We start from the raw sequence: 57,671 nt of genomic DNA, 5'->3' as shown, positions 1-57,671 counted from the left end.
ACTGGTTTCGGCAGCTAAACGATTTGGCGGATGCTGCTTGCCCGGCGGCTCATCGGCCCCGGCCGGTCGTCCCGGCAGGACGATTGCGATCAGCACCGCGATGCAAAACACCGCGGCAGGGAAGGGGCGAAAGACAACCGATCGGGAGGTAGGTGCGTGCGACATGCCAACATCGTACCACAACCAATCGGTGCGTGAGCTTGTGGCGATTCGCTAGCGCGTGCCGGGGCATTTGCCAAAGCACAAAGACATAACAGCCCTAACCATGGAGGTCGGAGCGACGATGCAGGTGGGAACCTCGCCGAAAGGCGGTGTTGGGGGCGTCGGTGGAGAGGGGCGTGGCAAGGCTGCATAAAAATAGCTTCGCCGGCCCGCGATCGCACAATCGCAGGTCGGCGAAGCGTCGTCCCGCAACACAAACGCTGAAGACAAATCCCCCGGACAACGGTTGATTTGCCCAATGGAAACTCTAGGTCAGTTTTGCCGATGGGCAAAGAAAAATTTCGATTTTACAACCGCTCTGTCGCCGCCGATTTCGCGTCACGGCAGATCGTTACGATACATCATCGTTGTCGGTCGCTGAGGTTGCCCATCGATCTGGGCAGCTGCTGCCGACGGCTGCCGAAATCTTGTTTTGCCCAGTTGAACACCCCTGAGCTTAGGGACATCCGAGCGTGCTTCAGCTATAATCGGTCCAACCGAGGAGCGTTTGAATCCCTCTATGGAACCCCCGCCGTGATCGACCCAAGCCTGTTCGAATATATTCGCTGCCCCGTCACTCAGTCGACGCTGGCGGTAGCCGCCGACGAATTGATCCAGCAGATCAACCAGCGGGTTTCCGCTGGAGAGGCTCGCAATCGGATCGACCGCCCGGTGCAGCGACCGCTCGAGTCGGGATTGATCAACGCCGACGGAACGCTGATCTATCCGGTTTGGGCTGACATTCCGACGTTGATTCCGGACGAAGCGATTCCGATCGCCGCGGCGTCTGCAGGGGCGGAAACTACGGAAACTGACGCTTCAGTTTAACTGTCAGTGTGAAGGTTTTTTGTCGCCGGATGGTGCGAATCAACTTCGGCGTCGGTTCACCTTCCTCGTTGGGGAGTTCGACCTCGACCTGTTCTTCCACGATCCTGTTGATCTGCATTGGGATCGGTTTTTCGGCAGCTGTCTGTTTGGCGATCGCCGCTTGTAGATCGGCAAACGATTTGACATCGAATTCGCCAAACTTGGTGATTACATCTCCCGAACGCACCCCCGCCTCGGCCGCGGCGGTATTGGGTTCCACCGTACCGACTTCGCAGTTTGGATTCAGCGGGCTGCATCGGACTCCCAGGAATCCGCCGCGGCACTGAATCTCCAGATTTGGAAACGACGACTTCAGGCGTTCGTAACCTTCCAACGTGATGTCGGTTCCGAACAAAGTCAAACCGCGACGCAGCGGCAATTGGGCAAGCGTGTCGATGAATTCGTCACCTGCCGAAACATTGACCAATTGGAAATGATCCAACCGCGTTAGGTCTATCAGTCCCTTGATATCGTCGACGGAGATCGTGGTGTCGCGAATGACCAAATTCTTCATGTCGGGAATGGTTGCCACGTGATCGACGACTTCCGCCGTGATCTTGTCACCACTCAAAATGACAGTCTCCACACCATGCAGCCAGGTGAGCCAGGAGAGCGTTGCGACGTTCCCTGACCAGTCTTTCGGGATCCGCATGTGGTAGTTGTTGCTGACGACCGAGGACGCCAAATGGTATTCGCCAAAGCCGATGAAGATGCCTGACCCGGTCAGGACTTCCATCGCCCGTTCTTTGCGGTCGTCGCGAACTTCGTCCATCGCCAATTGAGCCCGAGTTGCGGCGGACGAAGCACCTGCGGCGCCGACGCGTTCCAGCGATTCCCAAGCGAGATCTCGCGTTTGTTGTTGCGGATCAAAAGCGACCGACATCTTCCGCAGCACCGAAAGGATTCGCGATGTCGTTTCAAGGTCGCCGTCCCGAAGCCCTGCTTCCAACGCGGGAACGGCGGCCGAACCGGCCAACAGCAGTCGCGTCGTTGCGAGTTCGCGCAGTCGGTATTGGGGCGAGGAGAGTTGAGAGACCCATCGATGCATCGGAGCATCGGTGTTAGCTGTCGCTGACGCTTGTTCAGCGGGAGCGACCGGCGACGTGTCGGCTTCGTCGCCGCGACAAACCGAGACTGCAACGACCAGCAAGATGACTAGCGTGGAGCACTTGAATAGATTCAGCCTCATGATAGTTCGACCTGCTGATGTGGCTTCGCGGCAGCCGTGGGGAGGACTTCGATTCAACCAGCGCGCAGCTTTTGGGCGGCGTACAAATACGGGTTCAGTGTCGGATCATTATACATCTTCATCTGGCGATAGGTTCGGTGCGCCTTGCGTCCGGCGAACAGATCGACCAACAATTCTTTCAGCGAATTGGAAAGATCTCCCTGTTGTTGCCGGCAGAGTTCGATCCGTTGGGTGACCAATTCGCGGTGCTCATCGGAGGCGTCGTCGCGTTCGAGTTGCTCTTCATAGTGGTACAACCGCAGCGACATGATCGACAGCCGGTCGATCGCGCTGCCGGAAGTCTCGGTGTTGATCGGGGCACCTTCGGCGGTTTCGACGCCCTGTTGAGCCAGCAACAAGGTGATCGAATCGTCCAGTTTTTCGATCCAGTCGTTCCGTTTCTGGTTTAGGCCGTCGATGTTCCGCTTGACTTGAGCGATCTCGGCGTCGGAAACATCCTTTGCCCGGGCGATATCTTCCTGGTGCCACAGGCGATAATTGTGTTCGTGTTGCTGGCAAACCAGCTGCATGAAATCGGTGTACGGGTTCGCGATCGGGCCGCGATGCCACTGCTCCACAGCATCCGCTTGTAATTGGACGATCGCGTCAACATCGATAGGCAGGGGCATTATTCAACTCTCCTCTGGCTGACGAAACAGCCTTGCGGTGCATTACTTATATGTTACCAGCACTCTGGCATCCGCTGCGGATAGTAGGTGAAGAACTTGCCTAAAATCAACCTCATCCCGCCGCGTGCGTTTTCCGCGTCAAAACGCAGTATTCAGCAGCCGCGAGGCCGCGGCTCAGAAAGGTCCGTGCAGCGAAGGCCTTGCAATCGACAAGCGATTTGCCAAGCTATCCACCTGCCATTTCGCTCTTGCCCGTTTCCCTCCCGCCACGGATCGCTTGACATGATTCCCTCGCTATCGCTTCGCTCTGGAGCCCAATTGCCCGTTCTTGGTCTCGGAATGTGGAAAATCCCCAACGAACAGTGCGCCTCTTTAGTTCAAGCGGCTGCCGAAGTCGGTTACCGCCATTTCGATAGCGCTTGCGATTATGGGAACGAACGCGAAGTCGGCGACGGGCTGCGGGGAGTAATGGACAGCGGCGTCTGCAGCCGCGAGGATCTGTGGGTGACGTCGAAGCTGTGGAATACGTTTCATCGCAGCGAACATGTCGAAGCCGCCTGCCGCAAAACGCTCGACGATCTGCAGCTCGATTACCTCGATCTCTATCTGATCCACTTCCCGATCCCGCTGCGATACGTTTCGCCCGAGCAACGGTATCCGCCGGGGTGGTTCTTCGATCCCGAAGCGGCCGAGCCGAAGATGGCGATCGATCGCGTCTCGGTCGCCGAGACCTGGGCCGCGATGGAGCAACTGAAACAATCCGGGCTAGTCAAAGAGATCGGCGTCTGCAATTTCAACATCGCCCTGCTCCGCGATATGCTCGCCTACGCCAACGATCCGCCGGCGGTCTTGCAAGTCGAAACGCATCCCTACCTGACCCAGGAAAAACTCTTCCAGTTCTGCCGGGAAGAACAGATCGCCTACACCGCTTTCTCGCCTCTGGGAGCACTCTCCTACCACGAGATCGGGATGGCCGACGGATCCGATTCGCTGCTGCAGATCGAACCGATCCGGGCGATCGCCGCCGCTCACGATCGCTCCCCAGCCCAAGTGTTGTTGCGTTGGGGCGTGCAACGCGGAACCGCGGTGATTCCGAAAACCACAAAAACGGAGAGGCTGGCCGAAAACTTCAGCCTCTTCGACTTCAGCCTCAGCGACGCGGAGATGGCAACGATCGACGGGCTCAATCGCAATCAACGCTACAATGACCCCGGCGTCTTCTGCCAAGCAGCCTTTAATACGTTTTGCCCTATCTATGAATAGTAAAACCGTTGGACCGAATACGTTTTGCCCTATCTATGAATAGTCAAACCGTTTGCCCACCAACATTTTGCCTTTATTGCGAGTGATCCATTGCCTCCCGCGTTTAACTATCCCGACGACAGTTTGTTTTCGCTCGACCAACATCTCGATGGCGGCGACGTCGCGGCGTCGGTGGTCACGTCGGCGTCGGGGCCAAGTGGTCAGTTGCCGTTGACCGATGAGATCCTTCGCTCTTGGAGCAGCGGCGATCTGTTTGGACTGACGCAAAACGCCGGCATGGGCTGGGATCCGGCTCGCATGATGGGACCTCAGTATTTGTGTCTGAGTACGCAGGGAGGCGTTCGCGATCACGATGGGACGCCGATCGCCCTGGGCTATCACACCGGACACTGGGAAGTTGGGCTGTTGGTTCAAGCGGCAGCCGAGCAGTTTTCGGAGGCTGGTGGGGTCCCGTTTGCCGCTTTCTGCAGCGACCCTTGCGACGGCCGATCGCAGGGAACCAACGGGATGTTCGACAGCCTGCCCTATCGCAACGATGCGGCGATCGTGATGCGTCGGTTGATCCGTTCGTTGCCTCGCCGCCGCGGTGTGTTGGGCGTCGCGACGTGTGACAAAGGTTTGCCAGCGATGATGCTGGCAGTTTGCGGGACGAAGCACTTGCCCAGCGTGATCGTTCCCGGCGGCGTGACGCTGCCGCCGACGGTCGGCGAGGATGCGGGCAAAGTGCAAACGATTGGGGCTCGGTATTCGCAAGGCGAAATCTCGCTGGAACAGGCCGGTCTGGAAGGCTGCCGCGCATGCGGATCGCCTGGCGGCGGTTGCCAGTTCCTGGGAACCGCAGCGACCAGCCAAGTTGTCGCCGAGGCGATGGGGCTGACCGTTCCGCATGCGGCCCTTGCACCCAGCGGCCAGCCGATTTGGTTGGACATCGCGCGGCAGAGTGCTCGCAGTCTGATGGCCTTGGATGCTCGCGGGCTCACGCTGGCCGATATCGTAACCGACGATTCGATCTACAACGCGATGTTGGTTCACGCGGCCTGCGGCGGTTCGACGAATCTCTTGCTGCACATTCCCGCGGTCGCTCAGGCGGCTGGGCTGCGGTCACCGACTGTCGACGACTGGCACCAAGTCAATAAATTGGTCGCGCGGTTCGTCGATGTTTTGCCCAACGGCCCCGTCGGGCATCCGACGGTTCGGTTGTTCCTGGCCGGCGGCGTTCCGGAAATCATGTGGCATCTCCGCGAGTTGGGGCTGTTGCGCGGCGATGCGATGACGGTCGCCGGCGTCAGTTGGAACGAGATCCTCGACGCCTGGCCGCAGTCGGCTCGTCGGCGCGCGTTGCGGCAGCGTTTGATCGAATCCGATCGCGTCGATCCCGACGATGTGATCATCCCTCCGGCAACCGCTAAAAAACGTGGACTGACCAGCACCGTCTGCTTCCCGCAGGGGAATCTTTGTCCCGAGGGATCGGTGATCAAATCGACATCGATCGATCCGAGCGTCGTTGGCGACGATGGCGTCTATCGCAAGGCCGGCCCGGCGCGGGTCTTTGTCAGCGAACGCGATGCGATCGCGGCGATCAAGGGGAACCATCCCCAACCGGTTCAGGCGGGAGATGTTGTGGTGTTGATCGGCCGCGGCCCGCTGGGGAGCGGCATGGAGGAGACCTATCAAATCACGTCGGCCTTGAAGTTCTTGCCCTGGGGCAAACATGTGGCGCTTGTCACCGACGCCCGGTTCTCGGGCGTCAGCACCGGCGCGTGCATCGGCCATGTCGGCCCGGAGGCATTGGCGGGAGGACCGATCGGCCGCGTCCAGGACGGCGACCAGATCGAAGTCGTTGTCGATCGAATCGGATTGCACGGCAGCGTGAACCTAATCGGGACCGCTGACAAATCGCTAACGCCAGCGGAAGCCGAAACGCTGCTCGCATCGAGGTCGCCGCATCCGCAATTGGCTGTCGACGTCAAGATGCCCGACGATTCACGACTCTGGGCCGCGCTGCAACAAGTCGGCGGCGGGACGTGGAACGGATGCGTCTACGACGTCGAAAAGATCATCGCCACCTTGGACGCCGGCACCAAGGCGTTGCAAGAAAAAGCGAGCGATTGATTTTGCCAACGGTCCCGTCGAACGCGATGGCGTTTGGTCGTACCGTTTTACCAGAGCATGTTGTTTCGGCGGGAATCGGCGGTTTGACGCCCCGAAGTGGGCAGCGGTACGTCAGCCCAGGGCAACGCCCTGGGGTTCGGGGCGGGCCCATCGCCCGCGGAGCCCCAGCGGGGCGGTTCTACGTCATGGTCGGTGTCGCGTTGTGCAATCGAGTTAGGGCCGCCCCAATAGGGCTAGGATCGTTTGTTTGTAGCCGTTCACCCAGGGCGTTGCCCTGGGTTGGCGTGGTGCCGGCCCCGTTGGGCCTGGAGAATGGGCGGGTGTGTTGTTCGGTTTCGCGTACGGTGACTGAGATCCGTGTGTGGGGGGGATTAAACCGTGCGCGTTATGCGGTTTGTATGCGTGGCGTTGATGATGCATATTGGGAATCGGCGGTTCGACGCCCCAACAGGGGCAGTCCTATGTCAGCCCAGGGCAACGCCCTGGGTTTTTGAACGCGCCCATCCACGGCGGAGCCCCAACGGGGCGGTTCTACGCCACCGAGCGGAGCGGTGTCCCTCCATCCGACTTGTTGTTCCATGCGGTATGTGTTGGCTACAATGATTGAATTCCACGCGCTGCGGACTCCTCTTCGTGAGCTGATCAATGTCTCAGTCGCTAGCCAAGGTTGCGATCCATTTCGTGTTTTCGACGAAACACCGCAAACCGTTGTTGGATCCGTTGGAACTTCGCGAGCAGTTGTATGCTTACATGGCGACAATCCTTCGCGACAACGTCGATTCCCCGGCCATAAAGATTGGTGGGGTCGAGGACCATGTTCATGCGTTGCTTTTACTGAGCCGAAAGTTTGCGCTCGCAGATGTCGCTCAGGAGATGAAGACGGAAACCAGCAAGTGGTTAAAGAAGCAAGCGACGGGGCTGAAGTCATTTTCGTGGCAGTCGGGTTACGGAGCATTCTCCGTCAGCGAATCGAACATCGACGATGTGAAGCGGTATATCGCGAACCAACAGGAACACCATCGAAAGATGACGTTCGAGGAGGAGTTTCGCGAGTTATGTCGCCGCCATGGGCTGGAGATCGACGAACGCTATGTTTGGGATTGAGGGGGAACGTCGTTTGTGTCCGAGGAATGGGCGTGTGTTTTGTTTCGTGGCGTGTGCGGTGATGAAACGTGTGCGTGGTTCGGGAGAATCGGTCGGTTTGACGCCCCGAAGTGGGCAGCGCTATGTCAGCCCAGTGCAACGCCCCGGGTTTTTGAACGCGCCCATTCACGGCGGAGCCCCAACGGGGCGGATCGATGGCGTCGTTGGTGTGGCGTTGTGCGATCGAGTTAGGGCCGCCCCGTTGGGGCTGGGATCGTTTGTTTGGCCGCGTTTTCCCAGGGCGTTGCCCTGGGCTGGCGTGGGGCCGGCCCGTTGGGTCTTGGGAATTTGTGGGTGTTTGTTTGGCGGCGTTTTCCCAGGGCGTTGCCCTGGGCTGGCGTGGTGCCGGCCCGTTGGGCCTTGGGAATTTGTGGGTGTTTGTTTGGCGGCGTTTTCCCAGGGCGTTGCCCTGGGCTGACATGGGGGCGGCCCGATTGGGCCTGGGTGAATGGTCGGTCCGTTGGGATTGTTGTTGGGGCAAATAAAAAACCCTCGTTCTTTGGGAACGAGGGTTTTTCTGGCAATTCGCAGTTTTGCGTTATTTGCGTTTGGCTACGTAATCGGTTGGATTACATAGGGCCGAACTTGGCGATCAAGTCGGCGGTGCGGCTGCTGTAACCCCACTCGTTGTCGTACCAGCTGATCACCTTGACGAACTTGCCGTTGTCGCCCAGGACTTGAGTGAAGTCGGCGGCGAAAACGCTGCTGTGTGGATCGTGAACGATGTCGCTGCTGACGATCGCGTCTTCGGTGTACATCAGGATGCCCTTGAGAGGTCCTTCAGCAGCTTCCTTGATCGCGGCGTTGATCGATTCAACCGATGCTTCTTTGCTCAAGTTGCAGGTCAGGTCGACGACGCTTCCGGTTGGCACAGGAACTCGCATCGCGATACCGGTCAGCTTGCCCTTCAGTTCTGGGATCACCAAACCGACAGCCTTGGCGGCGCCGGTGCTGGTTGGGATGATGTTCTGGCCAGCGGCACGCGAACGGTACAGATCGCCGTGCGGTTGATCTTGCACCTTCTGGTCGTTGGTGTAAGCGTGAACGGTTGTCATCAGGCCCGATTCGATACCGAAGGTGTCGTTGAGGACCTTGGCGACAGGAGCCAAGCAGTTGGTGGTGCAACTGGCGTTCGAAACGCACTTCATGTCGGCGGTCAGTTTGTCGTCGTTGACGCCCATCACGCAGGTCAGGTCGGCGCCATCTTTCGCTGGTGCGCTCAAAACGACCTTCTTGGCTCCGGCGGCCAAGTGCGAATCGTAACCTGGCTTGGTGTCGGTAGCACGTGCGGTGAAGAAACCGGTGCTCTCGATAACTACGTCGACGTTCATTTCGCCCCAAGGCAGTTTGGCTGGGTCGCGTTCGGCCAATGCGGCGATCGGCTTGCCGTCGACGATGATCGACTTGTCGTCGTATGTGACCTCGCCTGGATAGCGACCGTGGATGCTGTCATACTTCAACAGCGTTCGCAGGGTTTTGTTGTCGGTCAGGTCATTGATCGCCACAACTTCGAATTCGTCGCTGCGTTCCATCAGATTGCGAAACGTCAAACGTCCGATGCGGCCAAAGCCATTGATTGCTACTCGAATTGCCACAGAATGCTCCTGTAAGAAGTAAAAATTGAATCGTGTTGAGGGCGACCAACAAAGGGTGAGCTCAATGTCGCACGGATTATAGCGGTAGAAAACGCCCCCCAGCCAGTCCCCTAGTAGCATTTTGCGGTTAGATCGACTCTCTTGAGCGAAGCAATCTCTAGGCCTTGTTGTGGCCAAAGATGTTCATCGTTCCCTAGTAGGCCGGTTGTGTGTCAACCGGAACCCTTGTTGTCTCTAACCGTTTGAGCTGTGCGTGCAAATTGAATCGATTCCTTCGTGGCAGTTGCCTGCGGGCGTGAGCCCAGGAACCTGGGATTATGCCGCGCGACCGGCGATCGCAACAGAGTATGACCAATACTTCGCCGATCATCCGCTGTTCGCGCTAGATCAGCAGTTGGTTTTGCAGCATCTGCCCCCGCCCGATTCGCAGGGGCGAGCGACCGTCGCCGACCTGGGCTGCGGCACCGGGAGGGCGTTGGTCGCATTAGCAGCGAGCGGTTATCGCGGGCTGGCGATCGATCTGAGTCAGCACATGTTGGAAGTGGTTCAGCAGAAAGCGCAAACTCAGGCGTTGCCGATCGCTTCGGTTAGGGCGAATCTTGTCGACCTGAACGGGATCGCTGACAATTGTGTCGAGCATGCGGTTTCGCTGTTCAGCACCCTGGGGATGATCCGCGGCCGGGCGAACCGAATCGCAGCGCTTGCCCACACGCGGCGGATCCTCAAGCCGGGCGGCAAGTTTGTGCTGCACGTTCACAATATCTGGTCGTCGCTTTACGATCCCGCCGGCCTCCGGTGGTTGTGCCGTTCGTGGTGGTCCGGCCGCAAGCGAGGCGATCAAGAATTTGGCGATCGGGTCTATCAATATCGCGGTCTTCCGAACATGTTCCTGCACAACTTCGGCTTGAGTGAACTGAAAGCCGACTTGCGGCAGGCAGGGTTTCAGATCGAACAGATCTTTCCGCTGAACCTGACCGCCAGTGGAGTGCTTCCGCTGCGGCGGGTGTTGCCTCGCGTGCGAGCCGGCGGATTTGTGGCTGTCTGTCGCCGCGACTGATTTAGGTTTCGTCGTCGGAAGCGGCGACGGCTTGGAACGATTCGCGAACCTCCCGTTGCCCGGTCCAATAGAAAACGATACCGATCATCGCGATCGCGATCTTGACGATTTCGTAGACCAGGCCGACGATCGTTCCCGACGCGTCGGTCGGCGTCGTCGGTAGCTTGGCGTATAAGTGGTCCAATGCGCCCTCGAACACTCCGATCCCAGCCAACGAGATCGGCAGCCCGGCGACTGCATTGGCGATCGGCACGATCACCATATGTTCGGCGAGCGTGGGGGGATGTTCGTAGAGGCCGGCGGCGATGAAATAGATCGCCACGCCTAACAGTATATGCACGACCACCGACATCCCGATCGTCACCATGAAGGCGGCGGTGTGATGCCGGAAAGCTCGCAGCGGATCGGCGATGCGGTGCACAAATGGGCCGACCATCGGGACGTTTAAGATTCGGTCGAGCGCTCGGTCGATCAGGGATCCGCCCAGGACAACGCCCAGCATAAAAGCAGCTCCCGCCAAGGTCAGCGTGTAGACGACGGCGCGGATCAACGTCACGTCGTCTCCGGCCAGCGAGTCGCCGATCATCCATAAAGCGACCGACGCGACCACTAGCAAACCGTACAGCCCAACAACGCGATCGACCAGCGCCGTCGCAAAGACCTCGATCTTCTTGCCCGGCGTGCGGCGGGCCAGAAAGTAGGCTTTGAAGAGATCGCCCCCGACGGCTCCGATCGAAACAAAGTTCAACAGAAATCCGATCGCTGCCAAACGGATCCCTTCGGTGGGAGTCAGCGGGATGTTGTGTGAGCGAACTAACAGCCACCAGCGAACATAGCTGAGCAGCGTTGCGCTGAGCCCGATCAGCAGCGCCATCGCGAGCAGAGAATATTGCTTTGGCGAATTCTGCAGCGCCGACCACTGCTGCGGTTGGATCTGGGAAACGAGGTACCAGACGATGCCAACGGGCACACCAAACTTGGCGACCGTCAGCAGCACCGTCTTGGGAGACGTCGTTTTACTGGGTGTGGTGTTCATCGTCGCTGTCGATCAAGTGGGCTCGAAAATCTGACACACCCAGTTTGTGTCCTATATTTAGAGGATAGGTTTGGAAACCGCTTTTTGTATAGAGGATTGCAGCCACCGCGACTGCTGAGGATCCCAATTCGCGTTCCCACGGTCGCTTCTGACCGGCTGACCCCGTGACCAAAAAATCGGAATCGTCCGCTTCAAGCATAGTTACCCTGAGGTTGCAATGATCGGTATCAACCGGATTTTCTGCTTCCCATCGGCCCCGATTGCTTGCTGCTGCCCGAATCGACAACTAGCATAAGGTCACAAACCCACCGCCACCGCGCGCGGCACGGCAGCCGACCCAACCTCCCCGACTGGCATCTGGTCGACCGTCGCAAACACCACAAGTTAGAGTCGCTTTCCCTGGAGACTGTTGATAATGAATCGACGAATTCGCCGTCAGCTGAGCGTGATGATCGTCACGACGCTGACCGTCATCATGGCCGTGCCACCGTATGCGATTGCCGGTTGCTTTGCACCCGCGGCATCGAATTGCTGTTGCCCATGTCCCGCGTCCTGTGCTCCGGTCTATTGCGCTCCCAGCTGCAAGCCCGTCCCCGTCGTGTCGCGATCGGTCGGATGTGCTCCCGCCATCGTCTCATCGTCGGCTTGCGGAAACGCGGTTTCCTGTGCTCCGGCACCGGCAACCACTTCGGAAATCCCAACCTACCCCGCCGACAACTGTCCGATCTGCAAAACCGGGTCGTATGGCCACGCGGCTCCCGCCGAACCGCAAACCGTTCTCACATTGCCACCGTCGGCAGATGCAAGCGAAGAAACGCCACCGACTCCAGCACCTGTGGACGAGAAGAGCGTCGATGCGGATGTGAATGATGAACCCGAGCAGGAGATTCAACCTGCGACCGCGTTGGAACCGATGCCAGCGGAGCCCAAGCCGGCTCCAAAGCCTGTCAATCCTGAACCAATGCCCGCCGAAACGCCCAATCCGTTTAATGAGCAAGCCAAAGAACCAGCACCGGCTGAACCCAAGGCAGCACCAGCTGAACCTAAGGCAGCACCGGCTGAACCTAAGGCAGCACCCGCTGAACCTAAGGCAGCACCAGCTGAACCCAAGGCAGCACCAGCTGAACCTAAGGCAGGACCGGCTGAACCCAAGGCAGTACCGGCTGAACCTAAGGCAGCACCCGCTGAACCTAAGGCAGCACCGGCTGAACCCAAGGCAGTACCGGCTGAACCCAAGGCAGCACCGGCTGAACCTAAGGCGGCACCAGCTGAACCCAAGGCGGCACCAGCTGACGATCCCTTTGGTGCGGCTCCTGTCGAACCAATGAAAGAGGCTCCAGCTGACGATCCCTTTGCAGCTCCCGTTGAACCCGAAGCTGCACCCGCTGAACCTAAGGCTGCGGCCGACGATCCCTTTGGTGCACCCGCTGAACCTAAGGCGGCACCAGCTGACGATCCCTTTGGTGCGGCTCCAGCCGAACCAATGAAAGAGGCTCCCGCTGACGATCCCTTTGCTGCTCCCGCTGAACCCGAAGCTGCACCAGCTGAACCCAAGGCTGCGGCCGACGATCCCTTTGGTGCACCAGCTGAACCTAAACCAGCAGCTGACGATCCCTTTGGTGCGGCTCCTGCCGAACCGATGAAGGAAGCTCCTGCGGACGATCTGTTTGGTGCTCCATCGGAACCAAAGCCAGCGGCTGATCCGAAGCCAGCTGCCGACGATCCCTTTAGTGCTCCATCGGAACCGGCCCCCGCGTCGGACGATCCCTTTGGTGCGGCTCCAGCCGAACCGATGAAGGAAGCTCCCGCGGACGATCTGTTTGGTGCTCCATCGGAACCAAAGCCAGCGGCTGATCCGAAGCCAGCGGCCGACGATCCCTTTGGTGCTCCATCGGAACCGGCCCCCGCGTCGGACGATCCCTTTGGTGCGGCTCCTGCCGAACCGATGAAGGAAGCTCCTGCGGACGATCTGTTTGATACGCCAGCCGAGACACCTGCGGCTGCCGATGACCTGTTTGGTGAACCGGGCAAGGCTGCACCTGCAGAACCAGCTCCAGCTGACGACCTGTTCGGAACTCCTCCTGCAGCAGAACCAGCTCCAGCTGACGACCTGTTCGGAACTCCTCCTGCAGCGGAACCAGCTCCAGCTGACGACCTGTTCGGAACTCCTCCTGCAGCGGAACCGGCTCCAGCTGACGACCTGTTCGGGACTCCTCCTGCAGCAGAACCGGCTCCAGCTGACGATCTGTTCGGGACTCCTCCTGCAGACGATGCGGCACCGGCGACCGAAGCGAAGCCAGCCGAAGGGTTCGACGACCTGTTTGGTGAGCCCAAGTCAGGGGACGAAGGGAAGGAAGCGGCGGACGATCCGTTTGGCGATCTTTCGATGCGAGTTTGGAAGGACAACACCAGCACCTTTGAAACCGAGGGGCGGTTGGTCGTGATCGGTACCGATTTCGTCAAGCTGCTCAAGACCAATGGTCGCACCTGCACCGTGCCGATGCGACGTCTCAGCCCGGTCGATGCCGACTATGTTGGCCATGTTGCCAAGTCGCTCAACACGCCGATATTGCGTTTGGTCAGCAACTAAATCGTCCTCCGTTGCTTGGCAGCGGAATGGCGAACGACGAAGAAAGGGGCAGCTTCCACGCGAAGCTGTCCCTTTATTTTTTGGGCCCCAACGGAATTGAGAGCTTGCCTTGCCCCCAACTATGGGGTGTTTTTATTCGCCGAAATCCAGTGGTTTGTCGGTATCTCCGCACTTGATGCCGGCCAAATCTCAATTAATCTAATTGAGCTGAACTTACGTGCATGCTTCCCAGGCCACAACCTTGCCGTTGATTCAACCTATGCCTCTGGCCGACTCTCTCAATCAACCAACGCAGTCGTCAGCGGGTCGCAGCAACGAACTCGGTCAATCACCGCTGTCAAATGGAGCGAGAAAACACCGCGTTCATTCGATTCATGCAAGCTGTTTGGACGATTCATTGGTCGCCGTTTGGGACGCGTTGCGATCGAGCAATCCGGCGTTCTACAGTCCCTTCTTTTCGTCTGAGTTTACGCAGGCTGTCAATCAAGTTCGCGACGACTGTTATGTGGCGATCATCGAACAATCGGGCGTACCGATCGGTTTTTTGCCCTACCATCGCAGCGGCCGATCATTGTTTCCCATCGGCCGCACGATCAACGACGCTCATGGTTTAATCTGTGCTCCCGATTCTACGATCGATTGGCGCGGGGTGCTGACCGATCTCGATGCCACCGGGTACGAATACCATGCTCTGTTTTCATCGACTAACGATGCCCAAGAGCATGCTTTTGGATGGACCAAAGCGTTTTTATGTGATCTGACCGCATCGGATCTTCGCTATGACCACTGGTTGGAGCAAAATCGCAAGACAATTTTTAAGCAGCGGCGAAAAACGAAAAAGCTGGTCCGCGAGGAAGGCCCATTGCGGTTGGAGTATGCGTCGACCGATCCGGCGGTACTCGATCGTCTGATTCAACTCAAACGCGAGCAATATCAACGGACGCGGATTTTTGACATCTTCTCGGTCGAATGGATACGCAATCTGCTGCATTTGATGCTGACGCGAGATGGTCAGCTGGAAGGGCGTTTGTCAGCGCTCTACGCGGGAGACAAATTGGTCGCGATGCACATGGGAATGCAAGAGGGCAAACTGCTGCACTATTGGTTCCCGGTCTACGATCAGGCCTTCGGGTACGCATCCCCAGGGACAGCGTTGTTTCTGGAAATCGTTCGCCAGGCGGATGCCAACCAAATCGACAAAATCGATTTCGGCTACGGCGAACTACCATACAAGTGGACGCTAAACAACGTGATCGATAGCGTGCCGCACGGAGCGATTTGTGTCTCGCCAGCTTCCTGGCACACGCGGCGACTGCGCGGTGGGATGCTGCGAACGCTCAAGGCGTTGCCTGGCAAAGAGTGGTCGAAACGCGTGCTGAGGAAAGTCCATCCACAGTTTGGCCGCGGCAGCTATCACTAAGGCAGTCGTCGGTGTCGGTGGTGCGGTGCGTTTAACCGCGTGCCCATCGGGCCGCGCGTCGGATTGAGGTCGAACGCGCGGGGCGTTGCCACCGCGGTTAAACGAGTCGGGGTGCGTTCTACTTCTCTCCGATCGCAAACAATCGCTGCTCACCGCGAATGTAGATTCGGCCGTCGGCGATCGCAGGCGATGCAAACGCTCGCTCGCCCAGTTGCGGTTCGGCGATCTGTTGGAACTCTTTCCCCGGTTGCACAATGTGCATCGTGCCATCTTCGGCTAACAGGAAGACCTTCCCAGCAGCCATCACCGGCGACGCGCTGAATTTGCGTCCCAGTCGCACATTCCAGAAGCGTTCTCCCGTCGCGGTATCGTAACAATTTGCTGTTCCGCGATCATCAGCCACGATCAGAAACTGACCGGCCAGGATCGGCGAAGGGACATAGCTGCGGACGTCGGTGCTGTGCCATGTGACATGCGAATCGCTAACATCATCGTGTCCGTCGGGGCGGATCGCGACGACGTGATGCGTTGGATAGCCCGCGGTTACGAAGAAGTGTTTGCCGTCGTAGACCGGCGAGGCGACAAACTGTTCGGTCGGCCCTTCGACGGTCCACAGCGTCGAACCATCCCGCGGGTTAAAACTTGTAACCGCCATGCTACCCGGCAACACAAGCTGGTCCGCGCCGTCGACCTCGCGGATCAGCGGCGTCGCATAACTGCGTGTTTGATGCCGACGCGGAACCTTCCATACCGTTTTCCCCGTGTTGCGATCCAACGCCACGAGGAATGAATCGCCATCGTGATCGCCGTTGATGATCACCAGATCGCCAAATAGAACGGGATTGCTGCAGAATCCATGGACGCTGCTGAAGACTCCCGGCCGCGCCAACCAACGCTGTTTGCCCGCCAAGTCGTATGCCGCGACGACGATCTTGCCGGGGGTGAGGTTCCTCGCCTTGCCGACGTTTTTGGCTGGAGCCTTGCTGCCATCGACTTCCAGGAAAACCGCAACGACTTGATCGCCATCGGTCGCCGGAGTGCTGCTGGCGAAGCTGTTCAGTGAATGCTTGGTCTCCAACGGTGCGTTAAAGACTGTCGACTTCCAAAGCGTCTCGCCCGTCGCGGTGCTGATGCACAACAGTTGGCGATCGTGTTGGTCCTCGATGCAGGTTACAAGAAAGAGTTTGTCGTTCCAGACGATCGGCGATCCGTGCCCCGTGCCGGGCAAGTCCTTTGTCCAAAGGATGTTCTTCCCCGTCGCACCGTCCCAATCGGTTGGCGGCTTCGATTCCAAGCTACTGCCATCGCCGCGAGGTCCGCGCCAGCCAGGCCACTGTTCGGCGTCAGCGGGTTCGATAGAAAGGACTAGCAACAAAGCGACACAGGTTCGCAGCAGCAGTTTCATCGGTGGGACCAGGGCTGTGGGCGTGAGGATCGATCGCAAAAGCTGGACCGATGTTCTACGCTGCGCCGAAGTGAAACGCAAGTTTTTCCAAGATGAAAAGGCAGTGCAGCCAGGCTGCTTACGTCGCACCTTGTGTTGCCTGACGTGCTGCCGTTTTAGCGTGGCAGCGGCAGTCCGCTGTTGGTTGCGATGTTGTCGCAGTGGATCACCGTGTCATAGGGACAGTGGCCTAGAACGTCGGCGATCTGACCGCTGGGCAAGCCGATGATTTTTGTCGCTTCTTCGGAGGTGTAGTTGATCAGACCACGAGCGATCTCGGCCCCCTGTGGGTCGATGATGGCAACGACTTCGCCGCGATCAAACACTCCCTCGACGCGGCGGATTCCGATCGCCAACAGGCTCTTCCCGCGATCACCCACCGCGCGGGCGGCTCCCGCGTCGACGTGCAGTTCACCCGCCAGTGCCGCAGCGGAATCGATCCACCGCAACCGGCCGCGGATCGCTTTCTCTTCGGGTTGAAACAGCGTTCCGATCGATTCGCCTGCCAAGATCTTTTCCAACACGCGATCGTCGCGGCCGGGGCCGATGATCACCGAGTGACCGTGGGAGGTGGCGATCTGAGCGGCGACAAGCTTGCTGCTCATGCCACCTTTGCTGACACTGTTTTGAGTGTCGCAAGCCATCGCAATTACCTCGTGGTTGATCGTTTCAACCGTCGACATCCGCTTGCTGTTTGGATCGCTGGGGTGGCAGGTGTGCAGGCCGTCGATGTCGGTCAGGATCACCAACATCGCATCGTTGATCAGACTGGCGACCGAAGCGGCTAAGCGATCGTTGTCGCCAAAGGTGGTCATCAGTTCTTCGACCGCGACGCTGTCGTTTTCGTTGATGATCGGAACCGCTTTGTAAGCAGCGATCTGTCGCAGCGCATTCCGAAGGTTCAAAAAGCTGGAACGATTTCGCAGATCCTCGGCGGTCAAAAGGACCTGTGCCGCGTGCCGCCCATGTTGGGCGAAGGCGTGTTGATAGGCTTGCATCAGGTCGGTTTGCCCGATGGCTGCGACGGCTTGCAGATCGGCCAGCATCCGCGGTCGCTCAGTCAATCCCAGCTTGCCGATACCCGCGCCGACAGCACCGCTGCTGACCAGCACGACGGTACGCCCGGTGTCCATGACTTTGCATAATTGTTCGGCGAGGATCGCGATCCGCTCGCGATCGAGACAGCCGTCGGGAGATGTTAGAACGCGCGTGCCGACCTTAACGACTAAGGTTTCAGCCGCGGCGAGTGCTTCAATTCGATTGATGTCGGTTGACAAATGGTACTCCTTTAAATGGCAACCATTCTGTACCAACCGACCCCATCGCGCAAAGCCCCCGCCGCCGCGAAGTTCTATTCGACGAGGCGCCAGCCTACGTCAAAATTCCTTTCACGACTTTACCAGCGACGTCGGTCAGTCGGAAATCGCGGCCGGCGTGGCGGTAGGTCAGCCGTGTGTGATCCAAGCCCATCAGATGCAAAAGCGTGGCGTGAAGATCGTGCACGTGGACCTTGTCGACGGTAGCGTAATAGCCGTAATCGTCGGTCGCACCGTACTGAATCCCAGGCCGCACTCCGGCACCAGCCATCCACATCGTGAAGCCTTCGGGATTGTGATCGCGGCCATCGTTGCCGCTTCCCTGGCAGGTCGGTGTCCGGCCGAATTCGCCTCCCCACAGGACCAGCGTATCCTTCAACAGGCCACGAGCCTTGAGATCGCGCAACAGACCGGCGATCGGTTTGTCGACCTCCTTCGCGTTCTGCTCGTGCCCCTTCCGCAGCGAACCGTGCTGGTCCCATTGGACCTCGGTATTGCTGTGCGTGACTTGCACAAACCGCACGCCACGCTCGACAAATCGCCGCGCCATCAGGCACTGGCGGCCAAAGTCAGCGGTCTTCGGATCGTCAAGTCCGTACAGATCGTGCGTGGGTTTTGTCTCCGCCGCGAGGTCCAACGCGTCGGGCATTTCGGTCTGCATTCGGAACGCCAACTCGAACGATTTGATCCTCGCTTCCAATGCGGAATCGGGGCCGGTCGAATCGAGAAAGTTCTGGTTCATCGATTGCATCAGTTCCAGTTGCATCCGTTGGCTCGCTCGGTCGAGATTCGCGTTCTGCATATATTTGACGCGAGCTTGATCCGACGGCTGGCTAGCGTTCCCCAGCGGAATCCCAGTGTGGCTGGCGGGCAGGAACGCGGAGCTCCAGTTTTTGGTGCCGCCATGAGCCAAAGTCGGACAGATCGTGATGAAGCCCGGCAGGTTCTGGTTTTCCGTCCCTAAGCCATACGAGATCCACGATCCCATGCTCGGCCGCACAAACACATCGCTGCCGGTGTGGATCTTCAGACAGGCACCGCCGTGAGCCGAGTTGGAACCGTACATCGAATTGATAATGCACAGATCGTCGACACATTCTGCGACATGCGGGAACAGCTCGCTGACCGCGATCCCACTCTCGCCGTACCGCTTGAACTTCCACGGCGATCCCAGCAGATTACCGGTCGGTGCAAACTGGACCCGCGGCTTTTCGAAGGGCAACGGCTTGCCATCGTCCTTCTGCAACTGCGGCTTGTAATCGAAGGTGTCCATGTGCGACGGACCACCTTTCATAAACAGGAAGATCACCCGGCGGGCACGCGGCGCAAAGTGCGGCGCCCGTTCGGAACCCGACAGTCCGGGCAGGTTGCTTCCCTGCGACTCTTCAGCCAACAGCGATGCCAAGGCCAGCGATCCGAAACCCGCTCCGGTCGTCTTCAATAGTTGTCGTCGTGAAAAATTCATGGCTCTACCTATCGGATGTAAACAAATTCACTGGATGCAACAATCGCTTGGCACAATCGCTGCCACGCCTGACGTTCCGCTTCCTCGCGGTCGGTCGGCGTTTTCGATAGCGATGCGAACTGCGAAACAAAGTCGAGCGAGCGGTCCCGTTCGTCGGCGGTCGCCGGCCGGCCAAACGACTGCATGTACAGCTGATCGATCCGCGTGGCGGGATCGCTGCTGTCCTGCAGCAGGCGATCGGCGATCGACAGCGCGAGCTCGGAAACCCATTCGGAGTTCATCAGGAACAACGCTTGCGGTGCGATCGTGCTGACATTGCGATTTCCGTTGAGCACGCTCGCGTCGCTGTAATCGAACAACTGGAACATGTCGTACAGATGGTTCCGGATCACCGGGACGTAGATCGAACGACGGTAGCTGTCGTAGGTCGATTTATCTTGCGAGGTGTGGTTGAAGACATACTCGCGGTTTTTGTACTGCGAGATGTTTCCGCCAACGGTCCGGTCCAATTGGCCACTAACCGCCAACAGACTGTCGCGGATCGCTTCGGCCTCCAACCGGCGAAGGTTGAACCGCCAGTACAGCGAGTTGCCTGGATCGGCTTCCACGTTCTTGGGATGGTGTTGGCTGCTGCGTTGATAGGCTTCCGAGAGCATGATCGTGCGATGCATCGTCTTGATCGACCAGCCCGATTCAACAAATTGATTCGCAAGCCAATCCAATAGTTCCGGATGCGTCGGCGGAGCCCCTTGCAAACCAAAGTTGTCGACAGTCGTCACCAGCCCCTTGCCGAAATGGCCGTGCCAGATTCGGTTGACCATCACGCGTGCCGTCAACGGATGTTGGCCGTTGGTCAACCACTGGGCGAACTGCAGCCGACCGCTGGTCTCCGGCGGCAATGGCGGTTGGTCTGTCGACGCCAGCACCTCGGGGAACCGACGCGGCACGACATCGCCCAGCGTTAAATGACTGCCTCGCAAATGAACACTCGTGTCGGCGACTTCGCCATCGATCACTCCCATCGCCATCGGGCGTTCGGGAGCCGAATCCTTCAGCTTCTTCAGCGTCTCGCGTTCGGCTTTCAGAACAGCCGTCGTTTCGGCAGGGAACTTTTTCTCGCGTTGAGCTAACGCCAATTCGCTGTCCGGCTTCTCCAGCAGCTTCGTCGCCTCGGCGATGACTTCGGCGATCTTCTTTTCTTGCGCGGCGACTTCGGCGAGATGCTCGTTGTAACGCTGCTCTTCTTCCGGCGTCTCGATCAGATTCTCGTGCCACTTCGCTACGGTCTTGTAGCTGTCCATGCTCTTGGTGCTTTTGAAGATCCCGGCCAACCCGTAGTAGTCGTGGTGGCTGATCGGATCAAACTTGTGCGTGTGGCAGCGAGCGCATCCAAGTGTCAGCCCCAACATGCTGCGGCCGATCGTGTCGAGCTGTTCATCGATGATGTCCATCTCCATCTTGGCTTCATCCTGTTCCGCCAAAACCTTGGGCCCCAACACCAGGTAGCCCGTTGCGATCAGACGTTCGTGCTCGCGAGCGATCTCGTCTCGTGGTGGCAAGAGATCGCCGGCGAGTTGCTCGACAACAAATTCATTGTACGGCTTGTCTTTATTAAACGCGTTGACGACATAATCGCGGTAACGCCAAGCGTGGCCATGGACAACATTTTCGTCCAACCCGTTGGAATCGGCGTATCGGGCGACATCTAACCAGTGCCGGCCCCAACGCTCACCATAATGAGGCGACGACAGCAAGCGATCGATCACGTTGGCGAACGCTTCCTCGGAATCATCGGCCAAGAAACCCTCGATCTCCGCTGGCGTTGGTGGCAGCCCGGTCAGATCAAAAGTGGCGCGGCGAATCAGTGTCCTCTTGTCGGCTGCGGGCACCCGTTGCAGCCCCTCGGCTTCCAGTCGCGACAGCAGAAAGGCATCGATCGGATGCCGCACCGGTACGTCGCGACGCTCTTCAGCCGCGATCGCCGGGCTGGTTTGGTTGACCGTTGGCGGATCGACCTTCGCGACCGGGCGGAATGCCCAGTGTTGTCGCCCCTTTTCCAGATCGACATCGCCGCGTGGCTTGATCGTTTGCATCCCGTCGCGGCTGGGGTGAGGTGCTCCCATTTCGACCCATCGCGTCAGGTCGGCGATCTCGGCGTCGGACAGCTTTTCATCGGGCGGCATCTGCAACGTGCTGTCGCGATAACCGACCGCCGCGACGATCAAACTGCCCTGCGGCTTTCCGGGGATTAAAGCGGGCCCGGCCAAACCGCCGGTGATCATCCCTTCATATGTATCGACTCGCAGTTCCGATTCCGCCGTGTTCTCATCGTGGCAATCGTAACATCGCTCCGCCAACAACGGGCGGATCTTCGTTTCGAAGAACGCCATCTGCTTGGCAGCATCGACGGGGGCGTCGCTCGGTTTGGCAGCGGCATCGACCGGATCGTCGGCCCAAGCCAGATTGCCAACCGCCAAGCAGGCGGCTGTCAGAACGAGCGTTTTCAAAATGGTCCAGCGACACACAGCGAGATTCGCCGTCAGCAGTGTCGTTTGGGGAGGGGGAGGGAGGGGATGCTGACTGTTAAGGCGGGATGTCATAACTTCTACCACGTTAGCGATTGGGATTGCCCGTTTCGTAGATTTCCAAAATTTCCGCGTCTTGCAACGCGCCATCGATCAAGATGAATTCGTCCATGCGACCGTTGAAATTGCGGATCGCTTGGGAGCCTTGCCATTGCGGTCGCCCCCAGTTGCCAAGTTCCGCGTTGCCGATCCGCAACCGGCCGTCAAATTGTAGCGATTCTTCGTCGCCAACTCGCTGGCCATTAAAGTAATGGCGAACCGTTTGCCGACCGCCATCGAAGACCGATGCGACATGGATCCATTGGCCCAGCTGAGTCAGGTCGACTAACGGTTGCGTGTACCGCCACTTGACGTCGGGGGCACCACCGACCGAAAGTCCCAATTGGCCCAATTGGTCGAACTGCCAATGCACTTCGCCATTGTCCCACTGGTCGGTCAAAAGGAGCGAGCTGAGCATTCGGTCGAGGCCATCGACGCGGACCCAAGCGGCCAGCGTGAGCGATTCGAAGTCGCCGGCCACATGGAACCGAACGCGATCGCTGGGGCGTTTGAAGTCCAACGCTCCCTTTTGCGGCCAGCGACCCTGTGTCCACGCGCCCCCAACAACCGCTCCGTCCAGCTTCCGCGTGTCGGAAGCTTGGTTGCGAAGCGTCGATGTCGTGGCATCTGGAGATTCAAAGTTGTAATAAAGCAGCAGTCGCGGGTCGTCGCGGAACTCCTCGCTCCAGCGTTGCCAGCGGCGATAGCCTTCGCGGATCTGCTGCGAACGTTTTTCACGCAGCAACAATTCCGAAGGCATCGCCGTGACCTGATCCGACAGCGGCGTCGAGCGTCCCTGGACGTCGACGCTGATCGCTTGCCCGGTTTCCAACGAGTGCAACATGTCGCCATCCGGCTTGCTCGCCGGTTCGTACAATTCGACCAAACCATCGAAGACGCGAACCTCCGTCCGCTGACCGGGAGTCGCCGAAACGCCAAACTCGGTCCCGAGGTCGACGATCTTGGTTTCGGAGGTTAGGACGGTGAAGCCGCGAGCCGGCACGGGGACCTGAGCCCAAGCCTGTCCCGAGTGCAACATGACTTGATCCGGGGCGTTGATCTCCAACCGCGCCGGACCTTCCAGCGTCAGCGTCGCACCGCGGAAGAACTGCATTTGCACCAAGCCCGATTCGAGCTCGATGATCTCGCGTGGAGAGACCGAATCACCCACCTCGTATTGATTTGTTCCAGTCCAGGTGACGTCGACGACTTGCTTGAGAATCGCTACCGAATCGTCGACAGGTTCCTGAGGGATGACCGCTGGTTGAGGCGGTTCGGGCAATTGTCCGCCCGCGGCATTGGCGATCGAGGGTGCTGAATGCCGCCCCTGCCACAGGCCAGTCGACAGTCCAGCGCCAAACGCGATCACGATGCTGGCCGCCAAGGCACCTGCGACGATGGGAGCCCAACGGCGGATAACGCTCCGTTCGGCAAGCTTCCCGGAACGATTGAGCACTCGGTTAAGGAAGTCGAACTTCTGCGATTCGGCTTCCAGCCGTTGATCCAATCGCTCCGCGAACAGCTCCGCCGACCGATCTTCTCCGGCAACCATCGCCAGAGCCTCGGCCATCTGGACCTCTTCGCGATACCGCTGCCGCAGCGATTCATCGCCCGCGATCATCTTTCCCAAGCGATCGAGATCCTCGTCACCGATCGCGTCATCCAAAAACTGGCTCAGCAGTTCATCAAAGGTATGTTCGTTCATCCGCCCGCCTGCTGGAATCGAGTTTCTACGCATTGCCGCAACAATCCCCGAAATCGCGACAGCGCTTGTCGCACCGCTGCGGGGGTCATGTCGGTTTGGTCGGCCAGCTGGGATGCGTTTTGCCCCTGCTGATACCGGCCGTCGACCAACGCTCGGCCGTGTTGAGGCAGCTTTTCCAAGCAGACCTTCAACGCGGCGAACCACTCTTCGGTCCAAGCGTCCGAATCCGGCTCGTCGGCCAATCCCAGCATCACGTCGGTTAGCGAGGTGTTGACCACTCGGCGGCGGCGAGTCGATTTCCTCGACTCGTTGCGGACCAAATTCCGGGCGATCGCACGCAGCCAGGGACCGGCCTGATCGATATCTTCGAGCATCTCCAGCCGTTCGTACGCGATCACAAAGACATCCTGGGCCAGGTCGTCGACAGCATCTGGCGCCGCACCCAACATCCGGATAAACATCCGAATGCGGCCTTGGTGCTCTAAGACGATCTTTGTGAAGTCACTGCGTTGCATCGTTCCCTTTCGTTGCTTGCCATTACCATGTCGCGATGCCCTCCAGTGTGACAGCATTTTTTCGGAAATGCAGGTTTACGCAGCAGATCTCTGCCGAAGCAAAAGTTGAAAACGGGCTGTCTAAACATGGTCGCACGATCCTTAAGCCATTCGCAAATATGGACTTACGCCACATCGAATGGGCCAGTCGGAAGGTCTGGATCGACCGTTTTCCCAGCTTTCAGTGGGAATCAGGTCGTGCAATGGGGCGATTAGATTTTGCCCTCCCCAATCTCCAAGGCTCCGCAGCTTATAATAAGACGTCCGAACGGACGATCAGTGCGGTGGGATGTTTGCAGCACACCGGATTTGAACCGACGCAATCCCTGAACTGCTTTAGCGGCGAGAACGGTGGGCCCAAGGGCCTTTTTTGCTCGTAACCGATAGTGTCGAGTCTCGTCCAAAATGCAGAACCCAAAAAAATAAAACTTTTAGCCTGTTGTGGTTGCGAAAATCGCAAATCATGGCGGCCACGCACCGGACTCCAGGTGGGTGGTATCTTTGGCAATGTTTGATCGGCAAGTGAGCGGTGTTGATCGGTCCACGCGTCGTGGATGCGAGGCGTGCTCTGAGGGGGGCGGTTTGAGGCGTGGCAAATTATTACAGTCTGACATCTACCGGGCGGGAAGCCCACTTAAACCGGGGCGCAGTGACGAGTAGCCAGGCGTAACGTCTTGTTGGATGCTCAAGAAAGACACTTTCCTAATTCCTCACTCGTGTCTAAGATTCAAAACGTTCCGCTCATCACAAATGCAAATTTGATTGACCTCATTCGACAGCACTTTTCTCGAGGTTCATTCAGGCGACGCTCGACGTAGGCACTCGATGCAAACACTTGGGCCGTCGATTTCCAGTCATCACCAAACAGCTTGTTTTGCAGGGTCTTCGCCGCTGCGATACGGATACTTTTCCGAAACAATCGTTTCACCATCCAGGGAATATTGGGGTTGTCATTCATGAATACGATGCGTGCCTGTTTATCGCTTGCCGTTCTATGTTTTGGTTTGATCGCTGGGTGCCAGGAGCCCCCAGCCGACCCTAACGAAAACTATTACCCAACCCCCGATGTCGTGACTCCTTCGCCGGGCCAAATGGAGTCGACTCCAACCCCATCGCGTTGACCGGTTGGGTTCAACGGAGGGCATTGGGAGTGGTGCTAATTCGCCGTGTTGTGGAATTGCGGCACTCCGTTGCTGTTGTTTTTTTGAAGTTCCATACGCAGTTCGAGATTCGTGAAGTCGATTCACCACTCAACTGTTCTTAATAGGTTCTAAGTGCTTTTCTATTTGTTCGATTTTGTGGAGGTTATAAGATGAAACGTCGTCATTCAGGTTTTACGTTAGTGGAATTGTTGGTGGTCATTGCGATCATCGGCATCTTGGTTGGGCTGTTGCTTCCCGCAGTCCAAGCGGCTCGCGAAGCGGCCCGGCGGATGCAGTGCAGCAACAATCTGAAGCAGATTGGTTTGGCATTGCACAACTACCACGACACCTACAAAAAGTTTCCTGCTGCTTGGTTGGCGAACAGTGGCGAGGCGGGCGTTGCCACGCTGGACAAATCGTACTGGGGTTGGGGTGCATCGATCCTGCCCTTTGTTGAACAACAACCGTTGTTCGATGCGTTGCAGGTCGGGACGATCAAGTTGCACGACGCTGCAAACACCCCCGATCTGTTGACGCTGATGCAATCGCCCGTCGCCGCGTTCCGCTGTCCGTCGGATATCGCTCCCGATATCAACACGCACGCCGAACGCAAAATGCACTCCGGGCTCGGCGGTGCAAGTGACGCACAAATCGCAACCAGCAACTACGTCGCCAGCAACGATACTTGGGAACCTCGCGACAACCCTAGCCCCGGCGAAAAAGGGCCTTTTGAAGAGAACGACAACGCAGCATTCCGCGACATCATCGACGGTACTGCCAACACGATCGCAGTGGGCGAACGGCGCTGGCAGCACCGCGCTCCCAACGGCAACCTGCGAATCGAAGCTGCCGGAACGGTTTTTGGGATCGGCGACAAAAAGAACACCGGTTGGACTTCTGCGGTTGTCGGCACTGGAATCGTGAAGATGAACACTTTGCAAGATTCATGGCGTTGCCAACAAGGCTTCTCCAGCATGCATCCGGGAGGAGCGATGTTTGTCTTCTGTGACGGCAGTGTTCACTTTATCGCCGAAACCGTTGAGTTTGAAATGAACGCCGAAACCAGCGTGACCAGTTCCAACTATCAAATGAATCTGCACGGCGGATATGACAACGTTTACAACAAGCTGATCGCTCGTGATGACGGTCGTCCTGTAACCCTGCCGTAGTTTCACTACTTCGAATTCACGCGATTAACGAAAAGACTCCTCACACATTCAGTGTGAGGAGTCTTTTTTTATGCGCGACGGAACCACACGCATTTCCGATCCGTGCGCTCTTCTGCCAAACTACTTCTCGCCGGCGCCGTGGGGCTGGTCGATTACGGGAATGCTAATCACAAGCCCCGTGAACTTGGCTTCTTTTGTGGGCTTCTTAAAGAACCCATCGTGGCAACCGATGCATCCGCCCGACATTGGGATCGCGGTGGCGCGGCGATAGTAGCCGTCTTCGACGATGTCGACAGCTGGCTCTCCCTTGGCAATCTCGTCGGCGGCGTGCTGTTCAAATTTCGTCTTCGGTTTGTGATGAATGCTCATCGGTTTCAGATTGACCGAAATCCAACGCGCTTCGGTGTGGGAGTCGCGCTGAATCTCTTCGAAGATGTCCTCCATCGCACGGGCCGGCACAATCGCTCGCCCCCCATGGAAATAGCGGTGGTGCATCACATCGAGTGTGGCGGCGTAGATGTCGTGCATCAGCCGGGCGCGTTGGCGAGCCTCCGCGACCGGCATCCGCAGTGCATCAGGAATCGCCTTCGCTTCGGGCTCTGTTTTTTCTGCGGCGGGAGGATCGCTGCGGCCGACCTGCAACGGTACACAGATCACAGCAATCGCACACATCAGACTCAACAACCCGCGGAACCACATCGCCACTCTCCTACACGTTGATTAAACTTCACACAGCGGCACGATGGGGCTGGTCGATTCGACCAACTGTTTAATCGTGACACCTTGAAACGCCTCTTCTGTCGCGGCATAAGCGCGATCGAGTTCCGCATGCAGCGGACACAGTTCGGTATGGGAAGCGAGTCCCAACGGACATTTGCGAATCCGCTCCAACGGCCCGACTGCGTTGACGACCTCCAAGATCGTGACCTCTCCCGTATCGCGAGCCAACAGATAACCGCCCCCTGGACCGGGCCGCGATTGAACCAACCCCGCCGCGGCAAGATCCTGCAACACGCGGTTTAGATAGCGACGGGGAACTTTCGTTTTTTCCGCCAGCGCGTCGGCGGGAGAAGTCGTTCCCGGCTGGGCTCCCAAGCAGGCGACCGCTCGCAGCGCGTATTCAGCTGTTTTAGAAAGCATGTTGGCTTCTCTCGATGGGCTCGCAAGGACCAGGTCTCGGCAGCAGAAATCGACCTGTTTCTTGACACAGGAGGCTCAATTCTATACACTTTGGTGCAGGTTCGCAACCATTTCGCGAACCTGGTGCCCCTCAGACTAACTTGCCGTCCCCGATCAACGCCAGGCGTGATCTCCGCCCAGTCCCCTCCCCACCTTCAAAGCGTTGCTGGAGCAAAAGATCTCATGACCAAAGTACTCCGAATCATCCGCTCAGCAGCTCTGTTGAGTATCGGCTTGTTCTCTGTTCCCTCCCCCGCCAACGCGCAAACGGACACGTACGAAAGCCCGCCGATCGATTACCACAAGGCTTCGGTCGACGATCGGATTACTCAGTTGTCGGCGAAGATCGAATCGGGCGAACTGCAGCTTCAGTTCGATCGGCAGCACGGCTATCTGGAGTCGGTGCTCGAAGCTTTAGATGTCCCGATCAGTTCGCAGACGCTCGTCTTTTCGAAGACCAGTTTGCAGCGTTCCCGCATTGCACCGCGGACTCCGAGAGCACTTTACTTTAACGACGACGTCTACGTCGGTTGGTGCGTGCGCGGCGATGTGTTGGAGATCGCGGCGACCGATCCACAGCAGGGTGCGACCTTCTACACGCTCGAGCAGACCGAATCGAAGCCGCCAAAATTTGTGCGCGATCGCGGCCAATGCCTCTCGTGTCACGCCAGCAGCCGCACCCAATATGTTCCTGGATATTTGGTCCGCAGCGTCTATCCCGATTCCGATGGCCAACCGATTTTGGGGAGCGGTACGTTCACGACCGACCAGACGAGCCCGTTGGAGGAGCGTTGGGGTGGATGGTATGTGACGGGGCAGCACGGCACGATGCGGCACATGGGGAACATGCTGTTCAGCGAAGCGGAGAGTCGCGAACCGGAGCTCGACCGAGGTGCAAATCTGCAGACCCTCGACACCTTGCTCTCGACCAACCGCTACCTGTCGCCGCACAGCGATATCGTCGCGCTGATGGTGCTGGAGCATCAAACGCAGATGCACAACGCGATCGCCGCGGCGAACTATGAAACGCGTCAGGCGTTGCATCAATCGTTTCAGATGAACAAGTTTCTGGAACGCGAAGAGGGACACATCAGCGAGAGCGCCAACCGGCGGATCGCCGCGTCGGCAGAGCGCGTGCTGCGCTACCTTTTGATGCGTGACGAATTCGAACTGAGCGATCGCGTTGCGGGCAGCAGCACGTTTGCCAACGATTTCATAGATCGTGGCATCAAGGATTCCAAGGGGCGTTCGCTCCGCGACCTCGACTTAAAACAACGGCTGTTCCAGTACCCGTGCAGCTACCTGATCTACTCTCCCGCCTTCGATGGACTGCCCGACGAAGTCCGTACCCGCGTGCTCGACAAACTGGCGGGCATTCTGCAAGGGACCGTCGAATCTCCCGAGGACGAACACCTGACGGCGGAGATGCGAAAACAGATCCTCGAGATCCTCCGCGACACGAAACCGGAATTCGCCCGTCGTTTGGCTGGATGAGGTCTCGCGATCGATGGGACAACGAAACGCCGTTTCGATATCGACCGCGCTATTAACATTCAGACAAAGCAGGTTTCCCGCATGATCCCCGACGCGACGATGGTCCGGTAGTACGGCTGGATCGCCTGAAGATTCCGAAGACGCCGGCCAAAGAACACAGGATCAAAGTCGACGGCTCTGGGACAGCAGCCGTTGCGGTTCCGTTGAGCGTGACGTTGTCGATCGCTCCCCGTCGTTGGGAGCCAGCGCCGTTTTCGGACGAACCGCTCGCGAATACGGGATCGAGGCGGAAGGTTACCGTGGATGACTGGGGAGCAAGGCCGGAAAGATCGAAATTGAGCGGCGAAGTCGTATTTTGCGCTCCAGTTCCTGAGATGCTTGGGCCCGCCCCGGATCCTATGGTCGTGGAAAATCCATCGGTGCTCCAGTAGAGGTTGTAGTCGAAGGCTGTTGTGTTACCGAGAGTGTCTGCGACAAAGGCATCAAAATGAAGCGATTCAAACGAGACAGCCGATGTGCCTACAGCAAGGTCAATGTCGAACTCGAAGTAGGTAGTGCTTGGTTCTCTTTCACCAATCGCTGACCACACCAAGGCAGGGCTGACTGCACCTGCGGGTGTGCTCATGAATCCGAAGCTTCCGCTATGTGGTCCTGTGGCCTGGCTTGTAATGGAGGAAGCTATCGTAAGTGCGTTGGTGTCGGTGCTGTTGCGCGAACTGTCATTGAAATTGTAGTGGGCAATGATGTCGCAGAGCGCTGCAGAACTTTGCAGCGTCAAGATCGCAATGGAAAGCAGCAATGGCTTCATCGTCAACCTCACAAGTAAGAGTTTGGGAGTTAACAAACGCGCGTCGATTGTTGGTGAGTGCGCTTTGATCGGTTCAAGCTGGCCAACGATCGGTAACCAAAAAACGCAGGGGGCTTGGTAATCCGGAGTGAAGTTAAGCGAATCGGGACCAGTGTCGTTAGGTCAGAAGATCGCTGGATACGATTCGTTCATGACTTGCGTTGATTCTAGTTGTTTTTGGGGGTGCGTCGCGGTGTGTGAGGTGCCTCTTTGGGGAAATTTCATGAGAGTGTCGCTTGCGAAATCGTATCAGCGAACATCTGCACACGTAGCAATTTGGAGGACGATCGGTCGGTTCTATCCGTGATGTTTTGGCCATTGTCCAAATGGACACAAGGCTGTGTTCCCCGCCTGCAACGAAAAGCGTAGGTCCCGTTCCACGATTATCCTCCTTCCCGCGGTCATGAACCTTTGGCCAACGCATCGATAATCGAAGCATGCCGCGTTGGCGGACCGGTGCAGCGAATGGTGAATTCCAATCAAGTTTTGGGGACAAAAAGGGATTTGGAGCGGTGGAGACAAACTCTCTACCCAATGTTCAGCAATGATCCGAATCGAATCTCTTTCGTTGGTCTACTGGTGGAGAAACTGGCTTTAATGGGTGCCGGTGTCGTCGTCGGGTGTAATCGCGGTTCACGTGCTCGCCGTTTGGCATTCGCCCTGATTTTCAATGTCGAAGATTGGCGTGCGATAGGGGGGACGAATCGACATCTAAAGCAGATGTTTCATGGACCTTGCTGGCTCCCTTTTTTCGGACGCTGCAATGAAAGATGCTCGGGAGAGTCCAGCGTTTGCCCTTGATGTCTAAACGCGATAACTCCTTCTATACAGCGGCTTTGTGGCTTAATCCACCTTCGTAATGTTGACCAGGGGCGCGTTGACGCTACGATTAAGGCATTGAGATCAACTTAGCGGGTCGTGATTGATTCATTCGATTCATTGCCTTGCATTCATTCAGCTTTTCGGCCCTCTTCAACGTTGCATTCTCGATGCCAGCTTCGTAGGTCGAGTTATCTCGAGGTCGAGCGACCTCATATTTGATCGCATTACTTCATTATGCCGTGTCGGCAGTTTTTGAATGTTATGCCGACACACAAGATTGATTGCACAAGTGCCGAGCGTCGTTGCGAGACGATCTTCCTAAGTCGGCGAACGGAGTCCGTGGCGGAGAATTTTCTCTGCCAGCCAGCCCCAATTCGGGGCCGGTAAACGTCGATTTCGTATGCTGACTTAGGACAGCTCGGCCTGCATCAAGGGCCGTTAGGGCTCACCAACAACACAACTGGAATCGCCGTCCGGCTATCGGATGGCGACGGGCCACGGAAGGGACGGGCTTCTTTCTTGTGTTGAGGTGCACCATGGCTACGGTCTCTTCGAATCTGCAACAAAGCTACGATCGAACGACGACAGAGGACTCGCAGTTCGCGCTTCCACCACGGAAGCTGCAGTACCCCAACTTTCCCGCCTGGGGCTTGCTGCATCGAGCTGCGGGGCTGATGCCCGACCGCGATGCTTGCATCTATTACGAGACCAAGTGGCAATACCGCCAACTCAATCGCGACGCGATGCGGATGGCGGCGGTATTAAAGGAATTGGGGATTCGGCCGGGGGATCGCGTTGGATTGTTGTTGCCAAACGTTCCCGAGTACATCATTGCGGTCAATGGAATCTGGCGCGTCGGGGGGATCGCGGTCGCAATCAGCCCCTTGATGGTCGAAGAGGAGGTCGACCGATTGCTGGCCGAAACCGATTGCCAAGTGGTGATCAGTTTAGACATGCTCTCGCATACACTTTACGGTTCGCACCGACCACGCAAGATATTGCTTGTGTCGGTGCGTCCGCAACTCGGACCGCTGGAACAGCTTGGTTACCTGTATATGCGGCACCAGCGTACCGGTCAGTGGTGGATTTCGGGCAGCGACAGTGCGGCATGGTTTTGGGATGAACTCAACCGCGCCGAACCATTGTTCGACACCGCGCTCTGCGATCCGGCGACCGATGCTGCCTACATTCTGCCGACGGGAGGGACCACGGGGCAAGCCAAAGCGGTCACGCTGAGCCATCGCAATCTGGTCGCCAACGCTTGGCAACAGTATTACTGGGCCGGGGCGCAGATCGGTCGCGAACGTTTGACCGGCGTGCTCCCCTTCTTTCACAGCTACGGATTGTCGACGACCGTACTCGGCGGTGCGGCGTTGGTTGCCACGATCGTACTTCACCATCGGTTCAACACCTATCGCACGATCGAGTTGATGCAACGCCATCGACCAACGGTCTTTCATGCGGTCCCCGCGATGTTGGTGGCGATGAACGAACAACTGCGGAAGCGGCCAGCGCGGCTCGATTCGATCAAGTGGGTGATCTCCGGCGGCGCCCCATTGCCCGAGGAAGTGGCCATCGAATTTGCCGAACACACCGGCGCATTGGTCGTGGAAGGTTATGGATTGAGCGAGGCGTCCCCCGTCACCCATGTTGGCCCGCTCAACGCGACCGCGCGGCACGGAACGATTGGGCTGCCTCTGCCCGATACCGACGCGCGAATCGTCGACCAGGAGACCGGTATGATCGATTTGCCGCGGGGGGAAGTGGGAGAACTGGTGGTTCGCGGTCCGCAGGTGATGCTCGGGTATTGGAACGATCCGGTCGAGACGCAGCATGCAATCCGCGACGGTTGGTTGTTCACCGGCGATCTCGCTCGGATCCGCGCCGACGGCTTGTATGAAATTCACGAACGCAAAAAGGATCTGATCATCACCTCGGGGTTTAACGTCTATCCGCGCGAGGTGGAACGCAAATTGCGTGCCTGTCCTGGTGTGCAGGATGCTGCGGTGGTCGGGGCCCCCGACGCGCAGCGTGGCGAAATCGTGAAAGCGTTTCTCGTCATGAAGAAGGGGGCTGCGTGGGACGTTGCGGCGTTGGAAGCCTATTGCCACCAGCATCTTGCGGCGCACAAACGGCCGCGGATTTTTGAACGTTGCGAACACGATCTGCCTCGGAATTTTCTGGGCAAGGTGCTGCGCCGCCATCTGCGCGAAGGAGACTTGAAATGATCGAACCACTCAAGCCAATCGCGATTCTCGCTGGACAACGGACGCCATTTGCCAAAGCGTATGGAGCGATGAACGATGTCTCGGCCGCAGAATTGGGGCGGGCTGCCGTTGCGGCCGCGTTGTCTCAAGCTCAATTGAAACCTGACCAGGTGGAAGAACTTGTGTTTGGCAACGTCTCCGGACCGGCCGATTCAGCCAACATCGCTCGTGTGGTCGCGCTGCAAGCGGGGATTCCCCACGATCGCATCGCGCACACGGTGAATCGCAACTGTGGATCGGGGATGGAGTCGATCTTGTCGGGGTGGCAGATCATTCGCGAATCGCGGGCCCGCGTGGTCGTCGCTGGCGGAACGGAGTCGATGTCCGGGATCCCGCTGTTGGTCCGCCCTTCGGCAGCGAAGCTGTTGATGCAATTGAGCCGCAGCAAGCGGATTGGATCGAAGTTGGCGATTTTGGCAAAGCTGCGCCCCCGACACTTCAAACCGGTTGCGGGTGTGATGTTGGGACTGACCGATCCGGTCAGTGGATTGAACATGGGGGAGACCGCGGAGGTGTTGGCGAAAGAGTTTGCAATCAGCCGAGACGATCAGGATGCGTTTGCGTTGCAGAGCCATCAAAAGGCCGTCTCTGCTCGCGAGCAATGTTTTCTATCGGGCGAGATCACACCGATCGAATTCGCGGGGCGGACCATTGACAAAGATGACGGGCCACGAGCGAACCAATCGATCGGACAGCTGCGGAAACTGAAACCGATTTTCGATCCCCACGGGACCGTGACGGCGGGAAACAGTTGCCCGTTAACCGATGGTGCGGCTGCGGTTTTGTTAGTCGATGCGGACGATGATTTGGCGAAAACGCACCCGCCCCTGGGACGCATCACCGCCTATGCGATCGCTGGATGCGATCCGCGGCGGATGGGGCTGGGCCCTGTCTATGCGACGGCAAAGTTGCTGAAGCAGACCGGTTTGACACTGTCCGATTTCGATCTGTTTGAGATCAACGAAGCCTTCGCCGCTCAGGTCCTGGCCTGCTTGGCAGCGATGCAGTCGACGGCGTTTGCCCGTCAGGAACTCGACCTGAGTAGCCCGATGGGCGAACTGCCGGTCGATCGTTTGAACGTGCACGGGGGGGCGATTGCGTTGGGACACCCGGTGGGGACGACGGGAACGCGGATGGTAATCACGTTGTTGCGGGCGCTCCGCGAGCGTGGAATGCAGCGTGGGTTGGCAACCCTGTGCATCGGCGGCGGGCAAGGTTTTGCAATGGTTGTGGAAACGTAAACCGCTTGGTGCTGTCGATTCGGCAGTACCAGGCCAGACACTGGGAGAGAAGAATTGATGAATGGCAACACCTACAAACATTTTGGCGTCTATCGCGACGATCGCGATGTGGTGACGGTTTGGATCCAACATGCAACCCGATCGGTAAACGTCTTTGATGACGAAGTGATTACCGAACTGCGGCAGATCGTCGGCGAATTGGAGGAGGACCGGTTGGCAAAATTGATCGTCTTCCGCAGCGCTCATGAGAGCGGATTTATGGCGGGAGCAGATGTTTCTAAGATCGCTCAGTTGACGGTCGTGGAGGTGGAGGAGGCTTTGGCGACTGGCCAAGCGTTGTTCACGCGGATCGCAAGTTTAGACGTGCCGACGCTGGCTGTGATTTCGGGACCTTGTCTAGGAGGCGGTTTGGAATTTGCATTGGCCTGTCGATACCGGATTGCGCAGGAGAGCAGCTCGACACGATTCGGATTGCCCGAGGTGCAATTGGGAGTTATCCCCGGATGGGGCGGAACTCAACGCTTGCCGCGCCGCGTGGGGTTACTTCAATCGTTGCCGATGATCTTGCAAGGCAAAAAAATGACGGCTGGCAAGGCGTTCGAAATCGGTCTGGTCGATCGCATCGCGGGGGAAGGGAATTGGAAATCCGCGGTCGATCAATTCATCCAGCAATTGCTCAAACGCCCCTACCTGCCTCAACATAAGCCACGGAAGAGCTTGGCATCACGGTTCTTCGATCACACGTCGATCGGTCGCCGGATCGTCTTGCATCGCGCTCGAAACCAGACGGCTCGCGAGAGTGCTCACTATCCCGCGATTTCCGCAGCGATTCGCGCCGTCGAAGCGGGGCTGAAACGCAAAGGTGATGGTTTCGCCACCGAGCGATCTGAATTCAGCCGATTGATCGAGACGCCAACCTGTCGCAACCTGTTGGAGCTGTTTTTCCGCCGCGAACGAGCTCGTTCGGTTGCCACTTGGCGTTCCCCTGCAAACCGTGAGGCGGCGGATCAACCGTTCTCCGCTCATCCCACGTTTCACAAAATTGGAGTGATCGGATCGGGAGTGATGGGGGCGGGAATTGCACAGCTGGCGGCGATGCATCGGTACCATGTCGTGATCAAGGAGATCAGCGAGGAGTTGGTTGCGGCGGGGATGAGCCGAATCGAACGTTCGATGTCCGGACTTGTGGCCAGCGGGCGGTTGCCGGCCGCCGATGCGCAAGCCGCGATGGGACGTATTTCAGCAACCTGCGATTGGGACCCATTGGAGAGTGTCGATCTGGTGATCGAAGCTGTCGTCGAACGCGACGATGTGAAGGCCAAAGTTTTTCGAGAGTTAAGTAAAGTCGTTAACCCACACGGTGTGTTGACCTCCAATACGTCATCGCTGTCGATCGCTCACATGGCCGACGCCTCCAATCGTCCGCAGCAAGTCGGCGGTTTGCACTTCTTTAATCCGGTCCATCGGATGGAGTTGGTCGAAGTCGTGCGCGCATCGGCCACCAGCGACGCGGTCGTGGATGAACTGGTGCAATTTGTCCGTTCACTCGGCAAGACGCCGATCGTCACCTCCGACACGCCCGGATTTCTGGTCAATCGAATCTTGTTTCCCTACATCGGCGAAGCGATTCAGATGATCTGCGATGGGATGGAAGCCGAGGCGATCGACCGGGAGGCTCGCCGATTCGGAATGCCGATGGGGCCGTTGGAACTGTTAGATCAGGTTGGAATAGACGTCGCGTATCACGTATCGGGAGCACTCGATTCGGTGCTCCGAGACAATGAACGCGTCGTCACGCTGCTCGGCAAAATGGTTGCCGCTGGATGGATCGGTTGCAAAAGCGGGCAGGGGTTCTACCGGTACGATGGCAAGCACCGCGGGGCTCCGTCGCCGATGAAAGCGATCACCAACGGCGTGCCGACGACGATGGTTCCACATCTGGATATGGCAACCGATGGATTAAGCGATATGCAACGTCGGCTGATCTATCCGTTGATCAATGAATCGGTCCAGTGCTTGCAGCAACGCGTCGTCGCCGAGGCTTGGATGGTCGATTTGGCGATGGTCCTGGGAACTGGGTTTGCACCGTTTCGGGGAGGCCCGTTGAGCATGGCCGAAGGCCTCGGCTGGAAAGCGATTGCTCGGAACATGAAGGCGTTGGAGGTGATGTACGGCATCCGCTTTGAACCGGCGACGCGATTGGAAGAACTGGCGTCAACTGGTGGAACGCTGTACGCCAGTTCCGAAGATCGCTCGGGCTTCGGCAGTCAACGTTTGACGCGGCATTAGTCTATGCGGCTTGAGGGCGGCACCGCCCCCAAGCCTGCTGTGGAAACAATGAGTTGTGCGACTGGTTTCATACCTGGAGGAGAGATCGATGAGCCTTGATATCCATAACAAAAGCTACGACGAGATGCTGGAAGAGCAGGAACGAGGCGAATCTTTATCGAAACTTGCCGCGGAGGTTCGTTCCGAAACAGCACCGCAACAGCCGTCGGAAGCCTCGAAGAGGAGGGATGGGGCGGCGAATAACGGTTCGGCGAATCGAGTTGCCGCGGGGGGATCGTTTGCGGAGACGGCTTTGCGGTTGGGGGGCAAGAGCGATGATGAGGCGCGTCGAACCGGCGTGCTCGACACGGCGGACGACCAAGTCGAAGCGTTGTTCGCCGCTCAATATCAAACCGCCAACAGCCCGATACATCGTAGCGTTTGGCAACGGCATGTGGTGTCGGAGTTGTTCTCGCTGCCCGAAAGCGAAGTTCCCCAAGGGACGCGTCGAATGATGGACCGATGTCTCAAGGTGGTTCGCGACGCGATCGCGGATGGAACGATCTACGACGATCAGAATAAGATCTCCGATTCCGTTCTGACTAGCCTTGGGGAGGCCGGGTATTGGGGGATGTTGGTCGGTGGGGAGCATGGCGGCAGTGGGCTGCGATTTCAACACTTCGCCAAGTTTTTGATCGAAATGGCGACGATCGAACCAACCGTCGCGGGGTTGGCGTCGGTCCACGGTTGTATCGGTGCCGTCGATCCGTTGCGGACCTTTGGCACCCCACAGCAGAAGGCACGCTTTCTGCCGGGCTTGGCGGATGGTTCCCGTTTGTCGGCGTTTGCGTTGACCGAACCGGGGGCGGGAAGCGATCTGACGGCGCTGCGAACGACAGCGTTTTTGGATGGCGACGAATATGTGGTCAATGGCGAGAAGCTGTTTATCACCAATGCCGTTCCCGGACGGACAATCGGGTTGGTTTGTCGGATCGATGAACAACCAGCTGTCTTGATTGCGGAATTGCCGCAGCAAGAGGATGAGCACTTTCAAATGAAACGCTACGGTTTGTATGCGCTTCGTCGTGCGCACAACAATGGTTTGGTCTTCCGCGACTTCCGCGTTCCGGCCGCAAATTTACTGCGTCCCGTTGCGGGCGACGGGCTGACGATTGCATATCACGGGCTGAACCTTGGACGCGTTTCCTTGTGTGCCAACGCGGCCGGAACGATGCGTTCGATGTTGGCCAGCATGCTCCCTTGGGCTTCGTATCGTCACACATATGGCCAATCGATCGATCGCCGTGAATTGGTGCAACGACGGATCGGCCACATGGCTGGCCTGATCGTGGGTTGCGATGCGTTGGTGCATTGGTGTGGTGGCTTGATCGATATGGGCTATCGCGGCGAGATGGAATGTATCATCGCTAAGATCTTCGGCAGCGAAGCGCTGAAGGAAGCGGCGATCGAACTCTATATGAAGACTCATGGCGGGCGATCGTTCCTGCATGGACACACGTTTGGCGACAACGTGCACGAATTTCTGGCCCCTTGTATCTACGAAGGGGAAGGAGAGATGTTGGGGATGGCATTTTTCAAATCGTTAGTCAAACAGCATGGCAAAGATTTCTTCGAACCGATTGGTCGAGCCGTCCAAGCGGCTGGAATCACGCATCCCAACCCCGTCAATCCGCTGCACGCCTGGCGTTTGAAGGGGCCGTTGACGCAGTACGCGGGTTGGTACATGGGGCAGCGATGGAGAGGGCGAACCCTCGATTCGTTGGACCTGATGCCGCAGGAATTACGGACACATGCCCAGTTTGCTCAGCACTATCTGAGTGGCGTCTGTTTTGAAATCTCCGCAACGATGCGGCAGTTCCAGTTGAAGCTGGCGGATCGACAGTGTGCGATGGCCGGAATCTCACAGCGTCTCCAAGATGCCGTCGTGATGCTGTGTACCAGTATGTATGGGGCACAGCAGTCCGATCCGACAACACGTGCTGCGATCGATGTGCTTTGCTGGCATTTACGGCATCGTTTGCTGGGCACGCGGGCCGGTCTGGGAGACTTCCGCCGAGTGGCCGAACTAGGCGAAGCGATCGCCGATGAAGGCTGGTCGGAGATCGATAGCATTGCCGCGGATCCAATCTTGATGCGTTATTAGCGCTGCCAGCACCAGAGACGCGTTCAGCCTCTCCGAAACGTTGGAAAACACTGCCTCTGTGCGCGTTAACGTAGACGCTGTTGGGGCTCTTCTGGGCGTTGTTTCGCCGTCCCATAAGAACCGTTTGATATCAATTCGTCGCCGTCACGACCGGTTGGTTCGTGAAAAACTGGAAGGCGGCAATCCCCGCGTACCGAACATTAGAAAGGAACTTGACCGAGCAGAGGAAGTATTTAGAGCGAGGACAGACCATGCAGTTAAGAAAACGAACAGCGGTTTTGGCACTTGGCGGCGGCGGCGCTCGAGGGCTAGCTCACATCGGTGCGATCGAGGTACTCCGTTCGATGGACCTACGAATCGAGCGATATGTTGGTGTGAGCATCGGATCGTTGGTCGGGGCGCTGTGTGCGATTGAACCGGACAGCGAAAAACTGCATGCCAAAGTAAACACCTATCTGCAATCCGAAGGCTTTCTTCAGATGCAAGCCAAGCTGTTCGCGGTCGCACCCAAATCCGAAGCGAGTTCGAGTTCGGGCATCTTCTCCTGGTATGAGACGGTCAAACAGTTCGTCGGAACCCGTCGCAAGTTGATCCACATCCTCAGCCGTCCGTCGTTGCTGGCTCGCGATGTCATGCAGCATGTGGTCGAAGGGTTGCTACCCGATGCAAATATCGAAGACCTGGATCAACCGTTGAACATCGTGACGGTCGATTTGCGAACTGGCAATCCGGTCGTTCTGGATCGCGGCCCGCTCCGCGAAGCGGTGATGGCATCGACGGCGATACCGGGAATCTTTCCGGCGGTCCCGTGGGACGATATGTTGTTGTGCGACATCGGTGTGCTCGATCCGGTCCCTTCACGCGTGGCCCAACGGTTCGCCAGCGATCTGACGATTGCCATCGATGTGTGCGCGGCGATCAAACATAAGCCGAAGATCAAGAACGCCTTCGAAACGTTTATTCGGATGAACGAGATCGCTCAGGGGTTGATGCGGCACACGGCGCACGAATCGGCCGACATCATGATCCGCCCGGATGTCGCGCGGGTTCCTTGGTTCGATTTCACCGATTCGGAAGTGTTGATCGGTGAAGGTCGAAAAGCGGCCCAAGCGATGCTGCACGGAATGTGGAAAAATGTTGCTTAGTGGGAACGTTCCCGATTTTGATCGCTCGCGAATTGGCAGCCGCCTTGCTGGATGGGGCAAATCGGCGAACAATGGTCGGCAAAGTCGACTCTATTAACCATCGCATTGCATTCAGGAAATTCGCCGGTGCCCCGTCAACAGCTTCGCACGCCCAGTACCTCGATCGATTTGTCGCAGCACTTTCGGATGGTCGATGCGTTGCCCGAACAGGTTTCCAGCCAAACGCTATTCCAGAACGATGCGGGATTGCAGATCGAGGTCGGTTCGGGCAAAGGTTTGTTCCTGTTGAACGCTTCGGGCCAACAGCCCGAGCAAAATTTTCTGGGAATCGAGATCGCTCACAAATATGCCAAGCATGCCGCGACCAAACTGAAGAATGCCGGGCGCACCAACGCGATCATGGCTTCGGGGGACGCCCTGCCGATCTTTCAAAAACAGATCGCCGACGCATCGTTATCCGCCGTGCATGTCTACTTTCCCGATCCCTGGTGGAAGAAGAAACACAAGAAGCGGCGAGTTTTGAACGAGCCGTTTTTGCGAAACGCGAGTCGCACGTTGGCTCCCGGGGGACGGTTTTATTTCTGGACCGATGTCCTGGACTACTTTGAATCGACACTCGAATTGATGGCGGTTGTCGTTCCCGAGCTTGGGCCGCCGCTGCCAGATGTCGCGGCCCAGGCGGAACACGATCTCGATTATCGAACGCACTTTGAACGCCGTAGCCGAAAGAACGAGATTCCGGTCTATCGCGTTCATTTTGAGAAGCCCGCCTAGGCTGGAATGCCCCTTGTCACGGGAAAGCAAGCAAAATTCAGTCCGTTTCGACTTGCCGCACTGCTTGCCAGGGGAATACAATGCAAACGCCTGACAAATTAACCACTTCCCTTTCCAACTAGAGGTTCTTGATGCCTATTCAATTATCTGAACGAGCTGCGGAGGAAGTAAAGCGCTTTCGTACAGAGCATAACTTTGAAGACGCGATGTTTCTGCGTATCGGCGTTGCCGGCGGCGGATGCAGCGGATTTAACTATACGTTGAACTTTGACGATAACTTTGACTCCAAGGCCGATTCGAAGTACGAGTCGCACGGCGTTGACGTCGTCGTCGACAAGAAGAGTGCTTTGTACCTGGACGGAACCACCGTCGATTGGTTCGAGAGTCTCGAAAAGCAAGGTTTTACTTTCGAGAACCCCAACGCGACCAAGTCGTGCGGTTGCGGCAGCTCCTTCCAAGCCTAGTTCGCTTTGGCTCCCACACGATCCCGTTGGATCGATGCGGGTGGCTGTCCAGATGTGATTTGAACGTTTATGATCCGCGTCCTGCATCGTTGATGTGTGACGCGGTTTTTTCGTAGGTGGACAATGAATAAGATCCAGATTGTTGGTGTTGGTGACGATGGCGTCGAAGGCTTGACCAATCACGCTCGGGCGTTGATCGAAGCGGCAGACGTTTTGGTCGGCCCGGCGAACTTGTTGCCCAAGGTTGCGATCGGTCCCAGCGAGCGGATGGAATCGGGAAGCGATCTGCAGCGGTTGAGCGAAATACTGGAGGGGCTGGCCTCTCGGAATGTCGTGTTGTTGGCTGGCGGCGATCCTTTGTTCTACGGAACAGCTCGCTTTTTATGTGATTCGCTGGGCAAGGACCGTTTCGAAGTCGTGCCACATGTCAGCAGCATGCAGTTGGCATTCGCGCGGGTCAAAGAGAGCTGGGACGATGCCTATCTGACCAACTTGGCGACGCAGCCGTTGGATCGCGTGGTCGAACGAATCCGAACCGCCGACCGCGTCGGGCTGTTCACCACCGAAGAGATCACACCGTCGGCGCTGGCGGCGGCGCTGTTGGATCGCCGCATCGATTACTTCAATGTCTACGTCTGCGAGAATCTTGGATCTCCCGATGAGCGCGTGACCCAAGGCGATCTCAGCTCGCTGCAGGGGCAGACCTTTGGTCCGTTGAACGTGATGGTTTTGGTCCGTCGTGAGGGCGTCGCCGATCGTCCGCAACAGATGGAAGGGAAGCGTCTGTTCGGAAATCCGGACGACCAGTTCTTGCAATCCAAACCGAAGCGTGGACTGTTGACGCCGATGGAAGTGCGCTGCATCGCGTTGGCGGTGATGGATCTGGGACCGACCAGCATCGTTTGGGATGTCGGCGCCGGAAGCGGATCGCTGGCGATCGAAGCGAGTCAGATCGTCAGTGGCGGTCAGGTCTACGCGATCGAAATGGACGCCGAAGATTTTGGCTTGATGACCGATAACGCCCAACGCTATGGCTGCGACACCCTGATCCCCGTCCACGGTCAGGCTCCCGAAGCGCTGGCAGCGCTTCCCGATCCCGACGTGATCTTTGTCGGTGGCACCGGTCGCGCCGTGGCCGATTTGGTCGACCAGATCTTCGATCGGCTGCGACCCGCGGGGCGGTTTGTCGTCAACGTTGCCAGTCCCGAAAACTTGGTGGGAGTTCAGGCCGCGTTCCAACGTCGCAACGTTGAACCGAGCGTGCGGATGGTGAACGTCGCGCGAGGGAATTACCAATTGGATCGGTTGCGATTCGAAGCGGTCAATCCATCGTTTTTGATCAGTGGCACGAAGAGCTAAGGTCGAACGGGAAACCGATTCGATGAAGAAGTGCGACCGCGCATGCTGTCGGCGGCAAATTGTTTGCTAGTTGTAGGTTCTCGATGCAATCGCAACTTGCCGCGATGCATTATGCGCGTTAGAGTTTGACGTGTTGTTATTGCAACCTGTCAGCAATTCTACTTCCCTGACGCTCGCTTCTTTCGGAACGCCACAGCATGGCAACCCAACGGTTCACGAAACACTCCGGCGCTGTACTTGGCGTAGCCGTTACGATGGCCGAGGTTTTGTCGGCCGATGCGATCTTGATTCTGTTGGATGGTTCGACCGATTGGAAACGGTTGCGGTCGGAAACCAAAGAGACCAAGATGCCGATTCTGGTCGCGGCCGATACGCCGGAAGACCTGGAAGGAGCCAGCGAATTTGGGCTCATTCCGCTCGTCCTGAACAAGGAAAAAGCGCCGCTGTTGGAACGTTTGCAGCACGCCTTGCTGGAAGCGGCGACCGACGAATTGATCCGCACCAACGGCGATGTGATCGCAATCTACAGCGGTTTTCAACAGGGACGGATGGATTCGATCAGTCATCTGCAATTGGATGAACGAATGCGACGGCTGACCGTTCGCGATCTGCAGCGTTTGGAAAGCAGCGTCCCTTTGAAAACGATCAAAGCTGTCGTCGATCTGGCGGTTCAGATCGGCCGCGAGGGACGCGAGGGCAAAGCTGTCGGAACGCTGTTTGTCGTGGGGCATTCCCGCCGCGTGATGGAGCACTGCAACGATGGCGGTCTGGATCCGTTCCGCGGAGCTAACCGCAAGGCCCGCAATCTGTACGACCGCCGCGTCCAAGAGGATGTCAAAGAGATCGCGCAGATGGACGGGGCCTTTGTCGTCAACTCCGACGGCAACATCGAACGTTCGCGTCAGATGTTGGAAGTCGCCCACCAAGACCTCACGATGTCCAAGGGACTCGGGGCTAGGCACTGGGCCGCTGCGGCAATCTCCGCCAAAACCAAGGCCGTCGCCGTTGTGGTCAGCCAGTCGACCGGCACCGTTCGGTTGTATCAAAATGGCGAACTGGTGATGCGGATCGAACCGATGGACAAAGCGGTCAAGTGGCAGGAGTTCAATTACGAACCGCCCGCCCCGACTCCAGAGGCTTGATCGTCGGCCATCGTTTTCGCCCGACGGATTCTCAGCCGGTTAGCCCGAGGGAAGCATGTCCATGGTTAACTCCACGCAACCGCTGGCGATCGTCTCTGCTTTCGGCAGCCGTGGCGACGTCAATCCGATGTTGGCTCTTGCCCGTGAGTTGAGCCGCCGTGGCTGGCGGATCTTGTTTCTCACCAGTGCGCCGTATCAAGCGATGGCCGAAGCGGCTGGCTTCGATTCCCAAGCACTTGTATCGCAGGAAGAATTCGACAAATTTATCGCGGTCCCGGGCCTTTGGCATCCAGTTCAGGGCTTGCGCGTCGTGCTCGGCGAGACCGCTACGATGTTGTTGCAGCCGACGTTTGATCTGTTGGAACGCCGCGTCGAACCAGGCAACACGATCCTGGTGACTCATCCATTGGACTTCGCTTCGCGAATCTATCGCGATCTGCATCCCGAGGTGCCGTTGGTCGGTACCGTGTTAGCACCGATGGCGATTCGCACGCCAGGAGACCCCGCAAAACTGACCGACTGGCCGTTGGAGATCAGCCGACCAGCGTGGCTGGTCGAAGTATCGTACATGGCGGCCGATTGGATCTTCATTTCCAAATGGTTGGGGCGGCCGGTCAATCGTTTTCGCCGACAGCTTGGTCTGCCACCGATCGACCGCGTGCTGAAGTCGTGGTATCTGTCGCCAGACCTTGTCTTGGGGTTGTTTCCCGAGTGGTTTGCGCCACGCCCCGATCAATGGCCGTCGCAATTGCAATGCACCGGTTTTCCATTGGAAGATGCGGCCGGTGAGATGGACGCGGCAAACATCGCTGCGGTTCAAGCGATTCGAGATCAGCACGATCAGCCGCCGGTGGTCTTTGCGCCGGGAACCGCCAACCGCCAGGCGGCCGATTATTTTCAGATCGCTGCCGATGCGTGTGGGGAGCTCGATATTCCGGCGATCTTGCAGACGGAATTTCCCCAGCAATTGCCTGCTCGGTTGCCGCCGAAGGTCGTTCATCAATCGTATTTGCCGTTCCGGTCGCTGCTGCCGCATTGTCGCGCCATCGTTCATCACGGTGGAATCGGAACAACCTCCCAGGCGTTGGCCGCTGGAATTCCTCAGTTGGTGGTGCCGATGGCGTTCGACCAGTTCGACAATGCTCGTCGGGTCGAACGCTTGGGATGTGGGCGATCGTTGTTGCATCGACAGCTATCGCGTCGACGGCTGACACAAAAATTGACGGATTTGCTGGACGGCGAATCGATACGTTCGCGCTGCGGCGAGATTCGCAGTCGCATGACGACCAACGAAACCGTCCGGCAAAGCGTCGATGCAATTCAACAGCTTGCCATCGCCAGAGGCGTGGTGGGGCGGTCAGCTGAAACGGCATAAAGTCCCGCCGCGTCGTACGCTAATAAACTAGTTATGCTATGAGCTTTGGCTTGTCGCCTGCTAGGGAACCCTAATTGGAGAGAATCATGTCCACTGTGCACCCTTCGATACCGTCCGCAAAACCACCGATCACTGGGCTAGGTTTTCGCAACCTCATCGCGTGCGTCTGTGTTACTGGTGCATATACTTTCGCGGTGTTGAGCGGCACTTTGTTTCTGTTGCCATCGGTATACGTCGTTCTTGCATTGCTTGCAGTTGCTGCGGTAGTTGCTGCAAGTGTTGCGAATGGACCACTTTTTCAAGTTTGTCGCCGAGAGTCTCGGAAACTGCTGCCAGTAATTGTCGTCGTTGTCTCGGCCTGCATTTCCATTGCCTCGTCTGTTTGCGTCGGTGCGGTATCCTACAATCTCGTGCACTAACGGCTTATTGATGCACGTACCCGAGGGCATAACAACGACGGTGCACCCGAGTGGCCGAGTCTGGGTGTTTGAAATGGAGCGTCACTCGCGGCCACCGGGTGACCGCCAACGATACCTAGATCCGGCCGGTTGCTTCGGTCACTTGTCGCAGCCAATCGCTGATCACTTGGTTCAAGCCATCGGGTGGGCAACGCCAGGTCCAATTGCCAGCCGCTTCGCCGGGAATGTTCATGCGGGAGTCGCTGCCAAGGCCAAGGACATCTTGCATCGGAAGGACCGCGGTTTCCGCTTTCGATTCCAGCACAGCACGGATCAATGTGCGGTGCGGTTGGGGATCGTCGCGATGGACGATTTCGTCCAACAGAGGATCTTCGTGACGCTCTTGTCGCCGTTGTTGGTACCAGCCCAACACGGTGTCGTTGTCGTGGGTGCCGGTGTAGGCAACACTGCGCTCGGGGTAGGCGACCGGCCGATGGTACGGATCGTCGTAACTATCGAAGCCGAATTGCAGCACGCGCATTCCGGGGAACTCCAGTTTTTCACGCAAGTGATGGACCGCGTCGGTGATCAAGCCGAGGTCTTCGGCGATGATCGGCAGCGGTCCCAGAGCGGAACGGGCGGCGCGGAACGGGCCTTCTTCGGGGCCAGGAGCCCAGCGGCCGTTGATTGCCGTTTCAGCATCGGCTGGGACTTCCCAATACGCCTCGAAGCCACGGAAGTGATCGATCCTTAACAAGTCGAAGTAGCAGAACGCCGACTGCAGCCGATCGATCCACCATTCATAACCGCGGTCCTTCATCGCATCCCAGCGGTACAGCGGATTGCCCCACAGTTGTCCCGTCTCCGAAAAATAGTCGGGCGGGACGCCAGCGACGACGGTACGTTTTCCGGCTTCATCCAAATGGAAAAGATCTTGGTTGGCCCAAACATCGGCGCTATCGTAGGCCACAAAAATTGGCATATCCCCGAAGATCCGGACGCCTCGCTCGCCAGCATAACTCTTCAACGCTTGCCATTGCAGCATGAACATGAACTGCAAGTACTTCGCGAATTCCATCGGCTGAGCGAGTTCGCGGTCCCAATGCTCCAACGCGCCATCGCGTCGGGCGATCAATTCTCGGTCGGGCCACTGGCTCCAATCGCCGATTCCGAAATGATCGGTCAGTGCTTTGTAACGTGCAAAGTCGTTCAGCCAGGTTTGGTTCACCGCACAGAACGAGGCAAAGCCCTCGCGGAGCGAATCGCCCACGGGGGATTGAAATCGTTCGAACGAAGATCGCAACATCGCGAATCGCTTGTTGTTCACTTCGCCATAATCGACCGGGCCGGCGGCCTTGGGGAGCGATCGGACCTCGTCGGACGTTATCAGTCCCCGCCGCTCCAGATCGGTAGGGCTGATCAGCAACGGATTGGCAGCGAAGGCGGAGTAACAGCTGTAGGGAGAGTTCTCCGCCGCCGAAGGGCCTAGCGGCAGCAACTGCCACAAGGTTTGGCCGGACCGCTGCAGGAAATCGATGAAGCGGAAAGCCCCTTCGCCGAGATCGCCGATACCGAATTCGTTGTCCAGGCTGGTGATGTGCAGCAGGATGCCAGAGGATCGAGGTAATTGCATGGGGATTTAGGGGGCGTGCGTGTTATTGGCAAAATTGAATCCATTGCGACTTTGCAGTCTTTCCACACCTGCCAAACTCAATCGCTTGCGATTCCGCAGCGTTTAAGTCCGCCGATTAAAAGCAATGTGACGATTAATCCTACCGGGAATCGGTCGATTCCACTATGGGCAAAGGGCTTTTGCAAGCAAAGCCAACGGTAAATTCTCCGCCCGTGAAGATGGGGTGTTTGGCGTGACTTTGCGGCCTGCTGGGCCAGGTTTTGGGCTCTAACTCGCAATTGCGATCGTCCGGTATAGGAACGAAATAAGCCGCAGCGTCGATCGCTTTTGACAATTGTTCGATCGCTATCTGGAGAGTTGTGGCACGTTCTGCCCCCAAGCCTTGAGCCCTTGAATTGATCCTCAACGCTGGGTAGCATGTTGATATCGATTCTCATCTAGCCAAGTGGTCGAATCACCCCGTGCGGTGTTGAGGATCGGACGCTCCATTTAAGATCGCTGAAACGCCAAATTCGTTTGGGGCAACGTTCGGTAATTGGACAGCCTGCCTACTACATTGAGAAGCTTTGGCGGCGAGCAATGGTTCGCAGAGTTTCACCCTCCTTCTTTCGTTGAGATACGCAATGCATGCACGTTCGCTGGCTGATTTACCAGCCAATTCATCGGGGATGGTTCTGCGATTCAATCTATCGGATGAGGATTCGATTCGGATTCGAACGCTGGGGATCTGCCCGGGGATGACCGTTGAAGTCGTCCAAAATGGCGACCCGCTGATTTTGGCCTCCGCCGGAACGCGGATCGGTATCTCGCGACGGATCGCTGCGCAAGTGATGATCGAAGACGAACCGATGCCAGCGGTCGCTTCGTAACCGAATCTCGTTGCGTCCTGAAACTTACGAACGCTAAACAATAATAAATACCCTTCGATTTGGACTGCCACGTGTCTGAAGCGACTTCGATTCCGTTGCCCGTCTTGGGCCAGACATCCCAAGCGGCCATGTCGATCGCATTGGTCGGAAACCCCAACGCGGGGAAGACCACGCTTTTTAATGCGCTGACGGGCCTGCGCGCCAAGACAGCCAACTTCCCTGGCACGACGGTCGATCATCGTCAAGCGACGATCGTGCTGGATGGCCAAGTTCACCAATTGGTCGATCTGCCCGGGGCTTACAGTCTCGAAGGGATCAGTCCCGAAGAAGAGGTGACGCGCGACGCGTTGATGGGGAAATTGGGGGACAAAGCGATCCCCGATGTGATTGTGTTGGTTTTGGATGCGACGCAGCTGACTCGCAACCTCGTCTTCGGTAGTCAGATTCTCGAATTGGGACGACCGACGATCGTCGCGCTCAATATGATCGACGAAGCCGAAGCCAATGGGCTGGAGATCAGCGTCGACCAATTGAGCGAAGAACTGGGATGCGAAGTCGTCCCGATCGCGGCCCGGCATGGTCGCAACCTGGACGAACTTTTAAACAAGTTGACCGCGTTGGTGAAACAGCCGGTCACCGGCACGTGCGGCAGTTCGGCTGCGTGCGCTGGATGCAGCGGATGCCAATATTCGAGTCGCTTCCGCTGGGCAACCGACCTGACGCGCCGCAGCGTGCAAGGGGAACAGACGGGGCGGACCTATACAAATGAAAAGATCGACCGGATCGTCACGCATCGCTGGGTGGGCTTGGCCTGCTTTGCCACGTTGATGGCCGTCGTGTTCATGTTGATCTTCTGGTTAGCCTCTTTCCCGATGGATTGGTTGGACGGCATGTTCGCCTACACGTCGGAACTGGTCGGCGGGTTTCTGCCCGAAGGCGATTTCCGCGACCTGATCACCGAGGGATTGATCGGTGGTGTGGGAGGCATGTTGGTCTTCCTGCCGCAGATCTTCATCCTGTTCTTTATGATCACGCTGTTGGAAGATTCGGGTTACCTGGCGCGAGCGGCGTTTGTGATGGATCGCTTGATGCACCGTGTCGGTCTGCCGGGCAAAGCGTTTGTTCCCTTCCTGGCCGCGCATGCGTGTGCGATCCCGGCGATCATGTCCAGCCGCGTGATCGACGATCGCCGCGACCGTTTGAACACGATCCTGATCATTCCGCTGATGACCTGTTCGGCGCGGTTACCCGTCTTTGCGATGGTCGTGGCGCTTATGTTTCCCGACAATGCCATGCTGGCGGGGCTGACATTTGCAGCGGCGTATGCGATCGCCATCATCGGTGCGTTGGCGATCAGTTTCGTCTTCCGACGCACGATTTTGCCGGGCAAAACGAAACCGTTGGTGATCGAACTGCCTCCCTATCGCCTGCCGTCGCTGCGGAATGCTTTGACGACCAGCCTGGATCAATCGCGTCTGTTTGTTCGCAAGGCGGGAACGACGATCCTGGTCTTTTCGTTGGTGCTGTGGGTGTTGGCCACCTATCCCAAAGCGACTCCTGAAATGCTGCCGACCAGCATGCAGGATCAGCTGAGCCAAGTCGAGGCGAGCGGCGATACCGAGGCCTACGACACGATGTTGGCTCAGGCGCAGAGCGAATATTCGATCGCGGGCCGAATGGGCAAATTCATTCAGCCGGTCTTTGCGCCTCTGGGCTACGATTGGCGATTGAGCGTGGGAGTTATCAATTCGTTTGCCGCCCGCGAAGTGATGGTCTCGACCTTGGCCGTTTTGTACGGTGCGGGAGACGAGGAGGAGGGCTTGCTCGGGTCGCTGCGACAGGCTCGTGACTCCGGTGGCAGCCTGGTCTTTACGACGCCGACCTGCCTGAGCTTGCTGATCTTCTACATCTTTGCGATGCAGTGCTTCCCGACGTTGGTCGTCGTGAAACGCGAGCTGAAGGGTTGGAAGTGGCCCGCGTTCCAGCTTGTCTATATGACGCTGGTCGCCTACGTCGGCGCGTTAATCACCTATCAAGCGAGTCGCTATTTTCTAGGTGCTTAAGCCATCGCTTTCCGAGCGGGCGGAACTAGACAAGTTCGGCCAGTCCGATCTGTGGCACGGGCAGCTTTAGGAGCGGAGCGAATTTTTCGGCGCTTTCATCGACGTCTTGCAACAGCGATTTGAGGTCCTTTGTCGATCCAACCAGCTGTTGATAGCCAGCGACGAAGAGGTCCTTTTCACTCCATTGAGCGTCGTTGCAGCTGGGCAGCAAAGAGGCCAGGGCGACGCACGCACGGCCGCGAAGCGATTCCCCGCCAGCGAGCAGATGATCCAGTTGAGTGTGGTTTTCCATCAGCCCGGCAAATTCTTCGGGCAGGTTCCACTTGCGAGCCAGTAGGCCGGCGGCTTCGGCATGATCCCAGCCGAAGCATTCTTTTTCGAGGCTGCTGAGGCGAGCGTTTTCGTTTATGCGACGCTCCAGCAGCGGAGCGTATTGTTCGGGCAATTCCTTCAACAGCAACGGGATCGCCATGTCTTGCAGCAACGCTCCGGCAAACAGATCTTCCGCTTCACGCAGTTTCAATTGGCGGCCCAACAGGCGTGCAAACAGCCCGCGACGCAGCGAATCTTGCCAAAGCCCCTTCAGATCGAAAGCACCAAACTTTGGATTCGGCACCAAACTGAAGACAGCACTCCAGAGCGCAAAGTTCGTGATCGCGCGGACACCGACAAGCGTCAGTGCTTGTTGGACGCTGGCGATCTCGCGGGAGAAGCCGAAGTAGGCGGAGTTGACGAACTTCAGAACCTGCCCCAGCAGCCCGGGATCGGCTTCGATCGGGCGGGCGAATTCGGCGGGACCGTTGTTGGGATCTTGCGAAAGCTGCAACAACGTAATGGCACTTTGCGGCAACGCCGGCAGTTGAGCGGCGGTTAAAACTTCGCTTAACTTGGTCGTTGCGGTCGCAGTTGTCATCGTCGTTTGTAGCCTAAATTCGAATCGAGAGGGGAGTCCTGTGCGATTCAAACGTAGGATACGCGATTGCGAAAGCAAAATTGCAGCCACTCTTTTCGCGGCATTTGTCGCCTCAGGCACGACGCCCGGTTCGGAGTATTCCGCTGGGAACACCTCGGAGAACTGAATTTGCCTGGATCCAGGTCGGATCAGAGAGATGGGATCAATCATCTCGCAAGCCCCGAGCGGCGTTGCCCCAGTCGTTTAACCGCGTGCCCATCGGGCCGCGCTCCGTAGCGAGGTGGTTGGGCGCGTGCCTGTTCGTTTGTGCCGCAGTGGGAACGCGCGGGGCGTTGCCCGCGCGGTTAAACGAGAGGGGCTGGAGCGAGCGCACAATGAGGTCGGTTGGCTCAGTCGTTTAACCGCGTGCCCATCGGGCCGCGCTCCGTAGCGAGGTGGTTCGGCGCGTGCCTGTTCGTTTGTGCCGCAGTGAGGACGCGCGGGGCGTTGCCCGCGCGGTTAAACGAGAGGGGCTGGAGCGAGCGCACAATGAGGTCGGTTGGCTCAGTCGTTTAACCGCGTGCCCATCGGGCCGCGCTCCGTAGCGAGGTGGTTGGGCGCGTGCCTGTTCGTTTGTGCCGCAGTGGGAACGCGCGGGGCGTTGCCCACGCGGTTAAACGAGATCGTCCAGCGAGACGATCGAACATGGCGACTTGGAGCCTCCGCGACTACTTCGTCGGGAAGCCGCGTTTGCGGAGCAGGGCGCTGGTGTCGACATCGCGTCCGCGGAACGCACGGAATCCGTCGGCCGGATCGATCGTGTCGCCGACGCTTAGCACCGAATCGTACAACCGTTTCGCTGTCGCAGGGTCATAATAGCTGCCCGCTTCGTCGAACACCTCCGCCGCATCCGCCGTCAACGCGTCGCTCCACAGATAGCTGTAATAGCCGGCCGAATAGCTGTCGCTGGCAAAGATATGCTGGAAGTGCGGCGTGCGGTGTCGCATCGGCAACTCCTCCGGCATTCCGATCTCCTTCAGCGTTTCGCGCTCGAACGCATCGGGATCGATCTCGTCGCGATCCGACGTGTGTAGCTTCATATCGATCAACGCGCTGGCAAGGTATTCAACGGTTCCAAAGCCTTGGTTGAATGTCGCCGCGTTGGCGATCTTGTCGGCCAGTTCCTGAGGCATCGGCTGGCCGGTCTCGTAATGAACGCAGTAACGGCTGAGCACCTCGGGCGTGTCCAACCAGTGTTCCAACAATTGGCTTGGGAATTCGACGTAGTCGCGGGCGACGGAGGTTCCCGATTGCGAAGGGTATTGGACGTTGCTGCACAGCCCGTGTAGTGCGTGTCCAAATTCGTGGAACAGCGTCACCGCATCGTCCCACGAAATCAGAACCGGTTCGCCGGGAGCACCTTTGACAAAGTTGGAGTTGTTCGAAACGATCGTCGTGATCGGTTTGTCGATATTCTCTTGAGCACGATAGGCACTCATCCACGCTCCGCTCCGCTTGCCTTCGCGAGCGTACGGGTCGAAGTACCAAAGACCGACATGGTTGCCATCGGCATCGCTCACTTCCCAGACGCGGACATCGGGATGGAAGACGGGCAGATCGGTTGTCTCTTTGAACTGCAGGCCAAACAGTTCGCCCGCGGCCCACATCATCCCTTCCCGCAGTTTCTCCAGTTGCAGGTACGGTTTGACTTCGTTGAAATCGAGATCGTATTTCGCCTTTCGCACCTTCTCGGCGTAATAGCGATAATCCCATGGCTCGATCTTGATCTTCGCTCCCGATTGGTCAGCGATCTGCTGCATGTCGGCAACTTCTTCTTGAACCCGCGCGACCGCCTTTGGCCAGACCTGCATCATCAGATCCATCGTCGCTTGCGGCGTCTTGGCCATTGTGCCTTCCAGCCGCCAGTGGGCATGCGTCGGATAGCCCAGCATGTTCGCTCGCGTCCGACGCAGCTTCAGAATCTCCGCGATCAGCGTGTTGTTGTCGTGTGCGTCGCCGTTGTCGCCACGGTTGTAATAGGTGCGCCACACCTCTTCACGCAGCGGACGGTCGTCGGCGTAGGTCAAAACCGGATCCATCGACGAACGCGTGTTGGTGACGGCCCATTGCCCCGGCTTGCCGCGCTCTTCAGCGGCCGACGCCATCGCGGCGACGACGGAATCGGGAAGCCCGGCTAATCGCGCTTCGTCGTCGATCCAGGTGACGTAGCTCTGTTCATCGTGCAACACGTTTTGGCTGAAGTCGGTGAACAGGCTGGCCAGCCGCATGTTGATCTGCGACAGCTTCTTCTTCGCTTCGGGTTCCAGTTTCGCCCCTTTGCGAACAAAGTTTCGGTAGCGGTCGTCCAGCAGACGTTGTTGGGCGAGCGTCAGTTTCGATTTCTCATCGCTTTGGAAAACGGCTTCGATCCTCGCGAACAAATTCTCGTTTTGCGTGACCTTGTCCGCATGTTCGGCCAGCTTGGGCGAGACCGCCCGTTCGATATCGGGGACCGGACCGAGATTCAGATTCGACGAGTGGACGCTGAAGAGCGTATCGAGCCGTTCCAACGTGCGACCGGCCTGCTCCAAAGCGACGATCGTATTCTCGAAGGTTGGCGGTTCGGGATTGTTAGCGATTGTATCGATCTCTTGTTGCGCCTGGGCGATCGCTTGATCGAAGGCGGCGACAAACTCTTCTTGGCGGACCAAGTTCCAAGGGGGGACGCCGCCAAAGGGGCCAGTCCATGGTTCCAGCATTGCACTCATCGGTTGTTCGACTCCGTTGTCTACTGCATTGACGCTCTGGATCGCGGCGACGCAAGCGGCGGCGATCAAGAGCGGGCGTTGAAATTTATGAAAACCACGCATCGGATATCTCCAGCAAAGTCCGCGACAGCGGCGCGAACGGTTTGGGAACAAATGACATTAGGTTAAGCCTAGAACCAAGATCATTGAGATTCCAGTCGCATCGGCTGCTCAGCCTAGACATTGCCGCTGGCAGAATCAATCCAACGTGTCTGCTTTGCCAAGCCGCTTAGGTTTGGCTGGAGCGTTCAAGCGGCCCGCGGTTCGAGAATCTCCACGGCCTCCGTTTGGAAATGCTAGCGTCGCGTTGAAGCCGGGGTCGAAAGAACTTCTTACACGACTCTATTTCCTAAACTAGGAGGTCCTCCCCGTGCATAAAAAGCACTCCTCCGCGCGTTTGGCATTCTCATTGGCGATCGCTTTGGCAACCGCTGCGATCGATCGAGAAGCTAGTGCGCAGGCAGATTTGTTCCTTTCGGCAGGTGCTTGGGTGCCTGTTTTACCCGAATATAAAGCCGGTTCGATTTCGGACGGCGGATCGAGTACCGATCTGTTCTCCGACGATCAGACCGATGTCGGAGCCCAATTGACCCTTGGTGGATTCTACCACTTTGCCCCCACGCGAACGCTGTTTGAATCCGACCTGCAGATTGCCGGAATCGGATCGATGGGGTCGAGCGGAACGTTCACCGACAACGATCCGACTGCCAGCTACGGATTCGTGACTCTCGACGGGAAAGGGCGAATGGCGACAGTCGGCGGCGAATCGTTGACGATGGATGTGGACAGCGATGTCTTTCATCTGCACAAATACGTAGGTTTGCGCGACCGCTTCAGTCTCGATTGGATCGGCCTGGGCGACATCACAATCGGTTGTGGTTTCAGTTGGATGTTGTTCGATCAAGATTTCCAGACCGATGCACGGTTTGGCGACGGCCGCCGCGGACAATCCATCGAAGATCTCGACACCAACTACCTCGGCGGTGAGTTTCGCGGCACGCTGCGACAGTCGATCTTTGGCCAGATCTGCTACTTCGACGCCCGCTACGGTATCTATGAGATGGACGCCGAGTACTTCGGTACCAGCACGCTCCATTTCAACGGTGGTGGGTTGGCCGCGCAAGGGGACCTGAGCACGGGGCTGAAACAGACGACGACGACGGCCGAACTGGCGATGCGAACCGATATCTGCATCGGCGGCTGGTTGGTTCGACCAATGATTGGAGTGAAGTACTTCGACGACATGGCCCAGATCAACCACCCGCTCGAGTTTCTTGGTGGGCCCACGACGCTGACGACCGACAGCGCCTATGTCTTCAACGGATCGATCGAGTTCTCCTTCTAGAACTCTCCGCAATGCAGGGCTCACGTGCGTTGAACGTATCTCGACGCGCGTGGCCCATCCCCGGGCGACGACTTTTCTTTCCAATGGCAAGCTCCATTGGACGTGCCCGCGGATTTGTCGCCATACAACCATTAAGTCGACTTTTTCGTTTAACCGCTTGGGCGTCGCCCCGCGCTTTCTATGCCAGCACGTCCCGAGCGGTTCGCGGTTTAACCGAATAGTTCATTTGGACGTGCTTCGCAGCTGCAAGGCTTGCCAAGCTTCAAAATCGATGCGACCCGAAATCTTTGCCAAGCCGGGCAGGTTTGGCTGGAGCAACCAAGCGGACATCGGTCGCCTGTTCTCTATGACTGTGGGGGGGTATCGATAGCCAGGTGGTCTCATGCGGCCCGAAACAGAAACGTACACAAATCTGTTTCTCCAACCCGCGAGGTCTTACCTGTGCGTAGATGGCATTCCTACACATGTTGGGTATTTTCCTTAACGATCGCATTGGCCAGCGCCTCGACGAATCGAGAAGCCAAAGCTGAAGCTCAGTGGTTCCTTTCAACAGGTGCTTGGGTTCCTGTTCTGCCCGAATACAAAGCAGTTTTTAAAAACTCCGCCACGCCAGTCAACGACGTCTTTGTCGATGACCAGACCGGTGTTGGAGCCCAGTTGACCCTCGGCGGCTTTTATCGCTTCGGCGAAACGCGAACGATGTTCGAATCCGACTTGCAGATTGCGGGAGCCGGATCGATTGGTTCGAGTCAGACATTCTCGGACGCCGCGCCGGGCGAAAACTACGGGCTCCCTACCTTAGATGGCCTCGGTTTCATCGTTGCCGGTTCATCTAACTCGATGGCGGTCAACGTCGCCAGCGATGTTTTTCATCTGCATAAATATGTTGGTCTACGCGATCGCTTTAGCCTTGATTGGATCGGTTTGGGCGACATTACGATCGGTTGCGGATTCAGTTGGATGTCGTTCGATCAAGACTTTCAAACCGACGCCCGGATCGATGTTGGCTCTCGTGGGCAATATATCGAAGATCTCGACACGAACTATCTTGGCGGTGAATTTCGCGGCACATTGCGACAGTCGATCTTTGGTCAGATCTGCTACTTCGACGCCCGTTACGGCATCTACGAAATGGATGCCGATTACTTCGGCACCAGCAGGATTTACGCTGGGACGGGGGCCTTGGCCATTGAATCGCAGGTCAGTGCGGGGTTGAAACAAACGACGACCACTGTCGACCTGGCGGTTCGGACCGATGTCTGCGTTGCCGGTTGGTGGGTTCGACCGTCGATTGGGTTTAAGTACTTCGACGATATGGCTCAGATCGTTCACCCTCAACGGCCCGGCAACTCGCCGACGACATTGGTGACCGACAGCGCCTATATCTTCAACGGATCGCTTGAGTTCGTCTTTTAGGCGTCCCGTTCACGTCGGCTTACGTACGTTGATGCGGCCGCACAAGCGGTCGTTGGCTGGGGCCGATGTAGTTTGCGGTCGGGCGAATCAAGCGGTTGTTGGATCGTTGTTCAAAGACATGAGCAGACCAGCCCGCGGTTCGAGCCATCACGAACAACGGAGTGAACAGCGCGGTGGGGATTCCCAAACAATGGAATGCCACCGCGCTGTAGAAGTCGAGGTTGGGGAACAATCCCTTCTCGCGTTGCATCACCGTTTCGATCCGTTCGGCAACCGCATACGTCTTCAATTGACGCGTCTGTTTGCACAGCGTCAGTGCCCAGCGTTTCATGATCTCCGACCTCGGATCGGTCGACTTGTAAACGCGGTGTCCAAATCCCATGATCTTCTCGTGCCGGGCGAGCCTGCGTAGAACTCCCTGCTCCGCTTGTTCGGGATCGGTAAAGTTAGAGATCATCTTCATCGACGCTTCGTTGGCACCCCCGTGCAACGGACCACGCAGCGTGCCGATTCCTGTGCAAATTGCCGAATAGAGGTCCGATCCGGTCGAAGCTGTCACGCGAGCGGCGAAGGTCGACGCGTTGAATTCATGTTCGGCGTACAGGATCAACGCCACATCCAACGCCCGGCGATCGACTTCCGATGGCGCACCGCTGTGCAATAGCTGCAGAAAGTGCCCTGCCACGGTTGTTTGTTCCGATTCAATTTCGATCCGGAACCGATCGTTTACGAACCGGTACCAATAACAGATCATCGATGGGAAGACAGCCAGCAACCGCGCGGCGATGCGTTGTTGTTGATCGATCGAATGTTCTGGTTCCCAACAACCTAGCAGCGACGTCCCCGATCGCAACACGTCCATTGGATGCGAGGTGTCAGGCAACTGTTCCAAAAACGACATCATCTCGTCCGATATCCGTTGCTGGGCGATCCGTTTGGCGAGGAATTGATCGCGTTGCGACGGAGTTGGCAGTTCGCCGTGCATCAGCAACCAAGCCACCTCTTCAAACGTCGAATGTTCCGCCAGGTCTTCGATGGTGTATCCGCGATAGGTTAGACCGACGCCTTGCTTGCCCACGGTGCTGATCGCCGTCTCGCCAGCGACCACGCCTGCCAAGCCCGTTGAATTCGTGAGAATCATGACAGT

Annotated in this window: 42 protein-coding genes (1 of these 42 cut by a window edge); 23 read left to right on the top strand and 19 right to left on the bottom strand. The window is 57.7% G+C overall.

What is annotated here, in order from left to right:
• Window positions 1-165 carry the beginning of a thioredoxin domain-containing protein gene (locus EC9_RS18490; protein ID WP_145347536.1) on the bottom strand. 1,827 nt of this gene lie to the left of the window's left edge, so 165 of the gene's 1,992 nt are visible here — the first part of the coding sequence; it begins with the start codon at window positions 163-165; its stop codon lies beyond the left edge, outside the window.
• A 570-nt stretch (window positions 166-735) separates the two neighbouring features.
• On the opposite strand from EC9_RS18490, the gene EC9_RS18485 reads away from it, so the two are divergent.
• Window positions 736-1,029, top strand: a complete 294-nt coding sequence (locus tag EC9_RS18485; RefSeq protein ID WP_145347534.1) for a Trm112 family protein — start codon at window positions 736-738, stop codon at window positions 1,027-1,029.
• Here the strand turns inward: EC9_RS18485 and EC9_RS18480 are convergent.
• Window positions 1,004-2,257: a PDZ domain-containing protein gene (locus tag EC9_RS18480; RefSeq protein ID WP_145347532.1), complete on the bottom strand. Its 1,254-nt coding sequence runs from the start codon at window positions 2,255-2,257 to the stop codon at window positions 1,004-1,006. The genes EC9_RS18485 and EC9_RS18480 overlap by 26 nt on opposite strands.
• A 53-nt stretch (window positions 2,258-2,310) precedes the next feature.
• Window positions 2,311-2,925 carry a DUF4254 domain-containing protein gene (locus tag EC9_RS18475; protein WP_145347530.1) on the bottom strand — a complete coding sequence of 205 codons (615 nt, stop codon included), beginning with the start codon at window positions 2,923-2,925 and terminating at the stop codon, window positions 2,311-2,313.
• A 282-nt stretch (window positions 2,926-3,207) separates the two neighbouring features.
• On the opposite strand from EC9_RS18475, the gene EC9_RS18470 reads away from it, so the two are divergent.
• The 3 genes from EC9_RS18470 to tnpA all read left to right on the top strand — a co-directional run bounded on the left by EC9_RS18470 (window position 3,208) and on the right by tnpA (window position 7,404).
• Window positions 3,208-4,188: an aldo/keto reductase gene (locus tag EC9_RS18470; protein WP_145347528.1), complete on the top strand. Its 981-nt coding sequence runs from the start codon at window positions 3,208-3,210 to the stop codon at window positions 4,186-4,188.
• A gap of 123 nt (window positions 4,189-4,311) precedes the next feature.
• Window positions 4,312-6,300, top strand: a complete 1,989-nt coding sequence (locus tag EC9_RS18465; RefSeq protein WP_218934837.1) for a YjhG/YagF family D-xylonate dehydratase — start codon at window positions 4,312-4,314, stop codon at window positions 6,298-6,300.
• A gap of 645 nt (window positions 6,301-6,945) precedes the next feature.
• Window positions 6,946-7,404 carry an IS200/IS605 family transposase gene (gene tnpA / locus EC9_RS18460; RefSeq protein WP_145347524.1) on the top strand — a complete coding sequence of 153 codons (459 nt, stop codon included), beginning with the start codon at window positions 6,946-6,948 and terminating at the stop codon, window positions 7,402-7,404.
• A gap of 608 nt (window positions 7,405-8,012) precedes the next feature.
• Here tnpA and gap read toward each other — a convergent pair.
• Window positions 8,013-9,038: a type I glyceraldehyde-3-phosphate dehydrogenase gene (gene gap / locus EC9_RS18455; protein WP_145122408.1), complete on the bottom strand. Its 1,026-nt coding sequence runs from the start codon at window positions 9,036-9,038 to the stop codon at window positions 8,013-8,015.
• 253 nt (window positions 9,039-9,291) lie between these two features.
• Here gap and EC9_RS18450 point away from each other — a divergent pair, with 253 nt between their 5' ends.
• The gene (locus EC9_RS18450; RefSeq protein ID WP_218934249.1) at window positions 9,292-10,095 is read left to right on the top strand and encodes a class I SAM-dependent methyltransferase; all 804 of its coding nucleotides are present in this window, start codon (window positions 9,292-9,294) and stop codon (window positions 10,093-10,095) included.
• A gap of 1 nt (window position 10,096) precedes the next feature.
• Here EC9_RS18450 and EC9_RS18445 read toward each other — a convergent pair whose 3' ends face one another.
• The gene (locus EC9_RS18445) at window positions 10,097-11,131 is read right to left on the bottom strand and encodes a lysylphosphatidylglycerol synthase transmembrane domain-containing protein (protein ID WP_145347520.1); all 1,035 of its coding nucleotides are present in this window, start codon (window positions 11,129-11,131) and stop codon (window positions 10,097-10,099) included.
• A gap of 415 nt (window positions 11,132-11,546) precedes the next feature.
• On the opposite strand from EC9_RS18445, the gene EC9_RS27170 reads away from it, so the two are divergent.
• Together EC9_RS27170 and EC9_RS18435 are read left to right on the top strand one after the other, a co-directional pair.
• Window positions 11,547-13,721 carry a nucleoporin gene (locus EC9_RS27170; RefSeq protein WP_145347518.1) on the top strand — a complete coding sequence of 725 codons (2,175 nt, stop codon included), beginning with the start codon at window positions 11,547-11,549 and terminating at the stop codon, window positions 13,719-13,721.
• A gap of 385 nt (window positions 13,722-14,106) precedes the next feature.
• Window positions 14,107-15,141: a GNAT family N-acetyltransferase gene (locus EC9_RS18435; protein ID WP_218934248.1), complete on the top strand. Its 1,035-nt coding sequence runs from the start codon at window positions 14,107-14,109 to the stop codon at window positions 15,139-15,141.
• Between the two features lie 118 nt (window positions 15,142-15,259).
• Here EC9_RS18435 and EC9_RS18430 read toward each other — a convergent pair whose 3' ends face one another.
• The 7 genes from EC9_RS18430 to EC9_RS18400 form a co-directional block, all read right to left on the bottom strand.
• A complete protein-coding gene (locus tag EC9_RS18430) occupies window positions 15,260-16,546 on the bottom strand; it encodes an outer membrane protein assembly factor BamB family protein (protein ID WP_145347514.1) in 1,287 nt (428 codons plus the stop codon).
• A gap of 155 nt (window positions 16,547-16,701) precedes the next feature.
• The gene (gene proB / locus EC9_RS18425; protein WP_145288567.1) at window positions 16,702-17,862 is read right to left on the bottom strand and encodes a glutamate 5-kinase; all 1,161 of its coding nucleotides are present in this window, start codon (window positions 17,860-17,862) and stop codon (window positions 16,702-16,704) included.
• A gap of 94 nt (window positions 17,863-17,956) precedes the next feature.
• A complete protein-coding gene (locus tag EC9_RS18420) occupies window positions 17,957-19,366 on the bottom strand; it encodes a DUF1501 domain-containing protein (RefSeq protein WP_145122301.1) in 1,410 nt (469 codons plus the stop codon).
• Between the two features lie 8 nt (window positions 19,367-19,374).
• Entirely contained in the window at window positions 19,375-21,873 is a 2,499-nt protein-coding gene (locus tag EC9_RS18415) for a PSD1 and planctomycete cytochrome C domain-containing protein (RefSeq protein ID WP_246105762.1), read from the bottom strand.
• A 106-nt stretch (window positions 21,874-21,979) separates the two neighbouring features.
• Window positions 21,980-23,695: a LamG-like jellyroll fold domain-containing protein gene (locus tag EC9_RS18410; RefSeq protein WP_145347510.1), complete on the bottom strand. Its 1,716-nt coding sequence runs from the start codon at window positions 23,693-23,695 to the stop codon at window positions 21,980-21,982.
• Window positions 23,692-24,210, bottom strand: coding sequence for a sigma-70 family RNA polymerase sigma factor (locus tag EC9_RS18405; RefSeq protein ID WP_145347508.1), 519 nt, complete (start codon window positions 24,208-24,210; stop codon window positions 23,692-23,694). The genes EC9_RS18410 and EC9_RS18405 overlap by 4 nt, the downstream gene beginning before the upstream one ends.
• 766 nt (window positions 24,211-24,976) lie before the next feature.
• Complete coding sequence (locus EC9_RS18400) at window positions 24,977-25,207, bottom strand: hypothetical protein (RefSeq protein WP_145347506.1); 231 nt, start codon at window positions 25,205-25,207, stop codon at window positions 24,977-24,979.
• 354 nt (window positions 25,208-25,561) lie between these two features.
• Between EC9_RS18400 and EC9_RS18395 the strand changes: the two genes are divergently transcribed.
• Complete coding sequence (locus tag EC9_RS18395; protein WP_145347504.1) at window positions 25,562-26,560, top strand: DUF1559 domain-containing protein; 999 nt, start codon at window positions 25,562-25,564, stop codon at window positions 26,558-26,560.
• A 120-nt stretch (window positions 26,561-26,680) separates the two neighbouring features.
• Here the strand turns inward: EC9_RS18395 and EC9_RS18390 are convergent, their stop codons facing one another.
• Window positions 26,681-27,259, bottom strand: coding sequence for a c-type heme family protein (locus EC9_RS18390; RefSeq protein WP_145347502.1), 579 nt, complete (start codon window positions 27,257-27,259; stop codon window positions 26,681-26,683).
• A gap of 21 nt (window positions 27,260-27,280) precedes the next feature.
• Window positions 27,281-27,700 carry an Rrf2 family transcriptional regulator gene (locus tag EC9_RS18385; protein ID WP_145347500.1) on the bottom strand — a complete coding sequence of 140 codons (420 nt, stop codon included), beginning with the start codon at window positions 27,698-27,700 and terminating at the stop codon, window positions 27,281-27,283.
• Window positions 27,701-27,922: 222 nt separating this feature from the next.
• Between EC9_RS18385 and EC9_RS18380 the strand changes: the two genes are divergently transcribed.
• Window positions 27,923-29,233: a hypothetical protein gene (locus EC9_RS18380; RefSeq protein ID WP_145347498.1), complete on the top strand. Its 1,311-nt coding sequence runs from the start codon at window positions 27,923-27,925 to the stop codon at window positions 29,231-29,233.
• Between the two features lie 52 nt (window positions 29,234-29,285).
• Here the strand turns inward: EC9_RS18380 and EC9_RS18375 are convergent, their stop codons facing one another.
• Window positions 29,286-30,041 carry a PEP-CTERM sorting domain-containing protein gene (locus EC9_RS18375; protein WP_145347496.1) on the bottom strand — a complete coding sequence of 252 codons (756 nt, stop codon included), beginning with the start codon at window positions 30,039-30,041 and terminating at the stop codon, window positions 29,286-29,288.
• A 1,397-nt stretch (window positions 30,042-31,438) separates the two neighbouring features.
• Here EC9_RS18375 and EC9_RS18370 point away from each other — a divergent pair.
• The 10 genes from EC9_RS18370 (at window position 31,439) to EC9_RS18325 (ending at window position 45,101) form a co-directional block, all read left to right on the top strand.
• A complete protein-coding gene (locus tag EC9_RS18370; RefSeq protein WP_145347494.1) occupies window positions 31,439-33,130 on the top strand; it encodes an AMP-binding protein in 1,692 nt (563 codons plus the stop codon).
• On the top strand, window positions 33,127-34,410 hold the full coding sequence (locus EC9_RS18365; RefSeq protein WP_145347492.1) for a thiolase family protein: 1,284 nt from the start codon (window positions 33,127-33,129) through the stop codon (window positions 34,408-34,410). Before EC9_RS18370 ends, EC9_RS18365 begins: the two co-directional genes overlap by 4 nt.
• 57 nt (window positions 34,411-34,467) lie before the next feature.
• Window positions 34,468-36,699 carry a 3-hydroxyacyl-CoA dehydrogenase NAD-binding domain-containing protein gene (locus tag EC9_RS18360; RefSeq protein WP_145347490.1) on the top strand — a complete coding sequence of 744 codons (2,232 nt, stop codon included), beginning with the start codon at window positions 34,468-34,470 and terminating at the stop codon, window positions 36,697-36,699.
• Between the two features lie 88 nt (window positions 36,700-36,787).
• Window positions 36,788-38,842 carry an acyl-CoA dehydrogenase family protein gene (locus EC9_RS18355; RefSeq protein ID WP_246105761.1) on the top strand — a complete coding sequence of 685 codons (2,055 nt, stop codon included), beginning with the start codon at window positions 36,788-36,790 and terminating at the stop codon, window positions 38,840-38,842.
• 251 nt (window positions 38,843-39,093) lie between these two features.
• Window positions 39,094-39,987 carry a patatin-like phospholipase family protein gene (locus tag EC9_RS18350; RefSeq protein ID WP_145347488.1) on the top strand — a complete coding sequence of 298 codons (894 nt, stop codon included), beginning with the start codon at window positions 39,094-39,096 and terminating at the stop codon, window positions 39,985-39,987.
• 126 nt (window positions 39,988-40,113) lie between these two features.
• A complete protein-coding gene (trmB, locus tag EC9_RS18345; RefSeq protein ID WP_145347486.1) occupies window positions 40,114-40,761 on the top strand; it encodes a tRNA (guanosine(46)-N7)-methyltransferase TrmB in 648 nt (215 codons plus the stop codon).
• 131 nt (window positions 40,762-40,892) lie between these two features.
• Window positions 40,893-41,225, top strand: coding sequence for a HesB/IscA family protein (locus EC9_RS18340; protein WP_145347484.1), 333 nt, complete (start codon window positions 40,893-40,895; stop codon window positions 41,223-41,225).
• A gap of 123 nt (window positions 41,226-41,348) precedes the next feature.
• The gene (cbiE, locus tag EC9_RS18335) at window positions 41,349-42,584 is read left to right on the top strand and encodes a precorrin-6y C5,15-methyltransferase (decarboxylating) subunit CbiE (RefSeq protein ID WP_145347482.1); all 1,236 of its coding nucleotides are present in this window, start codon (window positions 41,349-41,351) and stop codon (window positions 42,582-42,584) included.
• A 197-nt stretch (window positions 42,585-42,781) separates the two neighbouring features.
• Window positions 42,782-43,726, top strand: coding sequence for a DNA integrity scanning protein DisA nucleotide-binding domain protein (locus EC9_RS18330; RefSeq protein ID WP_145347480.1), 945 nt, complete (start codon window positions 42,782-42,784; stop codon window positions 43,724-43,726).
• A gap of 61 nt (window positions 43,727-43,787) precedes the next feature.
• On the top strand, window positions 43,788-45,101 hold the full coding sequence (locus EC9_RS18325; protein ID WP_218934247.1) for a glycosyltransferase: 1,314 nt from the start codon (window positions 43,788-43,790) through the stop codon (window positions 45,099-45,101).
• 534 nt (window positions 45,102-45,635) lie between these two features.
• Here the strand turns inward: EC9_RS18325 and malQ are convergent.
• A complete protein-coding gene (gene malQ, locus EC9_RS18320; protein ID WP_145347476.1) occupies window positions 45,636-47,132 on the bottom strand; it encodes a 4-alpha-glucanotransferase in 1,497 nt (498 codons plus the stop codon).
• Window positions 47,133-47,755: 623 nt separating this feature from the next.
• Between malQ and EC9_RS18315 the strand changes: the two genes are divergently transcribed.
• Together EC9_RS18315 and feoB are read left to right on the top strand one after the other, a co-directional pair.
• Complete coding sequence (locus EC9_RS18315; RefSeq protein ID WP_145347474.1) at window positions 47,756-48,001, top strand: FeoA family protein; 246 nt, start codon at window positions 47,756-47,758, stop codon at window positions 47,999-48,001.
• A 71-nt stretch (window positions 48,002-48,072) separates the two neighbouring features.
• Window positions 48,073-50,064, top strand: coding sequence for a ferrous iron transporter B (feoB, locus tag EC9_RS18310; protein ID WP_145347472.1), 1,992 nt, complete (start codon window positions 48,073-48,075; stop codon window positions 50,062-50,064).
• A gap of 25 nt (window positions 50,065-50,089) precedes the next feature.
• Here the strand turns inward: feoB and EC9_RS18305 are convergent, their stop codons facing one another.
• Window positions 50,090-50,977, bottom strand: coding sequence for an HDOD domain-containing protein (locus tag EC9_RS18305; protein WP_145347470.1), 888 nt, complete (start codon window positions 50,975-50,977; stop codon window positions 50,090-50,092).
• A gap of 707 nt (window positions 50,978-51,684) precedes the next feature.
• Window positions 51,685-53,826, bottom strand: coding sequence for a M3 family metallopeptidase (locus EC9_RS18300; RefSeq protein ID WP_145347468.1), 2,142 nt, complete (start codon window positions 53,824-53,826; stop codon window positions 51,685-51,687).
• 307 nt (window positions 53,827-54,133) lie between these two features.
• Between EC9_RS18300 and EC9_RS18295 the strand changes: the two genes are divergently transcribed.
• Entirely contained in the window at window positions 54,134-55,108 is a 975-nt protein-coding gene (locus tag EC9_RS18295; protein WP_145347466.1) for a hypothetical protein, read from the top strand.
• 441 nt (window positions 55,109-55,549) lie between these two features.
• A complete protein-coding gene (locus EC9_RS18290) occupies window positions 55,550-56,524 on the top strand; it encodes a hypothetical protein (protein WP_145347464.1) in 975 nt (324 codons plus the stop codon).
• 19 nt (window positions 56,525-56,543) lie between these two features.
• On the opposite strand, the gene EC9_RS18285 is transcribed toward EC9_RS18290, so the two are convergent.
• Window positions 56,544-57,665, bottom strand: coding sequence for a citrate/2-methylcitrate synthase (locus EC9_RS18285; protein ID WP_145347462.1), 1,122 nt, complete (start codon window positions 57,663-57,665; stop codon window positions 56,544-56,546).
• Between the last annotated feature and the right edge of the window lie 6 nt (window positions 57,666-57,671).

The organism is Rosistilla ulvae (genome assembly GCF_007741475.1).
Taxonomy (GTDB): domain Bacteria; phylum Planctomycetota; class Planctomycetia; order Pirellulales; family Pirellulaceae; genus Rosistilla; species Rosistilla ulvae.
Note: the sequence above shows the minus strand (reverse complement) of the source record. Positions and strands in the feature narration are given on the sequence as shown.

What these genes read in the sequence shown, in the direction of transcription:
- EC9_RS18480 (WP_145347532.1), bottom strand. Translation starts at nt 2,257, where the DNA reads ATGAGGCTGAATCTATTCAAGTGCTCCACGCTAGTCATCTTGCTGGTC.
- EC9_RS18475 (WP_145347530.1), bottom strand. Translation starts at nt 2,925, where the DNA reads ATGCCCCTGCCTATCGATGTTGACGCGATCGTCCAATTACAAGCGGAT.
- EC9_RS18470 (WP_145347528.1), top strand. Translation starts at nt 3,208, where the DNA reads ATGATTCCCTCGCTATCGCTTCGCTCTGGAGCCCAATTGCCCGTTCTT.
- tnpA (WP_145347524.1), top strand. Translation starts at nt 6,946, where the DNA reads ATGTCTCAGTCGCTAGCCAAGGTTGCGATCCATTTCGTGTTTTCGACG.
- EC9_RS18445 (WP_145347520.1), bottom strand. Translation starts at nt 11,131, where the DNA reads ATGAACACCACACCCAGTAAAACGACGTCTCCCAAGACGGTGCTGCTG.
- EC9_RS27170 (WP_145347518.1), top strand. Translation starts at nt 11,547, where the DNA reads ATGAATCGACGAATTCGCCGTCAGCTGAGCGTGATGATCGTCACGACG.
- EC9_RS18430 (WP_145347514.1), bottom strand. Translation starts at nt 16,546, where the DNA reads ATGAAACTGCTGCTGCGAACCTGTGTCGCTTTGTTGCTAGTCCTTTCT.
- EC9_RS18420 (WP_145122301.1), bottom strand. Translation starts at nt 19,366, where the DNA reads ATGAATTTTTCACGACGACAACTATTGAAGACGACCGGAGCGGGTTTC.
- EC9_RS18410 (WP_145347510.1), bottom strand. Translation starts at nt 23,695, where the DNA reads ATGAACGAACATACCTTTGATGAACTGCTGAGCCAGTTTTTGGATGAC.
- EC9_RS18405 (WP_145347508.1), bottom strand. Translation starts at nt 24,210, where the DNA reads ATGCAACGCAGTGACTTCACAAAGATCGTCTTAGAGCACCAAGGCCGC.
- EC9_RS18400 (WP_145347506.1), bottom strand. Translation starts at nt 25,207, where the DNA reads ATGAATGACAACCCCAATATTCCCTGGATGGTGAAACGATTGTTTCGG.
- EC9_RS18395 (WP_145347504.1), top strand. Translation starts at nt 25,562, where the DNA reads ATGAAACGTCGTCATTCAGGTTTTACGTTAGTGGAATTGTTGGTGGTC.
- EC9_RS18390 (WP_145347502.1), bottom strand. Translation starts at nt 27,259, where the DNA reads ATGTGGTTCCGCGGGTTGTTGAGTCTGATGTGTGCGATTGCTGTGATC.
- EC9_RS18385 (WP_145347500.1), bottom strand. Translation starts at nt 27,700, where the DNA reads ATGCTTTCTAAAACAGCTGAATACGCGCTGCGAGCGGTCGCCTGCTTG.
- EC9_RS18380 (WP_145347498.1), top strand. Translation starts at nt 27,923, where the DNA reads ATGACCAAAGTACTCCGAATCATCCGCTCAGCAGCTCTGTTGAGTATC.
- EC9_RS18375 (WP_145347496.1), bottom strand. Translation starts at nt 30,041, where the DNA reads ATGAAGCCATTGCTGCTTTCCATTGCGATCTTGACGCTGCAAAGTTCT.
- EC9_RS18370 (WP_145347494.1), top strand. Translation starts at nt 31,439, where the DNA reads ATGGCTACGGTCTCTTCGAATCTGCAACAAAGCTACGATCGAACGACG.
- EC9_RS18365 (WP_145347492.1), top strand. Translation starts at nt 33,127, where the DNA reads ATGATCGAACCACTCAAGCCAATCGCGATTCTCGCTGGACAACGGACG.
- EC9_RS18360 (WP_145347490.1), top strand. Translation starts at nt 34,468, where the DNA reads ATGAATGGCAACACCTACAAACATTTTGGCGTCTATCGCGACGATCGC.
- EC9_RS18355 (WP_246105761.1), top strand. Translation starts at nt 36,788, where the DNA reads ATGAGCCTTGATATCCATAACAAAAGCTACGACGAGATGCTGGAAGAG.
- EC9_RS18350 (WP_145347488.1), top strand. Translation starts at nt 39,094, where the DNA reads ATGCAGTTAAGAAAACGAACAGCGGTTTTGGCACTTGGCGGCGGCGGC.
- EC9_RS18340 (WP_145347484.1), top strand. Translation starts at nt 40,893, where the DNA reads ATGCCTATTCAATTATCTGAACGAGCTGCGGAGGAAGTAAAGCGCTTT.
- cbiE (WP_145347482.1), top strand. Translation starts at nt 41,349, where the DNA reads ATGAATAAGATCCAGATTGTTGGTGTTGGTGACGATGGCGTCGAAGGC.
- EC9_RS18330 (WP_145347480.1), top strand. Translation starts at nt 42,782, where the DNA reads ATGGCAACCCAACGGTTCACGAAACACTCCGGCGCTGTACTTGGCGTA.
- EC9_RS18325 (WP_218934247.1), top strand. Translation starts at nt 43,788, where the DNA reads ATGGTTAACTCCACGCAACCGCTGGCGATCGTCTCTGCTTTCGGCAGC.
- malQ (WP_145347476.1), bottom strand. Translation starts at nt 47,132, where the DNA reads ATGCAATTACCTCGATCCTCTGGCATCCTGCTGCACATCACCAGCCTG.
- EC9_RS18315 (WP_145347474.1), top strand. Translation starts at nt 47,756, where the DNA reads ATGCATGCACGTTCGCTGGCTGATTTACCAGCCAATTCATCGGGGATG.
- EC9_RS18305 (WP_145347470.1), bottom strand. Translation starts at nt 50,977, where the DNA reads ATGACAACTGCGACCGCAACGACCAAGTTAAGCGAAGTTTTAACCGCC.
- EC9_RS18300 (WP_145347468.1), bottom strand. Translation starts at nt 53,826, where the DNA reads ATGCGTGGTTTTCATAAATTTCAACGCCCGCTCTTGATCGCCGCCGCT.
- EC9_RS18285 (WP_145347462.1), bottom strand. Translation starts at nt 57,665, where the DNA reads ATGATTCTCACGAATTCAACGGGCTTGGCAGGCGTGGTCGCTGGCGAG.